This is a genomic window from Amycolatopsis azurea DSM 43854 (assembly GCF_001995215.1).
Taxonomy (GTDB): Bacteria; Actinomycetota; Actinomycetes; order Mycobacteriales; family Pseudonocardiaceae; genus Amycolatopsis; species Amycolatopsis azurea.
This window is the reverse complement of record NZ_MUXN01000013.1, coordinates 56,174-113,237: the sequence shown is the minus strand read 5'-3', so window position 1 is coordinate 113,237 and position 57,064 is coordinate 56,174. Positions and strand designations below refer to the sequence as shown.

The following is a 57,064-nucleotide window of genomic DNA, read 5'->3' as shown; positions in this document are numbered from 1 at the left end:
ACGGCGTCTGCCCGTCCGCGATCACGCTCGCCGCGCACGTGCTCGGCCGCACCGAGCGGATCGAGGTCGGCACCGCGGTGAGCGTGCTGTCCATCGCGCATCCGGTGGCGCTGGCCGAGCAGTGGTCGCTGCTCGACGCGGTTTCCGGCGGACGGCTGTGGATCGGTGTCGGCAGGGGTGGGCCGTGGCAGGACCTGGAGGTGTTCGGCACCGGGGCGTCCCGCTACGAGACGGGATTCGAGGAGAGCCTCGACCTGCTTCTCGCGGCGATGACGTCGAAGACCGTCTCGGCCGACGGCGATCATTTCGCGTTCCGCGAGGTGCCGATGGTGCCGCGGCCGGAACGTGCTCCCCGGATGGTCGTGGCCTGCGGCGACGCCCGTTCCGGCGCGGTCCGGCTCGCCGCGGATCGCGGGCTTCCGATGCTGCTCGGCCTGCACACCGACGACGACGGCAAGATCGAAACCCTCGCCGCGTACGGGGATTCCGCCGCCGGGCACATCTCGACGGTGATGTGCCAGGTCGGGGACGACGCGCTGGAAGTCGTGCGGTCCGCGTTGCCGGGCTCTCTCAAAGAGGGTTTCGCCGGACACGTCTATCTCGACGGCAAGAGAGGGCTGGACAAGGATCCGGTGTCCTACACGGACAGGCTGTGCGAGATGCACCCGATCGGCGGAGCCGGGTACTGCGTCGACAAGCTGGGAACGAGCCTCCGGCGCACCGGGGTCTCCCACGTGATCATGATGGTGGAAGCGTCCGGTACGCCGGAGGGAACGCTCGAGAACATCGCGCGGATCGGGGAAGAAGTACTACCCGCGCTGCGCGGCGGCTAGCAGTCGCGGAGTTCCGGGCTCTGGTTCAGCAGCTGGCCGCGGACCGAAACGAACGCGCGGTAGCGGTCACTGTCCACTTGGGACTTCTTGAACACGGCTACGCGGTGGCAGTTCTGGAACGCCAGCTTCACCCCGAAGTGCCGTTCCAGTCCGCCGCGGATGGCGTCCGAGGCCAGCGCCCGCAGCAGCTGGCCGCGTTCGGCCTCGCTCGGCGGCGGCGTCTCGTTGTCGGCGAACCCGTCGGCCGCGCCCTCGGCCTCCGCGATGACACCGGTGATCACGGTCCAGGCGTAGGGCAGGGATTCCCGGACACAGGCTACGAATTCGGCGTCGGAGACCTCCCCGCGCTCGGCTTTCTCCAGCAGCGCGGGCGATACATCCAGAGACATCGGACCTCCGAGAGAGACGCGGTGAACGTGGGCCGTCTTCCTGACTACCCACCCGGGGCCCGAGTCACAAGAGAAAACGATGATCATCACCACTTTGGCGGAAGCGGTCGTCACTCCCATCGAAAGAGCTTCGCCGCCAGGACGCAACTGCCCACCGCGAAAGCCGCCAGAACGGCGAGTTGCAGCGGCTGGGCGCCGGTGCCGGTCCAGGCGTCCTCCATGGCCTTGACACCCGGCGGGACGTACGCGCCGATGTCCTGGACGACCGTCGGCAACAGCGGACGCGGCAGGTAGACACCGCCGAGGAACATGATCGGGACATAGGCGATCATCGCGATCCCGCCCGCCGCGCGGCCGGTCTTGGCGACCGACGCGGCGATCAGCCCGATACCGAAGATCGCCGTCGTGCCGAGCGTGAACGCGAGCAGGAAGCCGAGCGGATGCCGTGGTCCGGGGACGCCGAAGACGGCCGAGCCGAGCACGATCATCAGGCCGGTTCCGGCGATCGTGACGGTGACGTTGATGATCAGCTGCGCCACCAGCAGTTTCGCCGGATGCACCGGTGTGGTGGCGAAGCGGCGGAGGATGCCTTGTTCGCGGTAGGCCGCGATCACCGCCGGGATCGCCTGGAGGCCCATCAACGCGATGGTGAGCACCACCAGCGAGGGCACCCAGGCGTCGATGAACCGCATGCCCGGGGTCTTCTCGCTCTCCGTCCGGAAGGCCGGGATGGCACCGAGGCCGAGCAGCAGCCCGGTCGGAAGCACCAGCCCCGAGACGACCCAGATCGGCGAGCGCAGGGCGAGCTTCGTTTCGGTGAGCGTGATCTTGGTGAGAGTGTTCACTGTTCGTCTCCCGTTTCAGTCGCGGCCGGTCAGGGTCACGAAGGCGTCGTCCAAAGAGGTCTTCCCGGTGCGGTCGCGAAGTTCGAGCGGGCTGCCGGTGGCGACCACGCGCCCGGCGTCGAAGATCGCGAGGCGGTCGCAGAGGCGTTCGGCCTCGTCCATGAAGTGCGTGACGAGCAGGACGGTGACGCCGGTGTCGCGCACGCCCTCGACGAGCTTCCAGGTGTCGCGGCGGGCGTGCGGGTCCAGTCCGGTGGTCAGCTCGTCGAGGACGGCGACCTCGGGGCGGCCGACCAACGCGAGCGCGATCGAGACGCGCTGCTTCTGGCCGCCGGAGAGCTTGCCGAAGTACTTGTTCCGCTGCCCGGTGAGACCCAGCTTCTCGAGCAGGTCACCGGGGTCGGCGGGGTTGGCGTAGAAGGACGCGTAGAGCTCGAGCGCCTCCTGGACCTTGAGCTTTTCCGGCAGGCGGCTCTCCTGGAGCTGGGAGCCGAGGCGCTGACGGAGGGCGTCGTGGTCCTTGCCCGGGTCGAGGCCGAGGACCGAGATGCTGCCGGAGTCCGGCGTGCGCAGCCCTTGGAGGCATTCGACGGTGGTGGTCTTGCCGGCGCCGTTGGTCCCGAGGATCCCGAAGATTTCGCCCTGTTCCACGTGGAACGAAACGTCGTCGACCGCGACGTGCTCCCCGTACGTCTTGCGGAGGTTGGTGACTTCGATGAGTGGCATGCGAAAAACGTTATGGCGCAACGTGTCTGGTCAGAATGGCGCTGGAACCACAACCGGGGTGGGGCTGGACCCACCCCCTTCGTGGGGCTGCGGCCACTGCTTTCCGGCCGGTCGGTGCGCGAGACTTCTCGCATGATTCGGAAGTACCTCACCTCGGTGCGCCGCGGCTTCGCGCTCGCGGCCCTCGCGCTGGTGAGCTGGCTCGACCTCCTGCTCGAACTGGTGGGTTTCTGCCTGCTCTGCGTCGGGCTGGTCTTCGCGTACACGCTGGCCCTGGAGGGGACGCGTCCACGCGCCGCGCTGACCCGGCGGCTGGCCGGACGCTGGTGCGGTGTCGAGGTCGAGCCGCCGTACCGGCCCGCCCCGCCGGAGCCGGAACGCGAGCGCGACGGCTGGTACCGCGACGGGAACAACCTGTTCAAGCGATCGTGGTTCCTGCGGTGGACCAAACGGTTCGAATGGATCTCCGACGACCCGGCGACCGGCCGCGACCTGGGCTGGCAGCTGTGGAACCCCTTCGCGGGACTGCTGCTCGTGCCCGCGGTTCTCGTGGCCGGGCCGGGTGCGCTCCGGCTGTACGGGAAGTGGACACGGTGGTGGCTCGGCCCTCGCGCGGCTCGCACGGGAGGCGGCTGGGTCAAGACGAGGTTGAAGGCGCTCGGGTTCCAGCTGGGCTTGGCCGGCCTCTCGGTCGTGCAGCTCGCGATGGCGATCCCGACGCTGCCCATGCTGGCCTTCGGCTTCGCGCCACTGTTCCCGACACTGGTCGTCGCCGGCCGGTCGGTGACCGACACCCTGCGCCGCGAGGCCAAGAACTGGACCGGCGTCCGGATCGACCGGCCGTATCTGCCGGAGCCGTCGTTCCCGGTGCCGCGGGCGGACGGGATGTACCAGCGTGGGCGGCAGCTTTACGACACACCGTGGTGGCCGGCGCGGCTCGACCGTTGCCGCTGGGTGATCCGGGACCGCGCGACCTGGCGTGACATGGCGGCCGCGGTGGTCAACTCCGTGGTGCTGTCGCTGATGGCGGTGCCGACGGCGGCGCTGGTGTTCTTCGGTTTCTGGGGTTTCCTGTCGCTGTGGGTCTTGCGGCCGATCGCCCACTGGATGGACATCTCGTGGTCGCTGTTCGGCCTGTCCGAGGCGACCACGCATTGGCAAGCGCTCGCGCTGACCCCGGTGGTCGTGGCGGCCTTTGTCGCCGGGCTGCTCCCGGCGCCGTGGCTGGCCCGTAAGGGGGCGCAGTTCGCGAAGCTGCTTCTGGGACCGACGGAGGCTTCGCGGCTGGGACAACGCGTCGAACGGCTGAAGCAGACGCGGACGGACGCGTCGGTCGTGCAGGCCGCCGAGCTGCGGCGGATCGAACGGGACCTGCACGACGGGGTCCAGTCGCGGCTGGTCGCGATGGGGATGAAGCTGGGTGCCCTCGAAGCGCTGATCGACAGCGATCCGGCCGCGGCGAAACGGCTGGCCGCGGAGCTGCGGCAGACGTCGTCCGAGACGCTGACCGAACTGCGGCTGCTGGTGCGTGGGATTCATCCGCCGGTGTTGTCCGAGCGCGGTCTCGGTGACGCCGTGCGGGCGATGGCGCTGGACAGTCCGCTGCGGGCGTCCGTGACCGGTTCTCTTCCGCGCCTCGAACAACCTGCCGAGGCGTGCGCGTACTTCGCTGTCAGCGAGCTGCTGGGCAACGCGGCGAAGCACGGTGAGGCGCGGCGGGTGTCGATCGAGCTGGGTTACGACGACGGTCTGCTGCGGGTCGAGGTGACCGACGACGGGAAGGGCGGCGCTAACGCGGCCCGGGGTAGCGGGATTCGCGGGATCGAGCGCAGGCTGGGCACGTTCGACGGTACTTTTGCGCTGACCAGCCCGCTCGGCGGGCCGACGAAGGTGACCATGGAGATCCCGTGCCAGCTCGACCCCGATGCGTCGTCGCCGAGGACCAGTACCTCCTCCGAGACGGGCTGACGCATCTGTTGACCGCACACGGTTTCGACGTCGTCGAGGCGGTCGGGACCGGGCCGGAGCTGGAACGGGCGCTGCGTTCGCATCGGCCGGACGTGTCGGTCGTCGACGTCCGGATGCCGCCGACGCTCACCGACGAAGGCCTTCAGGTCTCGTTGGCGGTGCGGCGCGACATCCCCGGATTGCCGATTCTCGTGCTGTCGCAACATGTCGAGCAGCTCTACGCGCGGGAGTTGCTGGCCGACGGCGCCGGCGCGATCGGATATCTGTTGAAGGACAGGGTCTTCAACGCGGACCAGTTCATCGACGCGGTGCGCCGCGTGGCGGGCGGCGGGACCGCGATGGATCCCGAGGTGATCGCGAAACTGGTGGCGGGCAACGCTTCCGACCCGCTCGCCGCGCTGACCCCGCGCGAACGCGAGGTGCTCGAGCTGATGGCCGAGGGGTGTTCCAACGCCGCCATCGCCGGGCGGCTGCACTTCAGCGAGGGCGCGGTGGGGAAGCACACCGCGAACATCTTCGCGAAACTCGGCATCGTCGCTTCGGACGACACGAACCGCCGCGTTCTCGCCGTCCTGGCCTACCTGGGCTCCGGCGAGTCGTGATGCGCCCTGGAACACGCGAGTCACGCCCCCAATCACGCGAGTTTCGCTTCTGATCACGCGAGTCACGCCTCCGGGACGACACACGGCGTATCCCGGCCGCAGGCCGTGTCGTCCATCCAGCCACGCGTGTCGTCCGTCTGATCACGCATGCCGTCCGTCTGATCACTACCCACCCCCCGAAACGCCAAGAAGGACCCCACACCGGTGGGGCCCTCCATGACTTTCCCGACAGTTGTCCACAACCCTTCCCGGCTGTGGACAACCCCGTCTGACCAGCCCTTTTCCCGCTCCCGGCCGGTAGACTGGGTTCGGGGCCGCCCCCTGGGACGGGTGGGGGGCTGGGTAGGTGAGTTAAGAGCGCGAGATGCGGGTCATTTCGTCGCGTTCGACGACCTTGACGCGTTCCCGGCCGTGCGGGACGCCGAGGGACTTCTCGTGCGCGTCGAGTTTGCCCCAGCCGTCCCAGGTGGTGAAGGGGACGCCGCGTTCGGTGAGGAACCCGAGGATCGCGTCGGGGTCGTCCACCGCGGGGGCGGTGAGGTTGTCGGCGTCGGCCAGGAGGCTCGCGATCGTTTCGGCCGCGTCGCCCTTGGTGTGGCCGATGAGGCCGACGGGGCCGCGTTTGATCCAGCCGGTCACGTAGACGCCCGGCACCTGGTCCTCGTCGATGTCCAGCACCCGGCCAGCCTGGTTCGGCACGGTCCCGGTGGTGTGGTCGAACGGGATCTCCGGCAGGTGCGAGGACAGGTAGCCGACAGCGCGGTAGACGGCCTGGACGTCCCAGTCGTGGAATTCGCCGGTGCCGCGCACGTTGCCGTCACCGGTCAGTTCGGTGCGCTCGGTCCGCAGCCCGGTCACCTTGCCGTCCTCGCCGACGATTTCGCACGGCGAGTGCAGGAAGTGCAGGTGCAGCCGCTTCGGCCGGTCGCCCTGGTCACGGATCGCCCACTCCTGGAGCGTCTTCACGACCATGTCGATCTGCTTCGACGCCCGCAGCGCGGCGATGCTGCCCTCGTCGAACTCGATGTCCTCGGGGTTCACGATGACCTCGACGTTCGGCGAGTGGTCCAGCTCGCGCAGCTCCAGCGGCGTGAACTTCGCCTGCGCCGGGCCGCGGCGCCCGAACACGTGCACGTCGGTGACCGGGCTCGCCTTCAGGCCCTGGTAGACGTTGTCCGGGATGTCGGTGCTCAGCAGCTCGTCCGCGGTCTTCGCGAGGACACGGGCCACGTCGAGCGCCACGTTCCCGACCCCGAGGACCGCGACCGAGGTCGCGTTCAGCGGCCAGGTCCGCGGCACGTCCGGGTGCCCGTCGTACCAGGAGACGAAGTCCGCGGCGCCGTAGCTGCCGTCGAGGTCGATCCCGGGGATGTCGAGCGCGCGGTCGGCCATGGCGCCGGTCGAGAAGATCACCGCGTCGTAGAACTGGCGCAGGTCGTCGAGCTTCAGGTCGGTCCCGTAGTCGACGTTGCCCAGCAGTCGGATGTTCGGCTTGTCGAGGACCTTGTGCAGGGCGGTGACGATGCCCTTGATCCGGGGGTGGTCGGGCGCGACGCCGTACCGGATCAGCCCGAACGGCGCCGGCATGCGCTCGAACAGGTCGATCGTCACGTCGGCGTCGGACTTGTCGAGGATGTCGGCGGCGTAGATACCGGCCGGACCGGCACCCACGATGGCTACACGAAGAGAACGGCTCACCCCTACCACGGTAAGTTAGGTTGCCCTAACAATCATTGTGATCTGGCGTACGGTCCACCTGGTGGGAGCCGCTAAGCTGGCTTCATGCGCGTGCTCGTCGTCGACAACTACGACAGTTTTGTCTACAACCTGGTCCAGTACCTGGCCCAGCTCGGCGCCGACTGCACCGTCTGGCGCAACGACGTGGTGGACATCGACAAGCTCGCCGAGTTCGACGCGGTCCTCGTCTCTCCCGGCCCCGGAACCCCGGAACGCGCTGGTCAGAGCATGGACGTCATCCGGGTCTGCGCCGAGAAGCGCATCCCGATGCTCGGCGTCTGCCTCGGCCATCAGGCCCTGGGTGTCGTCTTCGGCGCCACCGTCGACCGTGCCCCGGAACTGCTGCACGGCAAGACCAGTCAAGTCCACCATTCGGGCGACGGAGTCCTCGCCGGTCTCCCGTCGGAATTCACCGCCACGCGGTACCACTCGCTGACCGTTTTGCCGGAAACCATCGACGGCGCCGTGTTCGAGATCACAGGCCGCACCGAGTCCGGTGTCGTGATGGGCATGCGGCACCGCGAGCTGCCGCTCGAAGGCGTCCAGTTCCACCCTGAATCCGTGCTCACCCAGGGCGGGCACCGGATGCTGGCGAACTGGATGGCTTCGGCCGGGCACCCGGTCCCCGACGCCACGGTCAACGAACTCGAACAGGCCACCCGCGCGCTGCAGAAGGCCGCTGCTGCGTGACCTCGCTGATCCGGCTCGAAGGAGTCGGTAAGCGCTACGGACGCGGCGAGCCCGTGCTCGTCGATGTCGACCTCGATGTCCCGGCGGGCCGCGTGATCGGCGTCCTCGGCTCGAACGGCTCGGGGAAGTCGACCCTGCTCAGGATCCTCGCGGCCCTTTCCCGCGAGACCTCGGGAACCGTCGTGGGCACCCCGCGGGTCGGCTACCTGCCGGACCGCTTCCCGGCGGGACAGCGGATGAGCGCCAGGGCGTACCTGCGGCACATGGCCCGCATCGACGGGCATGTCGACTTGTCGGCCATCGATCCGCTGCTCGACAGGCTGGCGCTGGTCGGCGGGCCGGACGCGCCCCTGCGGACGCTGTCCAAGGGCAACGCCCAGAAGGTCGGCCTCGCCCAGGCCGTCCTGGCCGCGCCGGACCTGCTGATCCTCGACGAACCCTGGTCCGGCCTCGACGTCGAAGCCCACACGGTGCTCGGCGAACTCGTCGCCGAGACCAGGGAACGCGGCGCGAGCGTCGTCTTCACCGACCACCGCGCGGCCGCCGTGCACGCCCACGCCGACGACGTCTACCGGATGGACGCCGGCCTCCTGACCCGCGTCGAAACGGCCGCGAAAACCGAACTCGCGACCAGGATCGTCCTCCACGGGCCCGGCGGCGACTGGTCTGCGGAACCCGGCGTCAGCCAGGCCGTGACCGACGGCGAGAAAGTCGTCCTGACGGTCGAAGCCGGCCACACGGACGCCGTCCTGCTGCGCGCGCTCAACCGCGGCTTCTCGGTCCGGGAGGTGGCGCCGTGCTCGCCATGACCCGCTACTACCTCGCATTGCTCGGCCACTCGCAGCGCTACCTTCCCGCGATCCTCGCCTACATCGCGGTCAACACCGTGCTCTACACGGATCCGAAGTCGCCGCTGCTGCCGCAGTACGGGATCAGCGCGGGGTCGCTCCTGGTGGTCTCGTGCTGGCTGACGATCGCGATGCTCGACGTCGAGGACCCGGTGCAGCGGCTGGTGACCTTCAGCCACGCCCGGCGCTGGCGATCGGTCCTCGGCGGCGCCACGCTGGCCGTCTTCGGCTGCGCCACCGCGCTGATCCTCGTCACGGTGCTCTGGTCGGGCCTCCGGACCGGCGGCTTCACGATCGGCACTTTCGCCCTCGGTGCCGCGGCGCACGCGTTGTGCGCCCTGTTCGGGATCGCGATCGGCCTGCCCTGTTCGCGGCTGCTGGTCCCGCGCGTCGGCTGGTCCGTGCTGGCCGCGATCTTCGCCCTCGCGGCCGTGCTCCTGGTGAAATGGCTGCCACTGGCCAACCCGCTGCTGCGCGCCCTGACGTCGCAACAACCGCTGACCGGCCCGTTCACGGTGGCCGTGGTCGCGGCGGTCGCCACCTTGCTCGTGAGCGCGACGGCCGTCGGATTCCTGCTCCGCCGCAACGCCTGATGCCGCGACTCATCGCGCTCAACGGGCCGCCCGCCTGCGGGAAGTCGACGCTCGCCCGTGACCTCGCCACGAGCGCCGCGCGGACTTCCTCGAACGACTCGAAGCGCTCGCCGGTGAGACCAAGGCCGAGTTCCACGAGATCGTCCTCCTCGACACCAAGGACAACGTGCTCCGGCGGTTCGCCGAACGCACTCGCGCGGCGGCCGAGCCCGAACACGTCGAAGCACACGAGATGCTGGGCGGTCCCGCACAGCTGGCGGCGATGTACGACCGTCTCGTGGAACTTGTCGCCACGAGACCGAAGGCGGCCGTGGTGCGGACCGGCCACGGGCTGATCAGGCAGGCTTACGAAGGACTTCTCGAACAGCTGGCATGAAAAGGGCCCCGCACGAAACCGTGCGGGGCCCTTCGTCGAGCTGTCTTACGGTCCGCCGCCTGGCAGTGGGAAGCCGCGCGAACTCGACGACGTCGTCGGTGAGTCGTCGTCCTCGACGACGAACAGCGTGATCGGCGCGTTCTTCGCGACCTTCGCCCCGGCCTGCGGGTTGGTCTTGCTGACCTTGCCCGCCAGGTCCCGGTCACCGTTCTTGTCGGCCTGCGTGTTCAGCTGACCGCTCCAGCCGAGCTGCTGCAACTGCCGCGTCGCCTGGTCGTCGGTCATGCCCTTCAGGTTCGGCATGTCGAAGGTCTCCTGGCTGCCGTCCGACACGGACAGCTTCACCACGCTGCCGACGGCGAGCTTGCCGCCGTTCGGGGTCTGGTCGATGACCGTGTCCTTGGGCTGGTCGGAACTAGTGGTGGTGACCGACGGGGTGAACCCGGCCGCCTTCAGCCCGGCTTCCGCTTCGGCACGCGTCTTGCCCTTGTAGTTCTGGACCGTCTTCAGTTCCTTGGACTTGGCGACCGTGATGTCGACCTTGGAACCCTGGTCGACCTCGGCCTGCGCGGCCGGGTTCTGACTCAGGACCTTGCCGGCCTCGTTCGGGTCGTTTGTCTCTTCCTCGGTGGTCGCACCGAGCTTGAGCCCCGCCTCAGTCAGCGCCGCCAAGGCCTCGGCCTGGGTCTTGCCCTTGAGGTCCGGAGTCTTGACCTTGCCCGGCTTCGCGCCGACGGTCAGCGTGATCTTGTCCGTGGTCGGTGTGACCTGCCCTTCCTTCGGGCTGATCGCGATGACCTTGTCGATGTCGTTCTCGTCGCAGGCGGGCAGGCCGTTGACGGCTTCCCCGGTGCACGGGACCTTCTTGGTGGGCTCGAACGAGTTGAAGCCCGCGCCCCGGAGCGTGTCCTTCGCCGTGGCCTCGGACTGGCCCATGACCGCCGGGATCGTCTTGCTCTCGGCGCTGGTGCCGCCGAAGGCATTGGACAGCCACATGATCAGGAGCACGATGGCCGCCAGCGAGACCACGAGACCGGCGATCAGCCAGGCACGGCGCTTCTTCTTCGCGGCCGGGTCTTCGTCGTCTTCCTCGTACTGGTCGTAGCGCTGCGGCACCCGGCGGTCGGAGTCCATGACCTGGGTGCGCTCGTCCTCCGACATCACCATCGGCGCGGACGGCCGCTGGCCGGACAGCGTGCGGACCAGGTCCGAACGCATCTCCGCCGACGACTGGTACCGGTTCGCCGGCCCCTTCGCGAGCGCCTTGAGCACGACGGCGTCGAGCTCCGGCGCCACGGCCGGGTTCACCGACGACGGCGGGTTCGGGTCCTCCCGGACATGCTGGTACGCCACCGCCACCGGGGAGTCGCCGGTGAAGGGCGGCTCGCCGGTGATGAGTTCGTACAGCACGCAACCGGCCGCGTAGACGTCCGAACGCGCGTCGACGGACTCACCGCGGGCCTGCTCCGGCGAGAGGTACTGCGCCGTGCCGATCACCGCGGCGGTCTGCGTCATCGCGGACTGCCCGTCGTGCATGGCGCGCGCGATGCCGAAGTCCATCACCTTGACGGCGCCGTTCTTCGTGATCATCACGTTCGCCGGCTTGACGTCGCGGTGCACGATGCCGTGCCGGTGCGAGAAGTCCAGCGCCGCGCAGACGTCGGCCATGACCTCCATGGCCCGCTTCTGCGACATCGGGCCTTCGGTCTTCACGATGTCCCGCAGAGTCCGTCCTTCGACGTACTCCATGACGATGTAGGGGAGCGGGCCGAACTCGGTGTTCGTCTCGCCGGTGTCGTAGACGGCGACGATCGCCGGGTGGTTCAGTGCCGCCGCGTTCTGTGCCTCGCGACGGAAACGTTCTTGGAACTGGGGATCCCGCGCCAGGTCGGCACGCAGGATCTTGATCGCCACCTCCCGGCCCAGGCGCACGTCGTGGCCGTGGTGGACCTCCGACATGCCTCCGTAGCCGAGCGTTTCGCCCAGCTCGTAGCGGTTGCTGAGCAGTCTTGGTGTGCTCATCTCTGCGTGCCGTTCCATTCCGTCCAAGGTTTGCTGCTCATCATTCCTGGATTCGCCTGTCCGGCCGACTCCTCCGTACCGCCCTCCGTCGGCACCGCGGGATACGCGGACGTCGGCGAAGGACCCTCAGGCTTCTTACCCGGAGTCGGTGCCTGTTCACTCGTTCCCACGCCGCCCGACTGCGGTCCGTTGCCCGAACCGACCAGTCTCGCGATGAGGAAGGCTCCTGCCACCAGTACTGCGAGCAGGATCACCGCGAGCAACACCCACCAGCCCCACTGCGGCCGTCTGCCTGGCAGGCGACGGACCGCCATCGGGGGCGGGCCGGTGACCGGGTGCATCGCGGGATGCGACGCCGGTCCGACCGCCACCATCGGGTTCGGTGGCGAGTGCGGGCCCGGCGGCACCTGCTGCGGCAGCACGGGCTGCCCCGCGGAGTAGGTCACGTTGACCAGCCCCGACGGTGTCGGCAGTGGCAGGCCCGCGCGGACCGCCGCCACCGCGGCCGCGAACTCGCCGCCGCTGTTGTACCGCTGTCTCGGATCCTTGATCAGGGTCGCCTCGATGACCGCGCGGGCGCCCGGGGGCACGTCCGGCGGCAGCGGCGGCGGGAGATCGCGGATGTGCATCATCGCGACCGTGACCGCGTTCTCCGAGAGGAACGGCCGGTGCCCGGTGAGGCATTCGTAACCGCACACGGCCAGCGAGTAGACGTCGCTCGCCGGTTCGGCGTTGTGCCCGAGAGCCTGCTCGGGAGCGATGTAGTGGGCGGTGCCCATGACCATGCCGGACCTGGTCACCGGGGCGGCGTCGGCGGCCTTCGCGACCCCGAAGTCGGTGATCTTCACACTCCCGGCCGGGGTGACCATGATGTTGCCCGGTTTGACGTCACGGTGCACGAGACCGGTCTCGTGCGCGGCCTGCAACGCGTTGCCCGCCTGCTCCAGGATGTCCAGGGTGCGCTCGGCGTTCAGCCGTCCCTCGCGGGTGATGATCGCGGCCAGCGGATCGCCTTCGACCAGCTCCATCACCAGGTACGCGATCGACAGCTCGTCCGCGACCGTCTCGCCGTAGTCGTGCACCGCGGCGATGCCGGGGTGGTTCAGCGACGCCGTCATCCGCGCCTCGGTCCGGAACCGGTGCAGGAACTCCGCGTCGCCGGACAGCTCCGCCTTCAGGATCTTGACCGCGACCGTCCGGTCCAGCCGCGTGTCACTGGCCTGCCAGACCTCGCCCATCCCGCCGACGGCGATCCGGTTCGTCAGCTTGTACCGGTCGGCCAGCAGCTGACCCGAGGACAGCATCCGCTATCCACCCCCGAGCATGGCGTTGACGGCGGCGCGGCCGATCTCCGCGGCCACGGTGCCACCGGTCGCTTCGAGCCCGCGGTTCCCCCCGGACTCGACGACCACCGAGACGGCGATCTTCGGGTCCATCGCCGGCGCGAACCCGGTGTACCAGGCGTGCGGCGGGGTGTTCTTCGGGTCGCTGCCGTGCTCGGCGGTGCCGGTCTTGGAGGCGATCTGGATGTCGCCGCGCTTGCCGGCGCCCTTCGTGTTCTCCTCCGACGCGAGCATCATGTCGCGCAGGATCGCGGCGTTCGCGCTGGACATCGCGGCGTCGCCGGTCAGCTCGGTCGGCTTGTAGTCCTCGATGGTCGACAGGTTCGGCGCCAGCAGCGACTGCACGAGCTGCGGTTTCATCGCCATCCCGTTGTTGGCGATGGTCGCCGAAAGCAGGGCGTCCTGGATCGGGGTCAGGCGCACGTCGCGCTGCCCGATGGCGCTCTGGAACAGGGCCGCCTGCGAGTCCAGCGGGCCGAGGGTGGACGAGGCGACCCGCATCGGCACGGTCAGGTCCTCGCCGACACCGAAGTTCTTCGCGGTCGCGTTCAGCTTGTCCTTGCCGAGTTCACCCGCGAGTTCGGCGAAGGGCACGTTGCAGGAGTACCGCAGCGCCTCCTTCAGCGTGCTGCCCTTGCAGGGCGCGCCGCCGTAGTTCTCCAGCGTCGTCTGGGTGTTGGGGAGCTTGACGTTCGGCGCGGTGTTGACCGGCATGTCCGCGGTCTTGCCGTTCTCGAGCGCGGCCGCGGTCACCAGCAGCTTGGCCGTCGAACCCGGCGGGTAGCTCTCCGAGATCGCGCGGTTCAGCATCGGCTTCTTCGGATCGTCGCGCCACTGCCCCCACGCCGCGATCTGCTCCTTGCCGACGTGCGAGGCGAGCCTGTTCGGGTCGTACGACGGCGTCGAGACCATGGCCAGGATGCGCCCGGTCTTCGGCTCGATCGCGACCACCGAACCGGTGTAGCCCTTCTGCGTCATCAGGTCGTACGCGGCCTTCTGCACGGCCGGGTTGATCGTCAGCCGCACGTTCCCGCCGCGCGGGTCGCGGCCGGTGACCATGTCCGACAGGCGCCGCACGAACAGCCGCGGGTCGGAACCGTTGAGGACGTCGTCCTCGGACCGCTCCAGCCCGCCCGAGCCGTAGTTGATCGAGTAGTAGCCGGTGACCGGCGCGTACATCGGGCCGTCGACGTAGGTCCGGATGAACTTGTACTTGTCGTTCGACGGGTCGACCTTCGCGAGCGCGGAGCCGTCGGGCGTGACGATCAGGCCGCGCTGGCGGGAGTACTCCTCGTAGAGCACCCGCAGGTTGCGCGAATCCGTGCGGTAGTCGTCGGCCTTGACCACCTGGATGTAGGTGGCGTTCGCCAGCAGGAGCACCACCATGACGAGCATGGCGACGCCGACCTTGCGGAGCGGGGTGTTCACGACGCGCTCCCCTCACCGTTCGCGGACGGCCGCTGGACCATCACCGTGTGCGCTTCGGCGAGCGGCGCCTGTGGCTGCTGCGGCTTCGGCCGCACCGCGGGTTTGCGGGCGGCGTCGGAGATTCGGAGCAGGAGGGCCACCAGGATGTAGTTCGCGAGCAGTGAAGAACCACCGCGGGAGAGGAACGGGGCGGTGATCCCGGTGTTCGGGATCAGGTTCGTGACGCCGCCGACGACGACGAAGATCTGCATGACCAGGGCGAACGACAGGCCGCCGCCGAGGAGTTTGCCGAAGGTGTCACGGACCGCGAGGGCGCTGCGCATGCCGCGCATCGCCAGGATCAGGTACAGCATCAGCATCGCGGCGAGGCCGATGAAACCGAGTTCCTCGCCGATCGCCGTGGTGATGAAGTCCGTCTTGGCCTCGGGGACCATGTCCGGCCGTCCGGCGCCGAGGCCGGTGCCGCCGACACCGCCCGTCCCGAGCCCGAACAGGCCCTGCGCGACCTGGTAGCCGCCGCCGGCGTCGTCGTAGGTGGCGAGCGGGTCGATCCAGTTCCGGACGCGCTGCTGGACGTGCGTGAACAGGTTGTAGGCGATGATCGCGCCCGCGGCGAAGAAACCGACCCCGAGCACCACCCAGATGATCCGTTCGGTGGCGACGTACAACATCACCAGCGTGACGCCGAAGAACAGCAGCGACGTCCCGAGGTCCTTCTCGAACACCAGCACGCCGAGACAGGCGGCCGCCGCGATCAGGATCGGGCCGAGGTCACGGGCACGCGGCAGCTCGACGCCGGCGATCTTCTTGCCCGCGACCATGAACAGGTCCCGTTTCGTCACCAGGAACGAGGCGAAGAAGATCATCAGCAGGATCTTCGCGAACTCGCCCGGCTGGATCGAGAAGAACGGCAGCTTGATCCAGACCTTCGCGCCGTTGACCTCGGAAAGGCTCGACGGCAGCACCGCGGGCAGCGCGAGCGCCACGATGCCGACCAGACCGCAGATGTAGCCGTAGCGGGTCAGCGTGCGGTGGTCGCTGATCAGGATCAGCACCACCACGAACAGGACCAGCGAGATCGCCGTGAACAGCACCTGCTTGGTGACGTCCGGCGTGTACTCCTTGCCCTGCTGGACCGCGCGTTCCGCGAGCGCCAGGTCGATCCGGTGGATCATCACCAGGCCGAGCCCGTTCAGCAGCGCGACACACGGCAGGATCACCGGGTCCGCGTACGGCGCCCAGCGGCGGACAGCCAGATGCGCCGCCGTCAGCACCCCGAGGTAGGACAGCCCCAGCCAGATGATCGAGCTGGTGAGTTCCTGCTCCTGGTTCGCCTCCACCAGCACGAGCGCGATGGTGACGATGAACGTCGCGAACGCCAGGAGGACGAGCTCGGTCCCGCGCCGCTTGGGCAGCTCGCGCGGAGGGTTCGTGGCGAACTGGGCCGAAGCCGGATCGGCGAGCGGCGTGCTCATCAGTTACCGCCCCCCGGTGCTGCCGGTTCCGGCGTCGAGCAGTCCCTCCCCGCTGGCTGGTTCGCCGAACTCGGCGAGGCGGGGGTCGAAGGGGGAGCCGCCGACGACGACGCCGGGGGCGCCGACTCGGAAGGCGGAATGGAAGTCGAGCCGGTGGCGGGCTTGCAGTCGGCCAGCTGCTTGTGCGGCCGCAGGAAGTCGTCGATGTACTTGCGGGCGTCGTCGAGGTTGTCCTTCTTGACGCCGTTCTTCACCGCGATGCGGGCGTCCTCCTGCAAGGCGGGCACCAGCAGCTTGTCGGTGCACAGCCCGCCCGGCGGGCACGAGCCCTGCTCGTAGGCGTGCAGGTCGATGCCGAGGATGCTGCCCGGGACGCCGCGATAGATCACGACCTCCTCGCCGGGCCCCTCGCCGACGTAGTACTGGCTCAGCACGAAGTACCGCGTGGCGATCGCCGCCGCGGCCAGCACGATCAGGACGACCACCGCTCCCGCCAGCCAGCGAAATCGCCTCCGGCGCTTGACCTTGGGGTCCTCCTGTTGGGGCTGGACCTCGGGCCGCGGCTGCGGCGCGGGCTGGGTCAGCGCGCGGGCGCGGGCGGCGGGGGAGTCGCCCTGGTGGAACTCGTCACTGCCGTCACCGGCGGCGCCGCCCACGATGGGCGCGTCCTCGCCGAAGTCGACGTCGACGACGTCGGCGATGATCACCGTGACGTTGTCCGTGCCGCCGCCCTTGAGCGCCAGCTCGATCATCCGGTCGGCGCAGGCCTGCGGATCCGGGATCTGGATCGCCTCGGACAGCGTCTCGTCGCTGACCATGCCGGACAGGCCGTCCGAGCAGATCAGGTACCGGTCGCCGGCGCGGGCCTCGCGCACGGTCAGGCTCGGCTCGACCTCGTGTCCGGTGAGCGCCTTCAGCAGCAGCGACCGCTGCGGGTGCACCGCGGCCTCTTCCGGCGTGATCCGGCCCTGTTCGAGAAGTTCGTTGACGAAGCTGTCGTCCCGCGTGATCTGCGAGAACTGCCCGCCGCGCATCAGGTAGGCGCGCGAGTCGCCGACGTGCACGACACCCATCCGTGAACCGGCGAACAGCACGGCGGTCAGGGTCGTGCCCATCCCGTCGAGGTCCGGGTCCTGCTGGACGAGCTCGGCGATGGCCGCGTTGCCGTTCTGGACGGCTTCCCGCAGCTGCGCGAGGAGATCGTCGCTGGGGTCGTCGTCGTCGAGCGGGGCGAGGGAGGCGATGACGACCTTGCTGGCCACCTCGCCTGCGGCGTGCCCGCCCATACCGTCGGCGAGGGCGAGCAGGCGGGGACCTGCGTACACGGAGTCCTGGTTGCTGGAACGCACCAGGCCCCGGTCGCTGCGAGCCGCGTAGCGGAGGACGAGAGTCATGGGCGAAGCTCGATCACCGTTTTGCCGATCCTGATGGGGACTCCGAGCGGGACCCGGAGGGGTGCCGTGACCTTAGCCCGGTCGAGGTAGGTCCCGTTCGTCGAACCCAGATCTTCCACGTACCAATCCTCCCCGCGCAGGGCGATCCGGGCGTGCCGGGTCGACGCGTAGTCGTCGTCCAGCACCAGGGTCGAGTCGTCGGCACGGCCGATCAGGATCGGCCTGCCGTCCAAGGCGATCCTGGTGCCCGCCAGCGCACCATGGGTCACGAGCAGCTGCTGAGGCGACTTCCCGCCACGCGGCTTCTTGTTTTCCTTCTTCTTGCGACCGAACGTCGGGACGGCGACTCGCAGCCCCGAGGCCGCGTACAGATCCGAACGGACGACACGCAACGCGGCGAACACGAAGAGCCAGAGCAGCACGAGAAAGCCCACCCTGGTGAGTTGAACGACCAGCTCTGGCACTTGTTGTGTCCGCTCCCGTTTCTCCTGTACGCCGCGGAGAGCCCGTGCCGTCCGGGATGGTCGGCTCCGAACAGCCTTGCTCTCCGCATACGACCCGCGGTGCCGATCCACCACAGGTCCCGCACCGCAATTCTGCGATACCCCCTCCGGACGCCGCCGGTCAGCCCTGCGTACGGAACACGAGAGACGAGTGGCCCACGCGGATCACGTCGCCGTCGGCCAGCTGCCAGGTCTGCACCGGGGTGCCGTTGACGGTCGTGCCGTTCGTCGAACCGATGTCCGCGAGCGTCGCGCTCTGGCCGTCCCAGGTGATCTCCAGATGACGGCGCGAGACACCGGTGTCCGGGAGCCGGAAGTCGGCGTCCTGGCCGCGGCCCACGACGTTCCCACCCTGCTTCAGCGAGTACGAGCGGTTCGAACCGTCGTCCAGCTGGAGGCTCGCGGAGAGCTGACGGCCGGCCGCGGGCTGGCCGCCATAGCCGCCACCCTGCGCGTACGGGTCCGCGGCGGGCTGGCCGTACTGCTGCTGGCCGCCGCCGTACTGGTCGTAGCCGCCTTGCTGCTGTTGACCGCCGTACTGGTCGTAGCCGGGCTGCTGGGCGCCGCCGCCATAGCCCTGGTCGTAGCCGCCTTGCTGCTGCTGGCCGCCGTACTGGTCGTAGCCGGGCTGCTGGGCGCCGCCACCGTAACCCTGGTCGTAGCCGCCGCCCTGCTGTTGACCGCCGTACTGGTCGTAGCCGGGCTGCTGGGCGCCGCCACCGTAACCCTGGTCGTAGCCGCCTTGCTGCTGCTGGCCGCCGTACTGGTCGTAGCCGGGCTGCTGGGCGCCGCCGCCATAGCCCTGGTCGTAGCCGCCCTGCTGCTGGCCGCCATAACCCTGGTCGTACCCGGGCTGCTGCTGGCCAGCCTGCTGTCCGTAGCCGTACTGGCCCTGCTGCTGGCCGTACGGGTCACCCTGGTCGTATTGGCCGTAGCCGGGGGGCTGGCTCATTGCTGGGTCTCCTGCGTTGCTGGGTCGTGCCGACCGTGACGAACCCTCGACGCCGTGGGGCTTGACGTCGGGATCGACGGACGAACGGGTCTTGAACTGTCCAGTATGCAGCGCCTCGTTGCGCTCGAGCGAAACTACGACGTCACCATAGGTGTCCCAACCGTGCTCGGCGAGGTGTTCCTTGACCGCCTCCGCCAACACCGACGTGACCCGACGTTCGTCTCCGGCCATGCGCTCGTGATCAGCCTGCCCCAACGACACGATGTAGTGGTTGGGAGCGAGCTGTCGACCACCGGCCAGCTCACGAACGTTCTCCTCGCTCTCGCGCTCAAGCGCCACCGCCACTTCCTGCGTGACGACGTTGCCACCGAACATGCGCGCGAAGGTATTGCCCACGAGGTTCTCGAGCCGCCTATCAAAGCGCTCTACGCGGCCCACCGGGCAACCTCCTCACACGTGTGCTTCCCCGTCGATCCTATCCGGGTACGGCCAGTCGGACACGGCCCCCGGTGAAACCCGCGAAAACCGCCTGCTACGCTTTGCGAGCTGTCAGAGAACGAAACACTCGGGCGAGTGGCGGAATGGCAGACGCGCACGGTTCAGGTCCGTGTGTCCGAAAGGACGTGAGGGTTCAACTCCCTCCTCGCCCACTTTTGTTCGAGGCCCCCTTCGCTCCGCGACGGGGGCCTCTTTCGTGTGGTCGTCGCTCGTCGACTCTCGGGGGGGCCGAGCCCCCCCCGGACCCCCACGGTGCGTGAGAGCGGCGCTTGGTCTTGGGGTCTTGGGGTGGGTGGGGGCTGAAGGGGACTTTCACCTCATTAGAAGCAGCGAAAGGGCCCTTCACCTCATGTGATGTGGTGAAGGGCCCTTTCGGCTCGTCGCGTGTGGGTCAGTTCACGCCGATCAGGTCGACCACGAAGATCAGGGTCTCGTTCGGCTTGATGACGCCGCCGGCGCCACGTTCGCCGTAGGCCAGATGCGGCGGAATGACCAGCTGGCGGCGGCCGCCGACCTTCATCCCCGCGACACCCTGGTCCCAGCCGGGGATGACCTGCCCCTTGCCGAGGCCGAAGCGAAGCGGCTCACCGCGGTCCCACGACGCGTCGAACTGGTCGCCGGTCGAGTGCGAGACACCGACGTAGTGCACCGAAACGGTGTCGCCGGCCTTCGCCTCCTGGCCGTCGCCGACCGAGATGTCGGTCTTCTCCAGGTCGGACGGCGCGGGGCCGTCCGGGCGGTCGATCTGGGGCTTTTCCAAAGACATGTGACAAAGCTACCTCCGCTGGTCCCGGGTCCGCAGGGCGAGTGTTCCGCCGAACGGAGGCAAGAACGCGAATAGTCTTCACAAATTTGGATACTCGTGGGTAGTGTGCGCCTCGTCACTCTCCGACGACGGAGGTCTTTCATGCGACGAGGCATACGGGTCTTGACGACGCTGGCGGGGTTGACGCTGGTGGCGGGAACCGTTCCGGCACTTCCGGCGAGCGCGGCGGAAGCCCCACGGACCTCCGTGGTGGCGGCCGCGCTCGACGACTACTGCGGCGGCCAGTGCGGCGACATCCTGCCGCCCGGCACCAAGGGGAACGCCACGCTCGCCGAGATCCTGGCGCACAAGGCGTTCGGCACCCGTCCCGCGCATTCCGCCGACCAGCTCGGCAAGTACGCCTCGCTCGCCGACGGCTACAAGACACTGACCACGGACAAGATCAACCAGTTCTTCAACGACGCCTCGTACGGGGTCCCGTCCGGTCAGGTCGAGAGCACGATCAACCCGCGTCCGGACGTGACGATCACCCGCGACAAGGCGACCGGCGTCCCCCGGATCGTCGGCACGACGCGGCCGGGCACGATGTTCGGCGCCGGGTACGCCGCCGGGCAGGACCGCCTGTGGCTGATGGACATCATGCGCCGCGTCGGCCGCGGCCAGCTGACGTCGTACGCCGGTGGCGCACAGGGCAACCGCGAACTCGAGCAGAGCTTCTTCGCTTCGGCGCCCTACACCGAGCAGGAACTCCAGAAGCAGATCGACAACGCCGCCGCCAGTGGTCCGCGCGGCGCGCAGGGCAAGGCCGACGCCGAGGCCTACGTCCAGGGTGTCAACAAGTACATCTCCGACTCCCACAGTGGCCGTTATTTCCCCGGCGAGTACGTCCTCACCGGGCACGTCGACGCGATCACGAACGCCGGGACCATCGAGCCGTTCAAGCTGACCGACCTCGTCGTCCTGGCCGCCGTCGTCGGCGCGCAGTTCGGCGCCGGTGGTGGCGGCGAGGTGCAGAACGCCATCGCGAAGATGGCGATGCAGGAGAAGTACGGACTCGAACAGGGCGACAAGGTCTGGAAGAGCCTCCGGTCCGAGGACGACCCCGAGACCGTCAAGACCCTCCACAGTGGACAGAACTTCGACTACGGCAAGGCGCCGGCGAACCCGCAGGGCGCCGCGATGCCGGACAAGGGTTCGGTCACCGGGCAGCAGCTGGTCTTCGATCCGACCGGTTCCGCCGGGACCGCGACACCCGCCAAGGTGGACGTTCCCGCGCCCGAGGACCAGAAGGCCGTCCGCGGCATCTTCGACGACGGCGTCCTGCCCGGGAACATGCTTTCCGAGAAGCACGGCATGTCCAACGCGCTCGTCGTCTCCGGCGCCAAGACCGCGAGCGGTCACCCGGTCGCCGTCTTCGGCCCGCAGGCCGGTTACTTCGCGCCGCAACTGCTGATGTTGCAGGAACTCCAGGGCCCGGGCATCAGCGCCCGCGGCGCCTCGTTCGCGGGCATCAGCATGTACGTGCTGCTCGGCCGCGGCAAGGACTACTCGTGGAGCGCGACTTCGGCGTCGCAGGACATCACCGACACCTACGCCGTCGAACTGTGCGAGCAGAACGGTTCCGCGCCGACGAAGAACTCCGGCTTCTACCGCTTCCGCGGCCAGTGCCTGCCGTTCGACATCGTCGAGCGCAAGAACGCCTGGAAGCCCACCATCGCCGACGGGACGGCCGAAGGTTCGTACACCCTGCGCAGCTTCCGCACCAAGTACGGGCCGGTGACGAGCCGCGCGCTGGTCGGCGGCAAACCGGTCGCGTACACCTCGCTGCGCTCGACCTTCCAGCACGAGATCGACACGATCATCGGCTTCCAGAAGTTCAACGACCCGGACGCGATCAAGTCCGCGAAGGACTTCCAGGCCGCCGCGGCCGACGTCAACCAGACCTACAACTGGTTCTACGCCGACTCCCGCGACATCGCGTACTTCAACTCCGGTTCGAACCCGGTCCGCAATCCGAACGTCGACCCCGCGATGCCGGTGAAGGCCGACGCCGGATTCGACTGGCAGGGCTGGAACCCCGACGGCAACCTCGCGAACTACACGCCGTCTTCGCAGCATCCGCAGTCGATCAACCAGGACTACTACATCAGCTGGAACAACGCGCAGAGCAACGGCTACGCGGCCAGCGGCGCGGACAAGAGTTCCGTGCACCGCGGCGATCTGATCGACGCGCGGGTCAAGAAGATGGTCTCCAGCGGCACCAAGGTGACGCGGGTGAACCTCACGCAGGCCATGGAGGAAGCGGCGCTGGCCGACCTCCGCGCGGAGAAGGTGCTGCCGGAACTGCTCAAGGTGCTCGACAAGGCGCCGTTGACCGGTCCGGCCGCGGACGCGGTGACGAAACTGAAGACCTGGCTCGCCGCGGGCGCCCTGCGTTCGGAGACCTCGCCGGGCAGCAAGGCCTACGCGAACGCCGACGCGATCCGGATCATGGACGCCTGGTGGCCGCTGCTGGTCAACGCCCAGTTCAAACCCGGCATGGGTGACGCCGCCTACGCCGCCATGGTGGGCGTGCTGAAGATCAACGAAACGCCTTCGGGCTGGCAGAACGAGGTCCCCGGCAAACACGTCGGCCAGCCGCACGCCGGTTCGTCGTACCAGTCCGGCTGGTGGGGCTACGTGCACAAGGACATCCGGTCGGTCCTCGGGCAGAACGTCGCCGGTCCGCTGCCGGTGAAGTACTGCGGTGGCGGCGATGTCAACGCGTGCCGTCAGGTGCTGCTCGATTCGCTGACTCAGGCGGCCGCACAGCCGGCCAACACCGTGTACCCCGGTGACGGCGACTGCGGAGCGGGCGACCAGTGGTGCGCCGACACGATCATCCACCGCGCGCTCGGCGGCATCACACAGGACAAGATGAGCACCCAGAACCGGCCGACCTTCCAGCAGGTCGTGGAGTTCCCGGCGAAGCGCGGCGACAACATCGCCAACCTCGCCACCGGCCGCTCGGTGAGCGCGAGCAGCCACGAGACCGGCTGGTACAACTCGCCGCCGTCGAACGCGATCGACGTCAACCTCTCGACGCGGTGGGCGAGCGACTGGAGCGACGATCAGTCGATCACCGTCGACCTCGGTTCGGTGCAGCGCGTTTCCAGGGTGGTGCTGCACTGGGAAGCCGCGTACGGGAAGGCCTACAAGGTGCAGGTCTCGTCCGACGGGACGAACTGGCGCGACGCGGCGTCCATAGTGGACGGAGACGGCGGGCAGGACAACGTCGCCTTCGAGGCCACCGACGGCCGCTTCGTCCGGATGGCCGGTGTCCAGCGCGGGACGAAGTACGGCTACTCCCTCTACGAGTTCGAGGTGTACGCCCACTAGGTGGATCACGGTTTACGGTGGCGGGGTGAACACGAACGACTGGTCACCCCGCACCCTCGCCGTCGCCGCCGGACGCCCGGAAGGCCCCGGCGAACCGCTGAACGTGCCGATCGTCGCGGCGAGCACCTTCGACGCCGGTGCCGACCGCGCGTATTCGCGGGAGAACGGCACCCCGACCTGGGAGGCCCTCGAAGCCGCGATCGGCGCGCTCGAAGGCGGGCACGCCACCGCGTTCGCCTCGGGGATCGCGACGCTCAGCGCCGTCGTCGACACGCTGCGGGTCGGCGCGAAGGTCTGCGTCCCGACGTTCTCCTACGCCGGGTCCCGGGGCCTGCTCGCGCACGCGCACCGCACCGGCCGTCTCGTGGTGACCGAGCTCGCGCCGGACGACACGGCCGCCTGGGTCGACGCCGCGGACGCCGACCTGCTCTGGCTCGAATCACCGACGAATCCGACGCTCGACGTCATCGACATCGAGACGATCGCCGCCGCCGCGAACGGCCTGGTCGCCGTGGACAACACGTTCGCCACCCCGCTCGGGCAGCGGCCGCTGGAGCTCGGCGCCGACATCGTCGTGCACAGCGCGACGAAGCTCATCGGCGGCCACAGCGATCTGCTGCTGGGCCTGACGATCGCGGCCGACGAAGGCGTCGCGAAGGACTTGCGCGACGCGCGCACCCGCATGGGGGCGACGCCGGGAGCGCTCGAAGCCTGGCTGGCGCTGCGCGGGCTGCGGACGCTGCCGGTCCGCCTGGCCGAGCAGACCCGCACGGCCGCGTTGCTGGCGGCGCGGCTGGTCGACCATCCCGCGATCACCCGGGTGCGTTATCCCGGCTCCGGCACGATGATCGCGTTCGAACTCCCGGACGCCGAGACGGCGGACAAGGTCATCGGGTCGCTGCGGCTGATCCGGGCCGCCACCAGCCTCGGCGGGGTGGAGAGCCTGGTCGAACGGCGGGCGTGGCTCGCGGGCGACGCCCACGTGCCCGCCGGGCTCGTCCGGTTCAGTGTCGGACTCGAAGATCCGGAAGATCTTTGGACGGATCTGGCCTCGGCGCTCGGCTAGCGCCCTGTCCTGGAGCGTGGGGCCGGTTCCAGGTGTCCTGATTGTGACCTTTGGGTTGCCGGGCACCGGCCTTCGCGTTCGGATGGTCAATCTTTCACCGAGGGGTACTCCGAACGTGTGAACCAGTCGGTAACCAGGGTCGAATAATCACGAAAAGTCGCAGCTTCGGCCAGGAAAACCGACGTTTCAACGCTGTGCGGAGGCCGTCGAAAAAATGCTTCCGTAGCACAACCGTTCCGGCCGTCCGGGTGTTAACATTGCTCCGTCGCCGGGAGCCTTTCCCTCTGTTGAGCGACTTTCAGGCCCTTGTATCGGGCCGGAACTGTCCACTGTTACCGGTTTTCCCAGTGGTTCTTGTCACGGTCTATTCGCTACTGAAGACCGGCGATCTTCGGGCAGTATCGCGCTGTCACTCGAACGTGGGATTTTCCCCCGAGTGGTCGCACGGTGGGGGTCACCGTGTGTTGCGATGTTTTCCACTGGGAGATCACTTTGAAGAAGACGTTGGGCCGCCTCGCGGGCGCGGTGCTGGCCGGCGCCGTCCTCTCGCTGGCCGTGACGCCGGTCGCGATGGCACAGATCGAAACGACGACGCCCCCCGCGGCGTCGACCGAGACCACGACCTCCGTTCCGCCGGGGCCGTCCTACTCGGGTGGTCCCGTGACCACCGAGCCGACCAAGTCGAGCACCCCGGCCTCGTCGTCCTCGCAGCAGCCGACGCCGACCAGCGGCAAGCCGACTTCCGGCAAGCCGTCGCCGACCTCCACCTCGGAGAAGCCGACCACCAGCCGCCCGCCGAAGCCGGTGCTGAACGTCGGCGCCGGGTACGTCGAAGGCAACGAGGGCGCGCTGGCCATCCTCTGCGGTTCCGAGCCCGCCGAGGTTTCCGCGCCGGACTACACCATCGTCGACTCGTTCCAGGACGGTGGCGACGCCTACCTCTGGATCTACATCATCGAGGCCAAGCCCGGCTTCAAGGGCACCTCGAGCACCTTCACCTGGACCTGCGACGGCAAGCCGGGTTCGGGTGACATCGAGATCGAGGGCACGGTCGGCGGCGGCGCGACCGCGCCGGGCACCAAGCCGAAGAAGCAGGTCAAGCTGAAGCCCAAGGGCGGCATCGAGACCGGTTTCGGCGCCACCGCGGCCTGATCCGATGAAGCTCCTGACGCAGGGCGGCCGTGTGGTCGCGGCCGCCCTTGTCCTTTCCTTCGCGCTGACGGGCTGCGGCAGCGGCGAACCCGCCCCGGCCGCCTCGCCGGAGGCACCGGCGGAATCGGCTCCGCCGGTCGTCAAACCGTTCAACGGGGCTCGCCCGACGAACGTGAAGATCCCCAAGATCGGCGCGGAATCCAGCCTGGTCACGGTCGCGGTCGGCAAGGACGGCAAGATGTCCGTCCCGTCGGCGAAGAACCCGATGCAGGCCGCCTGGTACCGGCTTTCGCCGGTGCCCGGTGACGTCGGCCCGTCGATCCTGCTCGGCCACGTCGACGGCAACAAGCAGCCGGGGATCTTCTACAAGCTCAAGGACGTCAACCCGGGCGACGAGGTGATCGTCGACCGCAGCGACGGCAAGAGCCTGAAGTTCGTGGTCGAGAAGAAGGACCAGGTTCCCAAGGACCAGTTCCCCGAGGAAGCGGTCTACGGCAACACGGACAAGCCGCAGCTACGGCTGATCACCTGTGGCGGTGTATTCGACAAGGAAGAACACAGCTACAAGGACAACATCATCGTGTACGCCAATTTGGCTTGATGGTGCCGAAAGGGCCCTTCACCGCATCTCACGCGGTGAAGGGCCCTTTCGTCGCATCTGATGCGGGGATGGTTCCCTTCAGCCCACGCCGGAGGAAGGGAACGGGAACCCGTCGGGAGCGGCAGCTTCGGGATCGACCCATTTCCGCATCCCCGCGTCGCAGGCCGCGTAACCCCAGTTGATCAACCGCTCCTGGAGCACTTCCGGCAGCTTCGTCAGCCGCGTCGGGGTTTCCGCCAGCCCGTGCGTGAGCTCGACAGGCGCCTTCAGCGCGTTCTCCAGCTCGAAGTTCTCGAGGTCGACGTAGGAACCCCAGTAGGTGCCCGCGAAATCCTTCTCCACGTACGACTTCAGCAGCGCGCCCCGCCGCAGTTCGCGGACCTGGTTGTCGATCACGTCGAGGACGCGCAGCAGCTGCCGTCCCCAGTCGCGTTTGACCTTCGGCGTGACCTTCATCCGCTTGCCCGCGTCGCTGACCAGCACCGTCGCGTGCCCTTCGACCGGGTCCAGGCCGAGGTTGTCGTAGACGCCGGCGTCGCTCAGCACGATCTTGCGGCCCGTCTCCGCCGACAGCGGATCGCGGAGCACCACCGGCGACAGCATCGGCGGGAACGCCGAGGACGCGGCCACCGCGGTCGCGAGCGGGATGTTCCCGTGCGCCCCGTTCTGCCGGAAGAACCACCACAGCGCGCCGTCCTGGAGGTTCGTCGCGGTGAAGACGAACTGCGGGCTGGCGGGGTCCAGATCCTTGAGGCAGCAGTCGCCGAACAGGTGTTTCGCGTACACCCGCGCGAGTTCCTCGCCGGCGCTCCGCCACGGAATCGTCATGGCCCGCAATGTGACCGGGATGTCGAGTCGCGTGCGCGCCAGGTTCCGGACCGGCGCGACGACCTTGTCGTCGAAGTTGGTCGCGACACCGTTCTCGAACTTCAGGTCCGACCAAGCGTGCGCGAGCACGCCCGCGGCGATCGAACCACCCGAGACGCTGGAGAACGTCGAGATCTTCGACAGCCAGCCGAGTTCGTTGAGCCGCCAAAGGGCTCCGGTGTGAAACAGCATCGCGCGATAGCCACCGCCGGAAAGCGCCAGGCCGACGCCTTGGCGGGGATTCGAAGGCTCCATCTCATCCCCCATCTGAGCGAGTGTAGGGGTGAGTCGCCCGAACGCCGCGAACCGTTACGACAACAGCGGTAGCAAGAGACGGCGTTGGTCCTCCGGCACGTATTCCGCGTAGTTGTCGTAGAGCGCCTGCTTGGCCAGCCGCGACGCGCGTTCGCCGTCCGAATCGCGGATCGCTCCCAGCACCTCTTCGTGATGCGTGAGCCAGTTGCGCATCAACGCGGTCCGGTCGTCGGCGTGCTCCAGTTTGTCCTCGATGAGTTCCAGGACGACGCCGCGGACGACCTCGCCGCTGATGACCAGCAGCGGATTCCCCGTCGCGCGGGCGATGGCCTCGTGGAACGCGACGTCCGCGTGCGAGAACTCCGCGAATCCCTTCGCGACGCCCGCGCGCATCGCCGCCAGCGCCGCGTCCAGTTCGGCGAGATGGTCTTCGGTTCTGAGCTGCGCGGCGAGCAGATGTGCGGAACCGTCGAGCACCATGCGGAACTGGAGGAGTTCGGACAGGCCGAGGTGGTCGGCCCGCGCCAGCCGGTGCATGGACCGGTGCAACGCGGCGGGTGAGGCGGCCAGGACCTCGGGGCCGCGCGGATCGCCGGGCCGCGAACGGATCATTTCCGCCGCTTGCAGCACACGCAGCGCTTCCCGCACCGTCGAGCGGCCGACGTCGAACTGGACCATCAGTTCGCGTTCGCTCGGCAGCCGGTCGCCGGGTTTGATCCGGCCGCTGAACACGGCTTCCTCGATCTGTTCGACGACGCGCTGGTACGCGCGGACAGGGGCGACCGGCTCGAATTCCATCTTGACCCTGCCGTCTCGTCTGGTTTACTGGTCAGACCAGTCTACCGGTCAGGGGGCAGGATGAAAGCCCGGATCCACGCGGCGGCCCTGGTGTTGCTGCTGGTGACGTCCGGTTGCTCCGCCGGGTCGAGTGCCACGGTCGCCAAGGATCCCGGCACGCTCGCCATCGGCTACACCGCCGAACCCGCGAATTTCGACTTCACCCGCACCGACGGCGCCGCCATCCCGCAGGCCCTGCTCTACAACGTCTACGAGGGCCTGGTGAAACTCGACGCGGACGCGAAGATCGTGCCGCTGCTGGCCGAATCGTGGACGGTTTCCCCCGACGGCAAGACCTACGACTTCAAGCTCCGCGAGAACGCGAAGTTCTCCAACGGCGCGCCGTTCACCGCCGAAGACGTCAAGTTCTCCCTGATGCGGGTCAAGACCGACTGGACCGTGTCGATCAAGTCCACAATGGACGTCGTCGACCGGGTCGACGTCGTCGCGCCGGACCACGCGCGGGTCGTGCTCACGAAACCCAGCAACGGCTGGCTGTTCAGCCTCACCAGCAGGCTCGGCGCGATGTTCAGCCCGACCGGCGTCGCGGATCTCGCGAACGAACCGGTCGGCACCGGGCCGTACACGGTGTCCTCGCGCAGGCGTGGCGATTCCATCGTGCTCAAGCGGAATCCCGGCTACTGGGGCACGCGACCGGCGTACTCCACGGTGGTCCTCAAGTACATCAAGGATCCGACGGCGCTCAACAACGCCTTGCTCAGCAACGGGATCGACGTCATCTCCGCGATCACCGTGCCGGATTCGATCCCGCAGTTCCAGGGCGACGACCGGTTCACCGTCGTCGAAGGCACGACGAACAGCGAGGTCACGCTCGCGTTCAACAACGCCCGCGCGCCGCTGAACGACGTCCGCGTCCGCCGCGCGCTGTCGTCCGCCATCGACCGGAAAGCCTTGCTGGACACGGCCTGGGCCGGGCGCGGGACGCTCATCGGCAGCATGGTCCCGCCGACGGATCCCTGGTACGAGGACCTGTCGAACGCGTACCCGTTCGACCCCGCGAAGGCGAAAGCGCTGCTCGCCGAGGCAGGGCAGCCGAATCCTTCGCTGCGGCTGCGGATCCCGAACCTGCCGTACGCCGTGTCGGCCGCGCAGGTGGTGTCGTCGCAGCTGGCGGACGTCGGTGTCACCGTGACGATCGAGCCGCTGGACTTCCCGGCGGTGTGGCTCAAGCAGGTCTTCACCGACCACGACTACGACCTCTCGATCATCCAGCATGTCGAGGCGCGCGACATCGTCACCTTCGGCAAACCGAAGTACTACTGGGGTTACGACGGCAAGGACGTCCAGCAGGAGCTGGCGAAGGCCGACGCCGGAACACCCCAGGAGCAGGTCGACGCGATGCGTCAGGTCGCGCGGCGGTTGTCCGAGGACGCGGCCGCGGACTGGCTCTTCCTCTTCCCCAACGTGATCGTGGCGAAGAACAAGGTGACCGGGTTCGTCCGCAACCAGGTCAGCGAGTCCTTCGACCTCACGGGATTGGCGCCGCGATGACCGTCAAAGTCGTGCGCCGGGTGGCGATCCTGGTGGCCAGCGTGCTGGTCGCGTCCATCGTGGTGTTCCTGTTCATGGCCGTGCTGCCGGGCGATCCGGCGCAGGTCGCGCTCGGCGTCAACGCGACGCCGGAACTGATCGCGAAGACCCGCGCCGAATTCGGCATCGACCGGCCGTTGGTGACGCAGTACTTCGACTGGATCGGCGGTGTCCTGCACGGCGACTTCGGCCGCTCGTACGTCACCCGCGAGGAGATCGGACCGGCGTTGACCGACCGGCTCGGCGTGACGTTGTGGCTGGTCGGGGCCGGGATGCTGGTGGCGTTGCTGATCGCCGTCCCGGCGGGCACGTTCGCCGCCGTACGGCACCGGAAGGCCGACGGCACCGCGGTTTCCGGGCTGTCGCAGATCGGCGTCGCCGTCCCCGCGTTCCTCGCCGGCATCATCCTCGTGCAGATCTTCGCGGTGCAGCTGCGCTGGCTGCCCTCCGGTGGCTGGACGCCGCCGGTGCAGGACCCCGGCGAATTCCTGCGCGGTCTCGTCCTGCCCGCCTTGTCGCTGGGGCTCGTTCAGGGCGCGGTGCTCACGCGCTATGTGCGGTCCGCCGTGCTCGACACACTCGGACAGGATTACCTGCGCACCGCGCGATCCAAGGGGCTTCGGCCGTTTCAAGCGCTGTTCCGCCACGGTCTGCGCAACGCCTCCGTGCCGGTGGTGACGGTGCTCGGCCTGCAACTGTCGACGTTGTTGATCGGCGCCGTCGTCGTCGAGCGCGTGTTCGTGCTGCCGGGGTTGGGCAGCATGCTGCTGGACTCGGTGGCGTCGCGGGATCTGTTGTCCGTGCAGGGGATCGTGCTGGTCTTGGTGGTCGGCGTGCTGCTGGTGAACTTCGTGGTCGACGTCCTGTACACGGTGCTCGACCCGAGATTGCGGGGTTCCTGATGCGTAACCGCAGTCTCGTGATCGGCGGTGTCCTGGTCGCGCTGATCGTGCTCGCCGCGCTGCTTTCGTTCGTGTGGACCCCGTTCGACCCGGTGAAGGTCGACGCGCCGAACCGGTTGCACGAGTTCAGCGGCTCGAACCCGCTCGGCACCGACGGCTTCGGCCGCGACGTGCTCAGCCAGATCATGGTCGGCGCGCGGACGACGCTGTACGTCGGTGTGGTCGCGGTCGGCATCGCCGCGCTGATCGGGACGCCGCTGGGCGTCCTCGCCGGGATGTCTTCGCGGTGGCTCGGCGAATTCGTCATGCGCGTCAACGATCTCGTGCTCGCGTTCCCCGCGTTGCTGCTGGCGATCATGTTCGGCGCGGTGTTCGGCGCCGACACGCTGACCGCGATGGTGGCGATCGGCATCGCGACCATCCCGTCGTTCGCGCGGATCGCGCGTTCGGGGACGTTGCAGGTGATGAGCAGCGAGTTCGTGCTGGCCGCGCGGTCGGCCGGTCGCTCGCGGCCGAACATCGCGGCGCGGCACGTGCTGCCGAACATCTCCGGGCTGCTGATCGTGCAGGCGTCGGTGTCGTTCGCGATCGCCGTGCTCGCGGAAGCGGCGTTGTCGTTCCTCGGGTTCGGCACGCGGCCGCCGACGCCGTCGTGGGGCCGGATGCTCCAGGAATCCCAGGTGTTCCTGACCCTGCACCCGCGGCTCGCGCTCGTGCCCGGCGTCGCGATCGCCATCGCGGTCCTCGGGTTCAACCTGCTCGGTGACGGCCTTCGCGATCGTCTCGACCCGCGATTGGCGGCACGGCTATGACCCTCGAAGTCCACGATCTGGCGATCGGCGGCCTGGTCCGCGGCGTCTCGTTCGCCATCGCCCGTGGTGAGCGCGTCGGGCTGATCGGCGAGTCGGGTTCCGGGAAGTCGCTGACGGCGTTGTCGATCATGGGGCTGCTGCCCGAAGAACTCGCCGCGTCCGGCTCGGTGAAACTCGACGGCCGCGAACTGCTCGGCGCTCCGGAGAAGGAACTGTCGCGGTTGCGGGGCAACGACCTGTCGATGGTGTTCCAGGAGCCGATGACCGCGCTGAACCCTGCGATGCGGGTCGGCGCGCAGGTGGCCGAACCGATGCGGATCCACCGCGACGGCGGGAAACACCGTGCGGCGGCCGAGGCGTTGCTGGAGTCCGTCGGGCTGCCAGGGACTTTCCGCGCGTACCCGCACCAGCTGTCCGGCGGGCAGCGGCAACGCGTCGTCCTCGCGATCGCGCTGGCCAACGACCCGAAGCTGCTGATCTGCGACGAGCCGACGACGGCGCTGGACGTCACCGTGCAGGCGCAGATCCTGGAACTGATCCTCGACGGCGTCCGCGAGCGGGAGAGCGCGCTGCTGTTCATCACGCACGACCTCGCCGTCGTGGCGTCGGTGTGCGAGCGGGTGCTGGTGATGCTGGACGGCGAGATCGTCGAAGCCGGCACCACCCGTGACGTGCTCACCGCGCCACAGCACGAGTACACGATGAAGCTGTTGGCCGCTTCGGATCTGGAGGCGAGCCGATGATGATCTCGGTGCGGGACCTCGAACGCCGCTACACGCGTCGAGACGTCCACGCTCTGCGCGGTGTCTCATTCGACGTCGAGGCCGGTCAGCGCTTCGGCATCGTCGGCGAGTCGGGTTCGGGAAAGTCCACTTTGGTCAGATTGCTGGCCGCGCTGGACAAGCCGACGGCGGGCAGCGTCTCGTTCCAGGGCAAGCGCGTCGACACGCTGCCGGAGCGGAAACTCGGCTTTCTGCGATCGGAACTCCAGATCGTCTTCCAGGATCCGATGGGCTCGCTCGATCCGCGGATGCGCGTCCGGGACATCATTTCCGAACCCTTGGGGCGGCGGGATCCCGCGCGGGTCTCGGAGCTGCTGAAGGCCGTCGGCCTGCCCTCGGATGCCGCGGGGCGGTATCCGCACCAGTTCTCCGGTGGGCAGCGGCAGCGCATCTCGATCGCGCGGGCGCTCGCGCCGAATCCGAGCGTCCTCATCGCGGACGAACCGGTGAGCGCGCTCGACGTCTCGGTGCGGAAGCAGATCCTCGACCTGCTCGCGTCGCTGGTCGAGCTGTACTCGCTGACGCTGATCTTCGTTTCGCACGACCTCGGCGTGGTGCGGCACGTCTGCGACCGGGTCGCGGTGATGCGGCGCGGGGAGATCGTCGAACTGGGTGACGTCGACCAGGTCTACGACGCGCCGGAGCACGAGTACACCAGGGAGTTGCTGGCGGCCGCGCCGAATCTGCGGGCCGAGCTGGCGCGGCTTCGCAACGGAGGCGACGATGCTTGAGTATCCGGAAGGGCTGCCGATCGGGGACGGCTGGGTGTCCACTGTGGACGTTTCACCGGTCGTGTTCCCTTACGACGGGAGCGAGATCGGCCGGGCGCCGGTCGGAACGCCGGAGCTGGCCACGCGGGCGATCGATGAAGTCGTCGCGGTGGTCAAGCAGGTCGCGGCCCTGCCGTCGCGGACCCGGCGTTCGCTGCTGAACGACGTCGCCGCCGCGCTGGAAGCACGGCGCTCCGAATTCGAGCAGCTTCTGGTGTTGGAGACCGGAAAGCCGCTGGTCGACTGCCGGGTCGAGGTCGCCCGCACGATCGTCACCTGGCAGGCCGCCGCCGAGGAGGTCTCGCGGCTGCACGGCGAGACCGTGCCGCTCGATCTGCTGCCGTCGGGTGACGGGCTGGTCGGGTTCTGGAAACGCAAGCCGATCGGTGTCGTGGTCGGCATCGCCGGGTTCAACTATCCGCTGTTGTTGGCGTCGCACAAGATCGCGCCCGCCATCGCGGCGGGCTGCCCGGTGGTGGTGAAACCCGCGCCGCAGACGCCGCTGGCGACGTTGTGGCTGGTGCACCTCGTGCGCTCGCTGACCGACCTGCCCGCGATGGTCCAGCTGGTCACCGGGGACGCGGCCGTCGGCTCCGCGCTGGTCACGGACCGGCGCGTGGGCGCGGTGTCGTTCACCGGATCCGCGCTGGTCGGACACCGGATCGCCCGCGACGCCGCGCCCACGAAGACGTTGCTGGAGCTGGGTTCCAACGCCGCTTTGGTGGTCGCGGAGGACGCGGATCTCGACGCGGCCGCGGACGCCGTGCTGCGTGGCGGGTTCTACGCGTCCGGACAGGCCTGTATTTCGGTGCAGCGCGTGCTGGTCGTCGACGCCGTCGCCGAGGAATTCACCGAGCGGGTGCTCTCGCGGCTCGGTGAGGTCGTCACCGGTGATCCGCGCGACGAGAAGACGCGAGTCTCGGCGCTGATCGACCCCGGGTCGACGAAACGCGTTCAGGAGTGGGTCGGCAAAGCGACCTCGGCCGGTGCGCGGCTGGTCGGGGGCGGTGTCGACGGCACGGTGATCCGGCCGGCCGTGCTGCTCGACGTGCCCGACGGCCTCGAATGCTGGGACGAGGAGATCTTCGGTCCCGTCGTCTGCGTTCGTCGTGTGTCCTCTGTGGACGAAGCGTTCGACGTGGTCAACGCGTCGCGCTACGGCCTGCACGCTTCGGTGTTCAGCACTTCCTTGAAGACCGCGTTCCGCGCGCTCGACGAGCTGGAGGTCGGCGGCGTCGTGGTCAACGAGGTGCCCGGTTTCCGATCCGACACCATGCCGTACGGCGGGGTGAAGGACTCCGGGATCGGGCGGGAAGGGCCGCGGTTCGCGGTCGAGGAACTGACCGTGACGAGGATGGCGGTGCTGCGACCGTGAGTTACGAGAACCTGTTCCGGCTGGACGGCAAACGGGCCGTCGTCCTCGGCGGCGGCAGCGGGATCGGCCGCGAATCGGCGAAAGCCCTGGCCGCGCACGGTGCCGAGGTGATCGTCGCGGACCGCGACATCGCTGCCGCGAAGGCGACCGGCGTCGGCGAGGCGTACGAGATCGACCTGCTCGAAGACGGCGCCGCCGCGCGGGCGGCCGCCGAACTCGGCGAGGTCGACGTGGTGGTGCTGACCGCCGCGACCAACGTGCGCAAACGGCTGCTGGAGTACTCGCGCGAGGAATTCGACCGGGTGATCGCGCTGAACCTCGGTGCGACGTTCGAGGTCGTCCGCGCGTTCGGCGCCGGGATGGTCGCGCGCGGACGGGGGAGCATCGTCGGGTTCTCGTCTATCCGCGGCACCACCGTCGAGCCGGGACAAGGGCCGTACGCGGCGACGAAAGCCGGGCTGGTGCAGCTGTTCCGCACGGCCGCGGCGGAGTTCGGCTCGGCCGGGGTGCGGGTCAACGCGATCGCGCCCGGCGTCGTCGAAACCCCGCTGACCGCGCAGATCAAAGCGAATCCGGACTGGTACGACGCCTACGCGACCAAGGGCGCGCTCGGCCGATGGGCGCGTCCGGGTGAACTCGCCGGCGCCGTCGTCTACCTGGCGTCGGACGCGTCGTCGTTCGTCACCGGCTCCGTGCTGGCGGTGGACGGCGGCTGGACCGCGGTCGACGGCCGCTTCGAACCGCCCGCGACGTAAGGAGCCTTGCTGTGCCGGAGTTGCCCGATCTGACCGCCGTCGAACTGGTCGCCCGGTACCGCGCCGGGACGTTGTCGCCGGTCGAGGTCACCGAAGCGGTCCTCGCCCGTGTCGAGGCGCGCGAACCCGACCTGCACGCGCTCTACGCGTACGACCCGAGCGGTGCGCGTGAAGACGCGAAGGCGTCCGAAAGCCGTTGGCACGTGGGGGAACCGCTCGGCCCGATCGACGGCGTTCCCTTGACTCTCAAGGAGAACATCGCGACCCGGGGCACGCCGGTCCCGCTCGGCACGGCCGCCACCGCGTTGACGCCCGCGCCCGAGGACGCACCTGCGGGCGCTCGCGTGCGCGAGTCCGGCGGGGTTCTGCTGGGCAAGACGACCATGCCGGACTACGGGATGCTGACGTCCGGGCTGTCGAGTTTCCACACCGCGTCGCGGAATCCGTGGGACACCGCGCGCACGCCCGGCGGCTCCAGCGCGGGTGCCGGTTCGGCGGCCGCCGCCGGCTACGGCCCGCTGCACGTCGGCACCGACATCGGCGGCTCGATCCGGCTGCCCGCCGGCTGGTGCGGCCTGGTCGGGCTGAAGCCGAGTTTCGGCCGGGTGCCGGTGGATCCGCCGTTCCTCGGCCGCGTCGCCGGGCCGATGACGCGGACCGTGGCCGACACCGCGCTGTTGATGAGCGTCCTGTCCGGTGTGGACGGTCGCGACCACCTTTCGCTGCCGCCGACTGCGCTCGACTGGGCTTCGTTGTCCGGCGAGGTCAAAGGCCTGCGGATAGGGCTGCACCTCGACCCGGGCGTCGGACTCCCGGTCTCGCCCGACATCCTCGCCGCGGTCACCGAAGCCGCCCGGGCCTTCGAAGCCGCGGGCGCCGTCGTCGAACCGGTGGATCCGTTCCTGCGCCGGGAAATGCTCGACGGGCTCGACACGTTTTGGCGCGTGCGCGCCTGGTCGGACATGTCGGCGCTGCCCGAAGACCGCCGCGCGAAGGTCCTGCCGTACATCGCAGACTGGGCCGCCGGTGGCGCCGACGTCAGCGGTGTCGACGCCTATCGCGGCTTCGCCCAGATCGACGCCATCGCCGTCGCGACCCTGCGCGAGACCGAACGTTTCGACGTCGTCCTGTCGCCGACCTGCCCGGTCTCGGCCCCGCCCGCCGACTGGCCCTCGCCGACCAACGACCCGCGCCGCCCGTTCGAGCACATCGCGTTCACCGTGCCGTACAACATGTCCGGCCAGCCCGCGGTCTCGATCAACTGCGGCTACACGAGCGACGACCAGCCCGTCGGCCTGCAAATCAGCGGCCGCCGCTTCGCCGACCTCGACGTCCTCCGCGCCGCTGCCGCCTACGAAACCCTTCGCCCCACTCCCCGCCCCTGGCCCTGACCCACCCCCCACGCAATTCGTCCTCTAAATGCGGTAGTTCGCGCCGCCAACTACCGCGTTCAGAGGACGAAACGCATGAGCTCGGGCGACTTTGCCTTGCCGGTCGGCAATAGAAAAGATCAAAGCCCCGGTGACATGACCAGCAGGTCAGGGGCCATCCGGGGCTATTCGCCAACCAGCTTAGCAGAGGAGTTTCGAGAGTGACCAGCGCCGGCGCGGGGGACTGGATCGAAACCTGGCTGTCGAAGCCGAGGTTCGAGGTCTACCTGCGAGCGGCGAACCAGGACCGCGAGCGAGCCGTGCGCTTGTACGAGTGGAACGCGGCCATATCCGCGGCGTTCCATCACGATCTGTGTCACCTGGAAGTGGCCCTGCGCAACGCCTATGACCGGGCATTGGGCAACGCCGTCGCGGACGGGACGGCACATTGGGTCTTCCAAGCGACGACCATCTTCCCGTCGCGATGGCAGAAGGCGGCGAACGGTACGCGGTACGACGTCAACGAGACAAGCCGAAGGCTGATGGCCGAAGCCATCAGGAACGCGACCCCGAAGATCAGGCGGCCCGCTGAACCGGCTGCGCCACCGTCGCCCGGAAAGGTGATCGCCGAGCTCAGCTTCGACTTCTGGCGGTATCTGTCCGCGAGACGTCATCACGACCCGCTGTGGATTCCGTTCCTGCACCTGGCCTTTTGTGCCGGGACTGACCGGCGTGACGTCGACAAACATGTCGAGCGCTTGCACAGGCTTCGCAACCGCGTCGCTCATCACGAGCCCTTGCTCGCTCTCGACGTCCAGGCGCACTGGAAAGACTTGCAGAGCCTCGCTGCGCTCATCTCTCCGCAGGTAGCCGCCTACATCGCGGCCAACAGCTCTTGTACCCGGCTGTTGGCCGCACGTCCTCGCTAGCCGGCGATCGCGTCGGCCAGCGCCAGGATCCGCCGCGCGTTCTCCACGTGCAGGTTCTCGATCATCCGCCCGTCCACGGTCACGACGCCCTGCCCGGCCGCCTGCGCCTCTTCGAACGCCGAGATGATCTTGCGCGACCGCGCGATCTCCTCCTCCGAGGGCGCGAAGATCCGGTTGCACGGCTCCAGCTGAGCCGGGTGGATCAGCGTCTTGCCGTCGAAGCCGAACTGACGCCCTTGCAGGCATTCCGCCTCGAAGCCTTCGAGGTCCTTCACGTCGTTGTAGACGCCGTCGAGGATCGCCTTGCCGGTCGCCCGCGCGGCCAGCAGCGCGAGCGAGAGCCCGCCCAGCAGCGGCGCGCGGCCGGGGACGAACTCGGCGTGCAGTTCCTTCGCCAGGTCGTTCGTGCCCATGACCAGCACGGTCAGCCGCTCGGACGCCGCGGCGATCTCCTCGGCGTGCAGCATCGCGACCGGGGTCTCGACCATCGCCCAGATCTTCGTGTGGTCCGGCGCGCCGCCGAGTTCCAGCGCGCGCTCGATGTTGTGCACCTCGGCGGCGGAGTTCACCTTCGGGACCACGATCGCGGCCGGGCCCGCTTGCGCGGCGGCCCGCAGATCCGCGTCGTGCCATTCGGTGTCGAGGCCGTTGACGCGGATGGTCACCTCGCGCGAGCCGTACTCCTTCGACGACGCGGCGGCGCAAACGCGTTCACGTGCGGCTTCCTTCGCGTCGGGCGCGACGGCGTCCTCGAGGTCGAGGATGAGGCCGTCCGCGTCGAGCGTCTTGGCCTTTTCCAGCGCTCTTTCGTTCGCGCCGGGCATGTAGAGGACGGAACGCCGGGGGTTCATGCGGAAGCCTCCTTGGTGGCCGTGTCGTAGGCGGCGGCGAGTTCGGGGTCGTCGGCGGCCAGGGCGTCGGCGAGTTCGACGACCACCCGGCACTGCTTGACCGAGGCGTCGTCCTGCATCTTGCCGTCGATCATCACCGCGCCGGTGCCGTCACCCATCGCGGCGATCACGCGCCGTGCCCAGGCCACGTCCTCGGGCGAGGGCGAGAACACCTTCTTGGCGATGTCGATCTGCACCGGGTGCAGGCTCCAGGCACCCACGCAGCCGAGCAGGAACGCGTTGCGGAACTGGTCTTCGCAGGCCACGACGTCGCGGATGTCGCCGAACGGCCCGTAGTACGGCAGGATCCCGTTCGCCGCGCAGGCGTCGACCATCCGCGCGACGGTGTAGTGCCACAGGTCCTGCTGATACGTGGTGCGCCCCTCGTTCAGGTCCTCGCCGGTAGGGTCCGTGCGCACCAGGTAACCGGGGTGCCCGCCACCCACCCGGGTGGTCTTCATCCGGCGGCTGGCCGCGAGGTCGGCCGGGCCGAGCGAGATGCCCTGCATCCGCGGGCTCGCGCCGGCGATCTCCTCGACGTTCGCGACGCCGCTGGCCGTCTCCAAGATCGCGTGCACCAGCAGCGGTTTCGTCAGCCCGGCCCGCGCTTCGAGCTGCGCGAGCAGCCTGTCGACGTAGTGGATGTCCTGCGCGCCTTCGACCTTCGGCACCATGATCACGTCGAGCTTGTCGCCGATCTCGGTGACCAGCGTGATCAGGTCGTCGAGCACCCACGGCGAGTCGAGGCTGTTGACGCGGGTCCACAGCTGCGTCTTGCCGAAGTCGGTCGCCTTCGCGATGGAGACGAGCCCGTTCCGCGCTGCCTCCTTGCGGTCGGCGCGCACCGCGTCCTCGAGGTTGCCGAGCAGGACGTCGACCTTCTTGGCAAGATCCGGGACCTTGGCGGCCATCTTCTCGTTGCTGGGATCGAAGAAGTGGATCATCCGCGAAGGAGGCACGGGGATCTGGCGGAGCGGTTCCGGCGCCCCCACCGCGAGCGGGGCGAAGAAATCCTTCGGCGAACGCATCGTTCCTCCATCGCAACGGGCTATGTGACCGACGAGTAACCCTAAACCCGGAAGGCGGGGAACCGCTGCGGCGCAGCTCACCTCCAAGGGGACACGATCGGGAATCGCGGAGGAATCTGTGGACGACTGGACCTTGCCGGGTTTCACCGAGATGGGGTCGCTCGGTGAAGGTGGATTCGGGCGGGTCGTCCTGGCCCGGCACGATGAATCCGCGCAGGTCGTGGCCGTCAAATACCTGTACGCGAAGTTCGCGGCAGACCCGCAACGGCTGGCCGAATTCCGCCAAGAGGCCCACGTCCTGAGCCGCGTTTCGGGGCCCCACATCGCCCGTCTGCACCAGTTCGTGGAGACCCCGCAGGGTGCGGCCATCATCATGGAAGCCGTTCACGGAATCTCCCTGAAAGAGATCCTCGGCCGCCAGGAGAAGCTCGAACCCGAAGCCGCGCTGGCCATCCTCAAGGGCTCGCTGCTCGGCCTCGCCGGCGCGCACGCCGCGGGCACCGTCCACCGCGACTACAAACCGGCCAACGTCCTGGTCACCCGCGAGGGGCAGAGCAAGCTCGTCGACTTCGGCATCGCCGTGCTCGCCGGGCAGGCCGGGGTCGCCGCGGGCACACCCGCGTACATGGCGCCCGAGCAGTGGGCGGGCGGGATCGCCACCCCGGCGACCGACGTCTACGCCGCGACCTGCGTGTTCTTCCAGTGCGTCGCCGGGCACAAGCCGTACGAGGCCGAACAGACCGAAGTGCTGCGCACGCTGCACGAATACGCGCCGATCCCGTTCGGCGAGGTGCCCGAACCGGTCCGCGACCTCATCGCGCGCGGCATGGCGAAGGACGTCACCCAGCGGCCGTCGGGCGCGGCCGAGTTCGTCGCCGAACTGGAGTCGTCCGCCAGGAAGGCGTACGGCGAAGACTGGGAGCGCAACGGCTGGCACTGGCTCGCCAAGGGCGCCGGTGTCCTGGTCGCGCTGTCCCCGCTGGCCCTGCTCGGAGCCGGGACCGCCGCCGCGCCGGTCGTCGCGGGTGGCGCCGCGGGCGGTGTCGCGGTGACCACCGGCGGCGGGATCGCGGTCGGCCTCAAGGTCACCGCCGCGGTCGCCGCCGTCACCGCGGCCGCCGTCGGCACCGTCGTGGTGATCAACGCCAACAGCGACGATCCTCCGGCCACGACGCTCTCCGCGATGAAGGTCGACCTGCTCACCCGCACCGAGAAGTTCGACGGCTTCGACTACAACGGCAAGTACGTCCGGATCAGCGGCCTTAAGGACAAGGCCGCCGAAGACCGGGTCAACAAGGCGCTGATGGCGCCGATCGACGGCTGGCTCGAGAACTTCTGGCCCGACAGCTACCAGCCGCAGCGGGAACCCGACGGCGACATCCCGCACATGAAGACCGAGGCCGAGATCCTGCGCCAGGACGACAAGCTGGTCTCGGTCGTCTACAAACGCTCGATCGACTCCACCCAGTTCGGCAACCACGGCGGGTTCAGCGTCCGCCCGATCGTCATCGACCTGACCAAGGGCGAACAGATCTCCGGCGCGCACCTCTTCGACAACGTCGACGGTACCGCCGCGCGGATGCGGAAACTCGAAGACCTGATCCTCGACTCGGCGAGGCCGGGCGACTGCCTCTCCGACAAGCCGACATCGCCCGAACACCTCCCGGCGACGGCGCTTTCGGCGCGGTACACCTTCGACTACGACTCCATCCTGCAAGCGGCGCCCACGGCCAACGGCATGCGGTTCTACGTCTACGGTTCCGCGCTCGGCTACCCGCGCGTCTGCGATCCGACCGAGGTCACCACCGAGTACGCGCGCCTCACCGACCTCATGAGTCCTTCGGTGAAGAACCTGCTCGGCCTCGCGAACGGCGGCACGCAGGGCGAACGGACCAAAGAGGACAACGTCGGCGCCTTCACCATCACCACGCCGGAGAAGTGGTGGCTGCTCTCCAGCGCGCCCATCGAGCGCTACCTGGTGACCGCCGAGGGGTGCTCGAACAGCGGGATGCAGCCGTTCCACTGCGCGGGTGTCGTCTTCAGCGACAATTCGCGCGTCGACGCGGCCACCCCGGCGTACGAACCGGGCAAGCCGTACAACCGGTCCACCGGTCCGCGTCCGTGCCATTCCGTCGGGGCACCGGGCGAAACGCAGGGTTCGCCCATCCAGCAGAAAAAGGACCTCCGACCGGTCGGCACGAAGAAGGCCGCTTACGAGGAGTGGCGGCTCATGTGCTCCGGCGGCGGTACGGTCATCCAGCGAGTGTGGTTCCTGCCGAAAACGCAGCTCGTGATCGTGGACGAATGGAACACTCCAGGCCTCGACAAAATCCTGGAAGAGGCAAGATGGAACTAAGCGACGAGTGGAGATTGCCCGGTTTCACCGAGCTGGAGCAGCTCGGCACGGGCACCTTCGGCCGGGTGGTGCTCGCGCGCCAGGACAACACCGGCCACGTCGTCGCCATCAAGTACCTCTTCTCCCGCTTCGCCGCCGAGCCCGCCTATCTCGAAACGTTCCGCCAGGAGGCGCTGGCGCTGCACCGCGTCATGAGCCCGCACGTCGTGAAGCTGTACGAGTTCTTCGAGACGCCACAGGGCGCCGCGATCGTGATGGAGGCGATCAACGGCGTCTCGCTGCGCGCGGTGCTGCAGGCCGAAGGCGCTCTCGAACCCGAAGCGGCTCTCGCGGTCCTGAAAGGTTCGCTGCTCGGGCTGGCGGCGGCGCACTCCGCGAACGTCGTCCACCGGGACTACAAACCGGCCAACGTCCTCGTCGCCGACACCGGCGAGAGCAAGCTGGTCGACTTCGGCACGGCCGTCCTGGCGGGTGAACGCGGCCCGGCCGTCGGCACGCCCGCGTACATGGCGCCCGAGCAATGGGCAGGCGGGCAAGCCACTCCCGCGACCGATGTCTATGCCGCGACCTGCGTGTTCTTCCAGTGCGTCGCCGGTCATCGCCCGTACGAGGCGGAACAGACCGAGGTGCTGCGCACGCTGCACGAACACGCGCCCATCCCGTTCGGCGAAGTCCCCGAGCCGGTGCACGAGATCGTCGCGACGGGGATGGCGAAGGATCCGTCGAAACGGCCGGCCGACGCGCTCACGTTCGTCGGCGAACTCGAACGCGTCGCCCGCGCGGGGTACGGCGAAGACTGGGAGCGCAAGGGCTGGTCGCGGCTGGCGAAGGCGACCGGTGTGCTCGCCGCCGCGACGCCGTTGGTCCTGCTCGGCGCCGGTACGGCGGCCGCTCCGGGCGTCGCCGCCGCCGGAACGGGCGCGGTGGCCGCGTCGACCGGCGGGATCGCGGCCGGGCTGAAGATCGCCGTCGGCGTCGTCGCCGCGACGGCCGCCGTGGTCGGCGGGGTGGTCGTCTTCTCCGACGCGAGCACCCCGCCACCGCAGCCGCCGCCGACCTCTCAGCAGGCCGTCGCGCTCAAGGTCGCCATGAAGACGCGGACCGGGACGGTGCCCGGCACGAACATCCCCTACAGCGGGGACTACCCGGAGGTGACCGGGTCGCCGGATCAAGGCTGGCTGAAGCGGGTCAACGACGCGCTGACGGCGCCGATCGACGCGTGGAACCGCAAGACCGGCCCCGGCGCCGCCGGACTGGAGCCGGAACGCGGCCCGTACAAGCTGCTGACGAAGGCCGACGTGCGCTCGCAGAACGACCGCTACCTCTCGGTGCGCTACACCCACGACCTCGAGAACAAACCGCATCCGACCTGGAGCTACGGCCGCGCGGCGGTGACCGTCGACCTGAAGGAGGGAAGGGCGCTCAGCCCCGCCGAGCTGTTCGCCCCCGGCGTCCTTTCGGACGACGGAATGGGACGGCTCACCGAGCGGATCTGGCCCGACAAGGAACAGTGCGGCGCCCCGACCAGCGTCTTCCCGTTCCGGCCCCTCAAGTCGGCGGACCTCACCGACGAGCCGAAGGTGTGGCTCGCCTTCGCGCCGACGGCCGTCGAGATCACCGTCAACCTGACCGACCTCGGCTTCTCCACGGCCTGCGGTGTCCAGGACTACACGCTGCCCTACGACAAGGTGGCCGACCTGCTGAGCCCCGCCCTCGTCGACGGCGTGACCGGCGGGAAGACGGTCAAAGCGACGTCGTCCGCCCCGCCCGCGCAAGGACTCACGGACGTGTCGGCGGGCGCGCTGACCCTGCACCTGCCGAAGGACTGGACAGTGGTCTCGCAGGGACTGGAGAAGGTGCTCGTCGCTCCGGGCTGCCCGGACCCCAAGAAGTACTTCAACTGCAAATACGTCCTGATCACGGACAACACCCAGCAATCCGCCGAGCAGCCGCCGTACCGGCCCGGTGAGTTCTACCGGCGCAGCGCGGGCGGCCGGGCCTGCAACGCCGCCGAACGCAAGGACCTCCGCCAAGAGGGTGACGCCGAGCGCACGGCTTCCGCCACCGCACCGGTGGGCGAGGCGACGGCGTCCTACGAAGAGTGGACGATCCAGTGTGTTCCTCGTGGACAGACGGGCGGAAGCGGTGAGACGAAAGTGACCCAGCGGATCTGGTTCGTTGCGGACAGGCAAGTCGTGGTGATGGACGAGTGGCGGACGCCGGGCGTCGAAGATCTCCTCCGCGCGGCGACGATCTCCTGACCTGACCTGCGATGGTCCACAGTGGAATGACTATTCACTGGGCCGAATGGCCTAACGTTTTGCTTCCCTTGCCGTGCCAGTGTTCGCTGTCGGTCAGTCCGTACTCGTGACCGTTCGGAGACAACCGGTAACACCACTTACCTCGTTCTCACTCGGTTGGCGGCACGGTCGGACTGAAGTCGAACGACCGCCTACCGACCGGTCACCGATCGCAAGGCGCCGCCGATCGCAGCCACTCCCGTTGTCCGGCGCCGCCGCCTCCCCGCCCTGTTAGACAGTTCATGTGCCGCTTCCACCGAGGTGGCACGGGATGAAGAGCCTTAGGGAAACCAGGTTCGAAGGAGGCGGAACGTGGCGGCTACACCGAATATGGAGAGCTCGACGGTCGCCGGTGGCGCGAAGCGCAGCCGGTCACTGCCGAGCCGGGTGGTGCCGCCGATCGAACTGCCCGCGAGCGTCGAGGAGCTTTCACGCAAGGCGGCGGCCCTGCTCGGCTGGAACGGCATCGTGTTGCCGGAGACCACCGTGCTCGGCCGCAAGATCTGCGTGGTCGCCCGGCTCCGCACCGACGTGCACGCGGAGCGCATCGCGATGGGCATGGGTCCCGTCGTCGATCGCGCCACCGTCGACACCTGGACATGGCCAGAGCTGGCCGCGACCGCACCCGCGCCGGCCGCCGAGATCATCGGTGTCCTCGCGGTCGCCCGGCACTGGCGCACCGCGATGGCCTCCGCGGTTCCGTTCGCACGCTACGGCGAGGCCGCGATGGTGCTCCCATCGCCAGCCGTATTGACGGAAGACTACGTCGGCAACTGCCTCCCGCGTGCCCGCGCCTACGGGCTCGGCATCGTCACCGCCGACCCCAACGCCGTGACCGACCTCGACCTCGAGGGTCACAACGAGCGCATGATCCTGGACGAGGACCCGGTTTCGCGCCTGGTCAACGAGATCGTCTACGACCAGCTGCTGCGCGAAACCGAGCTCCCTGCCGAAGTCGACTGAACCCATTACTGTCGGGTCCATGCGAGTAGTCATTGCCGGTGGACACGGACAGATCGCGCTGAAGCTGGAGAAGCTCCTCTCCGCACGCGGTGATCAGGCGGTGGGGATCGTGCGCAATCCCGGCCACGTCGCCGATCTCGAAGCGGCGGGAGCGGAAGCCGTCGTCCTCGACCTGGAAATGTCCGATGTGGACGCCGTCGCCAAAGCGCTCGACGGTGCCGACGCAGCCATCTTCGCGGCGGGCGCCGGTCCCGGCAGCGGCACCGCTCGCAAGGACACTGTGGACAGGGCGGCCGCGGAACTCTTCGCGGCGGCGTCGGAACAGGCGGGCGTCCGTCGGCACATCCAGGTCGGGTCCATGGGGGCCGACAAATGGGAGACCGCGGACGTCCCGGACGATTTCCGGATCTACCTCAAGGCCAAGAAGGCGGCCGAGGACGATCTGCGCGCCCGCGATCTCGAATGGACGATCCTGCGGCCGGGACAGCTCACGAACGACGAGGGAACCGGCGAGATCGTGATCGCCGAATCCACCGGACGCGGACCCATTCCCCGTCAGGACGTCGCCGCGGTCCTCGTCGCACTGCTCGACAATCCGTCGACCGCGGGCCGCGTCCTCGAAACGATCTCAGGTGATACTGCTATCTCTCAGGCCGTTTCCGCTCTGTGAAAGCCCCGCTCCTGGCTAGTGTGTGGACGTAATCCGTCAGTGAAGTGAACGGAGAAAGTCCTTGCGCGAGGACATCGCGGTCTTCAGCGGCAGCGCACATCCCGAGCTCGCCGAAGAGATCTGCTCCCAGCTCGGTGTTCCGCTGCATCCCGTCAAGGTGCAGCGGTTCGCCAACGATTGTCTCGAAGTCCAGCTCGAAGCGAACTGCCGCGAGCGCGACGTCTTCCTGATCCAGCCGCTGGTGCGGCCGGTGCAGGAACATCTCGTCGAACTGCTGCTGATGCTGGACGCCGCACGGGGCGCGTCGGCGAAGCGGATCACCGTCGTCATGCCGCACTATTCGTACGCGCGGTCGGACAAGAAGGACGCGCCGCGGATCTCGATCGGCGGCCGTCTCGTCGCCGATCTGCTGGCGACCGCCGGCGCCGACCGGGTCCTCGCGATGACGCTGCATTCGCCGCAGGTGCACGGCTTCTTCAGTGTGCCGGTCGACCACCTGCACGCGTTGCAGGAACTGGCCAAGCACTTCCGCCAGTACGACCTGTCCGCGACCACCGTGGTCTCGCCGGATCTCGGCAACGCCAAGGAGGCCGCGCATTTCGCCCGGCTGCTCGGGGTTCAGGTCGCGGCCGGCGCGAAGCAGCGCTTCGCCGACGACAGGGTCGAGATCAGCTCGGTGATCGGTGAGATCACCGGCCGCGACGTGATCGTCCTCGACGACGAGATCGCCAAGGGCAGCACGGTGATCGAGCTGCTCTCGAAGTTGCGGGAGCTGAAGCCGCGCTCGATCCGCGTCGCCTGCACGCACGGGTTGTTCTCCAGTGGCGCGCTGAAGCGGATCGGCGAGCAGGACGACGTGCTGGAGATCGTCTGCACCAACACGGTGCCGATCCCGCCGGAGGAGCAGAGCCCGAAGCTGCGGGTCCTGTCGATCGCACCCGCGCTGGCGGAGGCGATGCGGAGGATCCACAACGGGGAGTCGGTCAGCGCGCTGTTCGAAACCGCTTAGCCGAGGACCCGGTCGAGGTAGGTGTTCGTGAAGACCCCGGCCGGGTCCACCTCCTTGCGGACCCGCGAGAAGTCGTCGAACCGCGGGTACCGCGAGCGCAGCGTCGCCGCGTCGAGGTCGTGCATCTTGCCCCAGTGCGGGCGGCCGCCGACCTCGCCGACGATCGACGCGAACCCGGCGAAGTACTCGCGGTAGGGCATGCCGACGAACTGGTGGATCGCGATGTAGGCGGAGTCGCGGCCGTTCGCCGTCGAAAGCCAGATGTCGTCCGCGGCGGCGACGCGCACCTCGACCGGGAACGCGACCGGGTTCTCCAGCTTCGGCACGAACGCGCGGAGTTCGGAGAAGACGTCGTGCAGCGCTTCGCGCGGGATCGCGAACTCCGACTCGACGAACCGCACGCCGCGATGCGTCACGAAGACGCGATGCGAGGTGTCGCTGTACTCGCGGGCGGAGAGGATGTTCGAGGCGAACCGGCCGAGCGGCCGCACGAGTTTCGGCACCGCGCGGCCGAGACGGCAGAGACCGCCGAACGCGACGTTCTCCGTGATCTCGTAGTCGACGAATTCCTTCACCTTGCCCAGCGGCTTGTGCGCGCTTCCCGCGGGGAGCCGGTTGTTGCGCTTGACCAGGGCGTTCTTGCCGTACGGGAACCAGTAGAACTCGAAGTGGTCGTTCTCGTCGGCGAACCGGTCGAAGCCTTCGAGGACCTCTTCGAGGGGCTCCGGGCGCTCCTGGGCGGAGAGCAGGAACGACGGTTCACACTGCAGGGTGACCGTGGTGATCACGCCGAGCGCGCCGAGGCCGACCCTCGCGGCGGAGAAGAGATCGGGGCGTTCGTCGGCCGAACAGGTGACCACGGTGCCGTCGGCGAGGACGAGTTCGAGCGCGGCGATCTGGGTGGCGATCCCGCCGAGCCGGGCGCCGGTGCCGTGGGTGCCGGTGGAGATCGCGCCCGAGACGGTCTGCGCGTCGATGTCGCCGAGGTTGGTCATCGCCAGCCCGAGCGCGTCGAGTTCGGCGTTGAGCTGCTTGAGCGTGGTGCCCGAGCGGACCGTGACCAGGCCTTTCTCGACGTCGGCCGAGGCGATGCCGGTCCAGCCGGTCAGGTCCATGGCGTCCGAATCGGCGGCGGCGATCGCCGTGAACGAGTGGCCGCTGCCCAGCGGGCGCAGGCGCCGTCCGTCCGCGGCGGACCGGCCGATCGCTTCGGCGATCTCCTCTGTGCCGCGCGGGCGGTGCACGCGCAGGGGCGAGGCCGCCGCGGTTCCGGCCCAGTTGGTCCACCGAGTCATGCGCCCACCGTTCCGTGAGGTTCAGCTCTTGAGATGCTCGAGTGCCGAAACAGTAAGTGAATAGTATTCGCGTTTCAAGCCCTTCTGTCGTACCTTAGTTCGGGTGACCAGTGCGACGGTGTACGACTTGGCGACGAAGGACCTGGATCCTCCGTTCGCGGTTGTCGACTTGGATGCGTTCGACGCGAACGGCGCCGACCTGCTGAGGCGAGCGAACGGCAAGCCGATCCGCGTGGTCAGCAAATCCGTCCGGTGCCGGTATCTGCTGGAACGGGTGCTCGCGCGGCCGGGCTTCGAAGGTCTCATGTGCTACTCGCTCGCCGAAGCGGTCTGGCACGTCGAGCAAGGGACGTCCGACGACATCGTGGTGGCGTACCCGACCGCCGACCACGGCGCGCTGCGGCGGCTCGCGGCGGACGACCGGGCGCGCGCGGCGATCTCGATCATGGTCGATTCGCCCGAACACCTGGATCTGGTCGATGCCGCGCTGGGGCAAGGACATCCCGAGATCCGCGTCTGTCTCGAACTCGACGCTTCGTGGCGGCCGCTGCCCGGAGTGCACATCGGCACCAGGCGCTCGCCGGTGTTCAGCCCGCGACAGGCCGCGGATCTGGCGCGGACCATCTTGTCCCGCAAGGGTTTCCGGCTCGTCGGGATGATGGCGTACGAAGGTCAGATCGCCGGGCTCGGCGACGCGGCGGGCAGTGGGCTCAAGAACTCGGCCATCGGCTGGATGCAGCGGAAGTCCATTGTGGAAATCGCGAAACGCCGCGCGGCCGCGGTGAAGGCCGTGCGGGCCTTGGCGGATCTGGAGTTCGTCAACGGTGGCGGCAGCGGCAGCGTGGAATCGACCGGCGCCGAAGCGGCGGTCACCGAAATCGCGGCGGGCTCCGGTCTGATCGGGCCGACCCTCTTCGACGGCTACGCGCACTTCTCGCCGCGCCCGGCCGCGATGTTCGCGCTGCCTGTCGTCCGGCGTCCGGCACCGAAGGTCGCGACGCTCTTCTCAGGCGGCTACATCGCTTCAGGCCCTACGGAGTCTTCGCGCCAGCCCAAGCCTTACCTGCCCGAAGGTCTCTCGCTGCTCGGCTTCGAAGGCGCCGGTGAAGTGCAGACCCCCGTTTCCGGCGAAGCGGCCCGCCACCTGCGGCTCGGCGACCGCGTCTGGCTGCGTCACGCGAAGGCCGGCGAACTCGCCGAACGCTTCACGCACTACCACGTCGTCATCGGCGACCGCGTCGACCGGACCGTCCCCACCTACCGAGGCGAGTCCCAAAACTTCGGCTGACCCGCCGGACCCCACCCCCCACCGCTCCCAGGGGGGCGCGCCCCGCACCAGCGTATCGGGAGGGGGTGTCGGGGAAGGGGGTCCGGAGGTGGGAGGGGCGAGGTTGTCCACAACTGTGGGTGGGTGTGGACAGGTTGTGTGGATAACTGGATAAGGCCAGGTCAGACTGGGTAAAGGCGTGGTTGGTGGGGGTTGTGTGACTGGTGAGGCTCGGGCTCCGGGCATCGGCGGACACGAATGGAGCAAGGGGGATCCGCCGGTGACGGAAGGGGTCCCGAGCGCCACGCACGGGACGTTCAACGTCTCAAGCGTGGCGCTCGGGACACCCGCCCGGAGCCCTCAAGAAGCCTCAGAGCCTCAAGCCCCGAATTTGCTCGCCAGGTAGCCCTTCACGACCGACTTCGCCTCCGCCACGATCCGCTCGTCCCCGCGTGGGTCACGGCGGAAAGCCAGCTTCAGCAGCGCGTCCGCCGTCTCGTTCGCGATCGTCAAAGCGAACCGGATGTCGTCCAGCGGCGACGGGATCCGCGCCGAAAGGATGTCGGTGAGCGCGTCCACGATGACGGCGTTGTTGTCGCGGGTCTCGTCCAGCAGCTGCCGGTCCACGACGTCACCGAAGTGGACCTTCGAGAATCCCGGGACCTCGCGGTGCATGTCGAGGTAGATGTCCAGGATCGAGTCCACGACATCCCACCAGTGTTCGGGCGCGAGCTCGTTCAGCGTCTCCGACACCGACGCGACGAACCGTTCGAGATTGCGTTGCGTCAGCGCCTGCACGACGGCCCGCTTGTCGGGGAAGAACTGGTACAGCGACCCGACGGCCACTCCGGCGCGTTTCGCGATCAGCGTGGTCGTCAAGGCGTCGTAACCGAGTTCGTCGATCAGCTGGGCGCTGGCATCGAGCATCTGCTCCACCCGCTTGGCACTGCGTTGCTGGACGGGCTGCCGCCGCAACGGAGTCGTCTCCGTTTGCGGTTTCGCGGCCTGGATGTCGGACACTCGGGCTCCTCCTTCGCTGATCTGCGACTTTATCGTGCCGACGGGGTTCCCCACGGTCGAGTGAAGGCATAGTATCTGAGAACTTTTCATGTTCGGCCGAGTCTGAAGAGGAAAGGTGCGTAGCCGGTGGAGAATCCGACCTTCCCGTCCGATTTCCTGTGGGGTGTTTCGACCTCCGCCTTCCAGATCGAGGGGGCGACGGGGGAAGGCGGCCGAGGACAGTCCATTTGGGACACGTTCACCGAAACGGAGGGAAAGATCGCGCGGGCCGAACACGCCAGGGTGGCCGCCGACCACTTCCACCGCTTCCGCGAGGACATCGCCCTGATGGCCGAACTCGGCGTCGGCGCGTACCGGCTGTCCTTCGCCTGGCCCAGGATCCAGCCCGACGGCGAAGGCAAACCGAACGCCGAAGGCCTTGCCTTCTATGACGAACTGATCGACGAGGTCTGCGCCGCCGGCATCGCGCCGACGGGGACGCTCTTCCACTGGGACCTCCCGCAGGCGCTCGAGGACAAGGGCGGCTGGCTCTCCCGTGATACCGCTGAACGCTTCGCGGAGTACGCCGCCATCCTGGGCGAGCGGTTCTCCGATCGGGTGAAAATGTGGATCCCGCTCAACGAGCCCATGGTCATGTCGATCTTCGGTTACGCGATCGGTGAGTACGCCCCCGGCAAGACGCTCCTGCTCGACGCCCTGCCCACCGCGCACTACCAGAATCTCGCGCACGGACTCGCCGTCCAAGCCCTCCGCGCGGCAGGCGCCCGCGAAGTCGGCACGGCCAACAATCATTCGCCGATCTGGCCCGCCTCCGATTCGCCGGAAGACAAGGCCGCGGGCGAATGGATCGACGCCCTGATCAATCGTACTTACGCGGATCCGGTGCTCCTCGGTCGTTATCCCGAACAAGTCGTCGAACATCTCCCGAAGGATTTCGCCGACGATCTGCCCACCATCGCGCAGCCGCTCGACTTCTACGGGGTGAATTACTACGAGCCGCAGGGCGTCGCCGCGCCCGGTGAAGGCAACCCGCTGCCCTTCGAGCTTCGCGCGATCGAGGGATATCCCATGACCACCAACGATTCCCCGATCGTCCCGCACGGGCTGCGCGAGCTGCTCGTCGGCTTCCACGACCGCTACCGGGAGCATCTCCCGCCCGTCCACATCACCGAGAACGGATGCAGTTTCGACGACGTCGTCGCCGAGGACGGACACGTCCACGACCAGGAACGCATCGACTTCCTCGACAGCCACCTCGTCGCGGTGCGTGAGGCGATGGACGCCGGCGTCGACGTCCGCGGGTACTTCGTCTGGTCGCTGATGGACAACTTCGAATGGTCGAAGGGCTACCAGCCGCGCTTCGGTCTCGTGCACATCGACTACGAGACACAGAAGCGGACGCCGAAGGATTCCTTCGGCTGGTACCGGAAGCTGATCCGCCATGAGTGAGGTCAGGGATCTGCCCGAGGCGCTCGCCGAGCCGGTCGCCCGGGTCCGCGCGGGCTGGATGAGCCTGCTGTTCTTCGCGAACATCGCGCTCTGGCTCGGGGTCTACGCGCCCATCCAGGTACTCCTGCCGAAACAGGCCGAAATCCTGGACGCGGCCAACAAGGAGGCCGTGTTCAGTCTCGTCACCGGGGTCGGCGCGGTCGTCGCGCTGATCGCCAACCCGGTCGTCGGCCTGCTCTCGGACCGCACCTGTCACGCCCGCGGCCGCCGTCATCCGTGGACGGTCGTGGGCGCGGCGATCGCCGCGGCCGGACTGCTCGTCCTCGCGTTCGCGCCGAACGTCGCGGTCATGGTGCTCGGCTGGTGCCTCGTCCAGGCGGGCCTGAACGGAATGCTCGCGATGCTGGTCTCGGCGATCGCGGACCGGGTGCCCGTGCCGCAGCGCGCACAGGTCGGCGGGCTGGTCGGCATCGCCCAGATGCTCGGGACCGTGCTCGGCGCGGTGGTGGTCGTGGTGATGCTCGACCTCGCCGGGCTTCCGCTGGGCTACGCGGTGTGCGCCGCCATCGTGCTGGCGGGCGCGGCGGCGTTCGTCCTGCGCACGCCGGACGCGCGGCTGCCGGTCGCGTTCCGGCCCTCCGCGCGGACCCGGGACGTGCTGAGGAACCTGTGGATCTCGCCGCGGCGGCATCCGGACTTCGCCTGGGCGTGGGGCTGTCACTTCATGATCAACCTCGGCAACGCCTTCGGCACCCTGTACCTGCTGTTCTTCCTCAAGGACGCGGTGCACTACGAAGACCCGGACACCGGCCTGCTGATCATGATGGGGCTCTACGGCGCCGCCCTCATTGTCGGCGCGCTCATCGCCGGGCACTTCTCCGACAAGTCCGGGCGGCGCAAGCCCTACGTCCTCGCCGCGTCGGCGGTGATGGCCGTCGCCGCGCTGCTGCTGGTCGTCTGGCAGAACTGGACGGCCGCGCTCACGGCGTCGCCGCTGCTGGGTGTCGGGTTCGGCGCGTACATGGCCGTCGCGCTGGCGATGCTCACGCAGGTGCTGCCCGCCGCGCAGGACCGGGCGAAGGACCTCGGGGTCATCAACATCGCGAACTCGCTGCCGCAGGTGGTGGCGCCGATGCTGACCGCGCCGATCCTGGCCTACCTGGGTGGGTATCCGAGCCTCTTCGCGGCTTCGGCGCTGTCCACCGTCGTCGCCGCGGTGCTGGTCACGCGGGTGAAAACGGTCAATTGACAGAAATGTTGGAGACCGCGGACCGATGCCGGTCGGGGGAGGGGAGTGCAACGGCACCGGCCCGCGGGGTTCGGGGGATGACAGCGCGGCCGTCGGGGGCGGGTATCGCGCTGCGTTTGTGATCATGAATCTAGCGACCGATTACTGCGTTCGCTAGGTGTTCTGCCGATAATTTTCGATTAATCGCGGTGGGGACCGGGATGATTACCGAGAGCGGCTCGTCACGTTCGGGGGTACGCGCGAACCGCTGCCGGCGAAGGCGAGCTCATGGCGTGGTTGCCGAGGGGGCGCTCGGACCGCCGTTCACTCGCCGGCTTCTCAAGCTGTGATGGCGGGACGACGCGGGTTGACCAGCGCGTGCCTGCCGGTGGTTTCGGCGGGGCTGACGCGGGTCTGCCCGGGAACGCGCTGGGTGGCCGCGGTCTGCTGGGGGGCGAGGCCACCGGCGACCAGGTGCTCGTGCGCGACCTGCCATACCGAGCAGGGGGCCTTGCACTTGTGCCAGCGGGTCGAGCAGGTGGGGCAGTCCCCGCGCTCGTCGGGCTCGTGCGCCTGGAGCATCGCGCGCCAGCCTTCGGTCAGCCGGGGGAGCTCCGAGCGGGCGACCGACACGAGCGACTGCGCGTCGGCCCGGGTCGCGAGATCGGAGAGCATGTCGAGGCGTTCCCAAACCGCGTTGCGGAGGACTTGCCCTAGGACCTGATCCACGGAGAACTCACCGTTACCTTTCCGCCATCTTGGCGGCTTCGTTGAGCGCCGCCCTGAGCTGTCCGAGCTGGCCGGACGTCAGGCGCGCCGTCTCTCCTGGGGGCGAGACGAGAACCACCTGGTTGTCTTCGACGAACACGGTGACGGCGCGTTCACGGCTGATGAGATCGCCGCACTGCACGCGCCAGATCAGTTGTCCGCCTTCATAACGGCGCACACTCGCGGTACGGGGGTCGACCGGGGCGGAAGGAGAGACCGGGCGGTTGGCTCCGGGGGCGAGGCCGACCGCCTGCTGACCGGCGGGGCCGGCCGCACGCAGGTGGCGCGTGGCCATACCGGGCCGTCCCGCGGGGATGGAGCCTGTTGCGATCGAGTCCACGAACTCCACTGGCTCTTCTCCGCTCTCTCGTTCCACGTCGTCTTCGTATCCGCGTGTCCGCACCTGTAGGGGGTTCGGAGACTTGGTAGCTCTCTGTGATCGCTGCCGGTGGCTGGTCGGTCACGGAGATCTGACAACTACAGTGATGTGAAACCGAGTGCGATAGAAGGTGGAACCGCCGTCATAGCGGTGACCGGACGAGGTTTCACGGTAAGCGGTCAAACGACTTCTGCCGGGCCGATCACGACGGGCGATCCGGTGTTTCGCACGGTTGAATAGGTGTGCCTACGCTGTTTCTCGACCCCAACGGAACTGTGAGGGGGCGCAATGGACGCCAGTATCGGTGGCGGCGCTGTCGCCGGCTTGGACGCGAACTCCGCGAACACTTCGGGCCGCCAGAGTCACCCCGTGCCGCCGGATGCCTGGGAACAGGCGGAAATGCGGGCGGCGCTGGCGACACGGGAGATCTCCTCCGTGTACCGCCTGTTGCGCAAGCACGGTGTTTCGCAGCGTCAGATCGCCGCGATGACCGGCCAGTCGCAGTCCGAGGTGTCCGAGATCCTCAAAGGTCGCCAGGTGATGGCGTACGACGTGCTCACCCGCATCGCTGACGGCCTGGGTGTCCCGCGGGGATACATGGGTCTCGCCTATGACGAGGCGACAGCGATAAAGGTCGTCGGCGCCGCCGACGGCCAGCAGGCGGAGGAGGACGAGTCCGTGAAGCGACGGAGGTTCCTCGCGCACGCCGCCCAGGTCACGATGGGTGCGGCGGTGTTCGGTCCGGAATCGGGGACATGGTCGTCGGGGCCGGCTAAAACGCCCGCCCCAGGGCGGATCGGCATGACCGACGTCCGCCAGGTGGAAGCCGCCACCAGAGCGCTCCGGTCCCTCGACTACCAGTACGGCGGCGGTTTCTGCCGCGACGCCGTGGTCGCGCAGCTGTCCTGGGGACAGCAGATGCTCGAGTCCAACGGCACCGAAATGGTCAAGAACCGGCTGTACGTCGCGCTCGCCGACCTGCACAGCCTGGCGGGCTGGACGTCGTTCGACACCGGCCTCATGGACTCGGCTCGTGGCCACTTCGCGAACGCGCTCGACCTGGCCAAACAGGGCGACAACCACCCGCTGGTGGCCAACGTCCTCTACCGGATGGGCCGCGTCTACCTGCACCAGGACGCCCCGAACGACGCGCTGAAACTGTTCCAGCTCGGCCAGATCGCCGCCCAGGAATCGGGCTCCGAGCTGGCGGTCGCCGTGCTCTGCGCCAACGAGGCCTGGGCCTACGCGATGATGGGCAACGAGGAACAGGCCACGAAGCTGCTCGGCCGGAGCAAGGACGAATTCGCCCGCGCCGACCTGGCCGAGGCCGAATCCTGGGTCAAGTTCTTCACCGAGACCGACGTCTACGCCATGATCGGCACCGTGCACACCGTGCTCGCCGCGAAGAACGCCGAGCACACCAAGTACGCGATCCCGGCGCTGACCAAGGCCGTCGAGTCCTACGACGACGACATGGCCCGCAGCAAGACGTTCATGCTCAGCGCGCTGGCCACGAACCACCTGCTCGAAGGCGATCTCGATCATGGCGCCAAGGTGGGCTCGAAGGCCGTCGACTGTGCCGAGGGCATCAAGTCGGAGCGGGTGAAGGACCGGATGCGGCCGCTGCAGGTCGAGGCGGAACGCCGCCGGAACAACGCGGACGCCCGTGACCTCGCCGACCGCCTCAACTCCTTCTACGCCGCCTGAGCAGGGCCGGTTCACGCCCGGCAAACTGCGTGACGCCCTGGGGCGGACGTGCGAAGTGCTGGGCGTGGACCCCGACGGCGCCCGGCTGCTGAGGTTCACCAACAACGCCGTCTACGAGCTGGCGAGCGCGCCGTTCGTCGTCCGGATCGTCGGTTCCACCCTGCTGCGGCACCGCGTCGGCACGGTCGTACGGGTCGCGCGGCATTTCGAACGGCACGACGTGCCTGCCATCCGCCTGGTTCCCGGCGTCGAGCAGCCGCTGCCGGTCGGCGAGCATCTCGTGACGGTCTGGTGGAAGGTGCCGGAGACCGGCCGGAAGGCGAGGTCGGCCGACCTCGCGGCGCTGCTGCGCGGGGTCCACGCGCTCGAACCGCCCCAGGGGCTGGCCGAATGGGCGCCGTTCGCCGCGGTCCGCGCCCGGGTTTCGGACGCGGAGGAGCTGTCCTCCGGTGACCGGCGGTTCCTCCTGGAGCGCTGCGCCGAGGTCGAAGCCGCCCTCGCGACGCTCGACTTCCCCCTGCCCAGGGGCCTCGTCCACGGCGACGCGCACACCGGGAACGTGATCTCCGGCCCGGACGGACCGGTGCTGTGTGATTTCGATTCGTCCTGTGTCGGCCCGCCGGAATGGGATCTCACGCCGCTCGCCGTCGGCCATGAACGGTTCGGTGATCCACCTGCCCGCTATCGCGTGTTCGCCGAGCGGTACGGATTCGACGTGACCACCTGGTCCGGATTCCCGGTACTGCGCGCGATCCGTGAACTGAAGCTCACCACGAGTGTTCTCCCGATTCTTCGCAGTCACCCCGGCGTACGGGATGAGCTGCGAAAACGGTTGGACGATCTGCGGAACGGACATACCGGCGCGCGCTGGAACCGGTATCGATGACTCACCCGGAACACTCATCTGCACGTGCATTCGCCGACGCCGAATGACCGTTCGTCGCTTGTCCGAATTCGTCGATCAATCGGTGACGAATTCGCCCGGGCTAATCACTTCTATTGGCTCAGCACTCCCCCAAATGTGCAACTTGCAGCTACGCTGAGTTATTTAGCGCGCGGGGTTCACCTCGTCGTAGGTGCACCGATCGATATCGTCGGCTCACGGCTGTTCCAAACGCCTACGCAGCGCGTCGGCTTCCGGCCTGCCGAGGCCGACGAAAATCGGCAGTGCCCGGTCGAAGAGGCTCCGGGCTTCGTCCGGATTCCCCTCCGCCTCGGCGATCTCGCCGAACGCGGTGAGCGCCCTGGCCACCTCGAACCGCGATCCGCGCGCCTCCATGGTGGCGCGGGCGGGTTCCAGCTCGGCCCGCGCCGCCGCGAGATCCCCGGTGACCGTGAGGGCCCG

General features: G+C 68.5%; 51 protein-coding genes and 1 tRNA gene (2 of these 52 cut by a window edge). 31 read left to right on the top strand and 21 right to left on the bottom strand.

Annotated elements, in window-relative coordinates:
• Positions 1-833, top strand: the 3' portion of a protein-coding gene (locus B0293_RS17870) for an LLM class flavin-dependent oxidoreductase (protein WP_005161848.1). 175 nt of this gene lie to the left of the window's left edge; only the last 833 of its 1,008 coding nucleotides appear in the window; the start codon falls outside the window, past its left edge; its stop codon occupies positions 831-833.
• Here the strand turns inward: B0293_RS17870 and B0293_RS17865 are convergent.
• From B0293_RS17865 to B0293_RS17855, 3 genes are all read right to left on the bottom strand, one after another.
• Positions 830-1,222 (bottom strand): SCO5389 family protein, encoded by a 393-nt coding sequence (locus tag B0293_RS17865; RefSeq protein WP_005161845.1) that lies wholly within the window; start codon positions 1,220-1,222, stop codon positions 830-832. The genes B0293_RS17870 and B0293_RS17865 overlap by 4 nt on opposite strands.
• Before the next feature lie 110 nt (positions 1,223-1,332).
• Positions 1,333-2,067 carry an ABC transporter permease gene (locus B0293_RS17860; RefSeq protein WP_005161842.1) on the bottom strand — a complete coding sequence of 245 codons (735 nt, stop codon included), beginning with the start codon at positions 2,065-2,067 and terminating at the stop codon, positions 1,333-1,335.
• A 15-nt stretch (positions 2,068-2,082) separates the two neighbouring features.
• Positions 2,083-2,793, bottom strand: coding sequence for an ABC transporter ATP-binding protein (locus B0293_RS17855; protein ID WP_005161840.1), 711 nt, complete (start codon positions 2,791-2,793; stop codon positions 2,083-2,085).
• Between the two features lie 132 nt (positions 2,794-2,925).
• Here B0293_RS17855 and B0293_RS17850 point away from each other — a divergent pair, with 132 nt between their 5' ends.
• Both B0293_RS17850 and B0293_RS17845 read left to right on the top strand, forming a co-directional pair.
• Positions 2,926-4,761: a sensor histidine kinase gene (locus B0293_RS17850; RefSeq protein ID WP_039919033.1), complete on the top strand. Its 1,836-nt coding sequence runs from the start codon at positions 2,926-2,928 to the stop codon at positions 4,759-4,761.
• Complete coding sequence (locus B0293_RS17845) at positions 4,701-5,363, top strand: response regulator (protein ID WP_039919019.1); 663 nt, start codon at positions 4,701-4,703, stop codon at positions 5,361-5,363. Before B0293_RS17850 ends, B0293_RS17845 begins: the two co-directional genes overlap by 61 nt.
• A gap of 351 nt (positions 5,364-5,714) precedes the next feature.
• Here B0293_RS17845 and B0293_RS17840 read toward each other — a convergent pair whose 3' ends face one another.
• Positions 5,715-7,034, bottom strand: a complete 1,320-nt coding sequence (locus B0293_RS17840; protein ID WP_039919018.1) for an FAD-dependent oxidoreductase — start codon at positions 7,032-7,034, stop codon at positions 5,715-5,717.
• A 111-nt stretch (positions 7,035-7,145) separates the two neighbouring features.
• On the opposite strand from B0293_RS17840, the gene B0293_RS17835 reads away from it, so the two are divergent.
• From B0293_RS17835 to B0293_RS44865, 4 genes are all read left to right on the top strand, one after another.
• Positions 7,146-7,790 (top strand): aminodeoxychorismate/anthranilate synthase component II, encoded by a 645-nt coding sequence (locus tag B0293_RS17835; protein ID WP_005161829.1) that lies wholly within the window; start codon positions 7,146-7,148, stop codon positions 7,788-7,790.
• On the top strand, positions 7,787-8,599 hold the full coding sequence (locus tag B0293_RS17830; protein ID WP_005161826.1) for an ATP-binding cassette domain-containing protein: 813 nt from the start codon (positions 7,787-7,789) through the stop codon (positions 8,597-8,599). Before B0293_RS17835 ends, B0293_RS17830 begins: the two co-directional genes overlap by 4 nt.
• On the top strand, positions 8,587-9,231 hold the full coding sequence (locus B0293_RS17825) for a hypothetical protein (RefSeq protein ID WP_005161822.1): 645 nt from the start codon (positions 8,587-8,589) through the stop codon (positions 9,229-9,231). Before B0293_RS17830 ends, B0293_RS17825 begins: the two co-directional genes overlap by 13 nt.
• A 166-nt stretch (positions 9,232-9,397) precedes the next feature.
• Positions 9,398-9,607, top strand: coding sequence for a hypothetical protein (locus B0293_RS44865; RefSeq protein ID WP_005161820.1), 210 nt, complete (start codon positions 9,398-9,400; stop codon positions 9,605-9,607).
• Positions 9,608-9,652: 45 nt separating this feature from the next.
• Here the strand turns inward: B0293_RS44865 and pknB are convergent, their stop codons facing one another.
• The 7 genes from pknB to B0293_RS17785 form a co-directional block, all read right to left on the bottom strand.
• A complete protein-coding gene (pknB, locus tag B0293_RS17815) occupies positions 9,653-11,629 on the bottom strand; it encodes a Stk1 family PASTA domain-containing Ser/Thr kinase (protein WP_005161815.1) in 1,977 nt (658 codons plus the stop codon).
• Complete coding sequence (locus B0293_RS17810; RefSeq protein WP_005161812.1) at positions 11,626-12,933, bottom strand: serine/threonine-protein kinase; 1,308 nt, start codon at positions 12,931-12,933, stop codon at positions 11,626-11,628. The genes pknB and B0293_RS17810 overlap by 4 nt, the downstream gene beginning before the upstream one ends.
• A gap of 3 nt (positions 12,934-12,936) precedes the next feature.
• On the bottom strand, positions 12,937-14,400 hold the full coding sequence (locus B0293_RS17805; protein ID WP_005161811.1) for a peptidoglycan D,D-transpeptidase FtsI family protein: 1,464 nt from the start codon (positions 14,398-14,400) through the stop codon (positions 12,937-12,939).
• Entirely contained in the window at positions 14,397-15,875 is a 1,479-nt protein-coding gene (locus B0293_RS17800) for an FtsW/RodA/SpoVE family cell cycle protein (protein ID WP_005161805.1), read from the bottom strand. The genes B0293_RS17805 and B0293_RS17800 overlap by 4 nt, the downstream gene beginning before the upstream one ends.
• On the bottom strand, positions 15,875-17,269 hold the full coding sequence (locus B0293_RS17795; protein ID WP_039919017.1) for a PP2C family protein-serine/threonine phosphatase: 1,395 nt from the start codon (positions 17,267-17,269) through the stop codon (positions 15,875-15,877). Before B0293_RS17795 ends, B0293_RS17800 begins: the two co-directional genes overlap by 1 nt.
• A complete protein-coding gene (locus B0293_RS17790; RefSeq protein ID WP_007030429.1) occupies positions 17,266-17,733 on the bottom strand; it encodes an FHA domain-containing protein FhaB/FipA in 468 nt (155 codons plus the stop codon). The genes B0293_RS17795 and B0293_RS17790 overlap by 4 nt, the downstream gene beginning before the upstream one ends.
• 160 nt (positions 17,734-17,893) lie before the next feature.
• Positions 17,894-19,162 (bottom strand): DUF3662 and FHA domain-containing protein, encoded by a 1,269-nt coding sequence (locus B0293_RS17785; protein WP_039919016.1) that lies wholly within the window; start codon positions 19,160-19,162, stop codon positions 17,894-17,896.
• 129 nt (positions 19,163-19,291) lie between these two features.
• On the opposite strand from B0293_RS17785, the gene B0293_RS17780 reads away from it, so the two are divergent.
• Positions 19,292-19,374, top strand: a tRNA-Leu gene (locus tag B0293_RS17780).
• Between the two features lie 239 nt (positions 19,375-19,613).
• On the opposite strand, the gene B0293_RS17775 is transcribed toward B0293_RS17780, so the two are convergent.
• On the bottom strand, positions 19,614-19,988 hold the full coding sequence (locus tag B0293_RS17775) for an FKBP-type peptidyl-prolyl cis-trans isomerase (RefSeq protein WP_005161793.1): 375 nt from the start codon (positions 19,986-19,988) through the stop codon (positions 19,614-19,616).
• Positions 19,989-20,129: 141 nt separating this feature from the next.
• On the opposite strand from B0293_RS17775, the gene B0293_RS17770 reads away from it, so the two are divergent.
• From B0293_RS17770 to B0293_RS17755, 4 genes are all read left to right on the top strand, one after another.
• Positions 20,130-23,366 carry a penicillin acylase family protein gene (locus B0293_RS17770; protein ID WP_039919015.1) on the top strand — a complete coding sequence of 1,079 codons (3,237 nt, stop codon included), beginning with the start codon at positions 20,130-20,132 and terminating at the stop codon, positions 23,364-23,366.
• Positions 23,367-23,391: 25 nt separating this feature from the next.
• Positions 23,392-24,432 carry a trans-sulfuration enzyme family protein gene (locus B0293_RS17765; protein ID WP_005161787.1) on the top strand — a complete coding sequence of 347 codons (1,041 nt, stop codon included), beginning with the start codon at positions 23,392-23,394 and terminating at the stop codon, positions 24,430-24,432.
• Positions 24,433-24,924: 492 nt separating this feature from the next.
• Complete coding sequence (locus B0293_RS17760; protein WP_005161784.1) at positions 24,925-25,584, top strand: hypothetical protein; 660 nt, start codon at positions 24,925-24,927, stop codon at positions 25,582-25,584.
• 4 nt (positions 25,585-25,588) lie between these two features.
• A complete protein-coding gene (locus B0293_RS17755) occupies positions 25,589-26,185 on the top strand; it encodes a class F sortase (protein ID WP_005161782.1) in 597 nt (198 codons plus the stop codon).
• 78 nt (positions 26,186-26,263) lie between these two features.
• Here the strand turns inward: B0293_RS17755 and B0293_RS17750 are convergent, their stop codons facing one another.
• Both B0293_RS17750 and B0293_RS17745 read right to left on the bottom strand, forming a co-directional pair.
• A complete protein-coding gene (locus B0293_RS17750) occupies positions 26,264-27,307 on the bottom strand; it encodes a patatin-like phospholipase family protein (RefSeq protein WP_005161780.1) in 1,044 nt (347 codons plus the stop codon).
• Positions 27,308-27,361: 54 nt separating this feature from the next.
• Entirely contained in the window at positions 27,362-28,105 is a 744-nt protein-coding gene (locus tag B0293_RS17745; RefSeq protein ID WP_005161777.1) for a FadR/GntR family transcriptional regulator, read from the bottom strand.
• 60 nt (positions 28,106-28,165) lie between these two features.
• On the opposite strand from B0293_RS17745, the gene B0293_RS17740 reads away from it, so the two are divergent.
• The 9 genes from B0293_RS17740 (at position 28,166) to B0293_RS17700 (ending at position 37,390) form a co-directional block, all read left to right on the top strand.
• Positions 28,166-29,656: an ABC transporter substrate-binding protein gene (locus B0293_RS17740; RefSeq protein WP_005161774.1), complete on the top strand. Its 1,491-nt coding sequence runs from the start codon at positions 28,166-28,168 to the stop codon at positions 29,654-29,656.
• Positions 29,653-30,597, top strand: coding sequence for an ABC transporter permease (locus tag B0293_RS17735; protein ID WP_005161770.1), 945 nt, complete (start codon positions 29,653-29,655; stop codon positions 30,595-30,597). Before B0293_RS17740 ends, B0293_RS17735 begins: the two co-directional genes overlap by 4 nt.
• The gene (locus B0293_RS17730) at positions 30,597-31,409 is read left to right on the top strand and encodes an ABC transporter permease (protein WP_005161767.1); all 813 of its coding nucleotides are present in this window, start codon (positions 30,597-30,599) and stop codon (positions 31,407-31,409) included. Before B0293_RS17735 ends, B0293_RS17730 begins: the two co-directional genes overlap by 1 nt.
• Complete coding sequence (locus tag B0293_RS17725) at positions 31,406-32,152, top strand: ATP-binding cassette domain-containing protein (RefSeq protein WP_005161763.1); 747 nt, start codon at positions 31,406-31,408, stop codon at positions 32,150-32,152. The genes B0293_RS17730 and B0293_RS17725 overlap by 4 nt, the downstream gene beginning before the upstream one ends.
• Positions 32,149-32,922, top strand: a complete 774-nt coding sequence (locus B0293_RS17720) for an ABC transporter ATP-binding protein (RefSeq protein WP_005161760.1) — start codon at positions 32,149-32,151, stop codon at positions 32,920-32,922. Before B0293_RS17725 ends, B0293_RS17720 begins: the two co-directional genes overlap by 4 nt.
• Positions 32,915-34,336 carry an aldehyde dehydrogenase family protein gene (locus B0293_RS17715; protein ID WP_005161758.1) on the top strand — a complete coding sequence of 474 codons (1,422 nt, stop codon included), beginning with the start codon at positions 32,915-32,917 and terminating at the stop codon, positions 34,334-34,336. The genes B0293_RS17720 and B0293_RS17715 overlap by 8 nt, the downstream gene beginning before the upstream one ends.
• Complete coding sequence (locus B0293_RS17710) at positions 34,333-35,091, top strand: SDR family NAD(P)-dependent oxidoreductase (RefSeq protein ID WP_005161754.1); 759 nt, start codon at positions 34,333-34,335, stop codon at positions 35,089-35,091. Before B0293_RS17715 ends, B0293_RS17710 begins: the two co-directional genes overlap by 4 nt.
• An 11-nt stretch (positions 35,092-35,102) precedes the next feature.
• Positions 35,103-36,482, top strand: coding sequence for an amidase (locus B0293_RS17705; RefSeq protein ID WP_005161747.1), 1,380 nt, complete (start codon positions 35,103-35,105; stop codon positions 36,480-36,482).
• Between the two features lie 200 nt (positions 36,483-36,682).
• Complete coding sequence (locus tag B0293_RS17700) at positions 36,683-37,390, top strand: hypothetical protein (protein WP_005161744.1); 708 nt, start codon at positions 36,683-36,685, stop codon at positions 37,388-37,390.
• On the opposite strand, the gene B0293_RS17695 is transcribed toward B0293_RS17700, so the two are convergent.
• On the bottom strand, positions 37,387-38,241 hold the full coding sequence (locus B0293_RS17695) for an HpcH/HpaI aldolase/citrate lyase family protein (RefSeq protein ID WP_005161741.1): 855 nt from the start codon (positions 38,239-38,241) through the stop codon (positions 37,387-37,389). The two genes, B0293_RS17700 and B0293_RS17695, sit on opposite strands and share 4 nt — an antisense overlap.
• Entirely contained in the window at positions 38,238-39,308 is a 1,071-nt protein-coding gene (locus tag B0293_RS17690; protein WP_005161740.1) for an HpcH/HpaI aldolase/citrate lyase family protein, read from the bottom strand. The genes B0293_RS17695 and B0293_RS17690 overlap by 4 nt, the downstream gene beginning before the upstream one ends.
• Before the next feature lie 118 nt (positions 39,309-39,426).
• Between B0293_RS17690 and B0293_RS17685 the strand changes: the two genes are divergently transcribed.
• The 5 genes from B0293_RS17685 (at position 39,427) to B0293_RS17665 (ending at position 46,606) form a co-directional block, all read left to right on the top strand.
• On the top strand, positions 39,427-41,664 hold the full coding sequence (locus B0293_RS17685; RefSeq protein ID WP_005161735.1) for a protein kinase domain-containing protein: 2,238 nt from the start codon (positions 39,427-39,429) through the stop codon (positions 41,662-41,664).
• A complete protein-coding gene (locus tag B0293_RS17680) occupies positions 41,655-43,925 on the top strand; it encodes a serine/threonine-protein kinase (RefSeq protein WP_005161725.1) in 2,271 nt (756 codons plus the stop codon). The genes B0293_RS17685 and B0293_RS17680 overlap by 10 nt, the downstream gene beginning before the upstream one ends.
• A 351-nt stretch (positions 43,926-44,276) precedes the next feature.
• A complete protein-coding gene (locus tag B0293_RS17675; protein ID WP_005161723.1) occupies positions 44,277-44,927 on the top strand; it encodes a hypothetical protein in 651 nt (216 codons plus the stop codon).
• A 19-nt stretch (positions 44,928-44,946) separates the two neighbouring features.
• Complete coding sequence (locus tag B0293_RS17670) at positions 44,947-45,597, top strand: NAD(P)H-binding protein (RefSeq protein ID WP_005161721.1); 651 nt, start codon at positions 44,947-44,949, stop codon at positions 45,595-45,597.
• A gap of 61 nt (positions 45,598-45,658) precedes the next feature.
• On the top strand, positions 45,659-46,606 hold the full coding sequence (locus B0293_RS17665) for a ribose-phosphate diphosphokinase (protein WP_005161713.1): 948 nt from the start codon (positions 45,659-45,661) through the stop codon (positions 46,604-46,606).
• Here B0293_RS17665 and B0293_RS17660 read toward each other — a convergent pair.
• Entirely contained in the window at positions 46,603-47,901 is a 1,299-nt protein-coding gene (locus tag B0293_RS17660) for a D-arabinono-1,4-lactone oxidase (RefSeq protein WP_005161710.1), read from the bottom strand. The genes B0293_RS17665 and B0293_RS17660 overlap by 4 nt on opposite strands.
• A 103-nt stretch (positions 47,902-48,004) precedes the next feature.
• Here B0293_RS17660 and B0293_RS17655 point away from each other — a divergent pair, with 103 nt between their 5' ends.
• A complete protein-coding gene (locus B0293_RS17655; RefSeq protein WP_005161707.1) occupies positions 48,005-49,189 on the top strand; it encodes an amino acid deaminase/aldolase in 1,185 nt (394 codons plus the stop codon).
• Between the two features lie 357 nt (positions 49,190-49,546).
• Here the strand turns inward: B0293_RS17655 and B0293_RS17650 are convergent, their stop codons facing one another.
• The gene (locus B0293_RS17650; protein WP_005161704.1) at positions 49,547-50,188 is read right to left on the bottom strand and encodes a TetR/AcrR family transcriptional regulator; all 642 of its coding nucleotides are present in this window, start codon (positions 50,186-50,188) and stop codon (positions 49,547-49,549) included.
• Positions 50,189-50,314: 126 nt separating this feature from the next.
• On the opposite strand from B0293_RS17650, the gene B0293_RS17645 reads away from it, so the two are divergent.
• Together B0293_RS17645 and B0293_RS17640 are read left to right on the top strand one after the other, a co-directional pair.
• Entirely contained in the window at positions 50,315-51,637 is a 1,323-nt protein-coding gene (locus tag B0293_RS17645) for a GH1 family beta-glucosidase (RefSeq protein ID WP_005161702.1), read from the top strand.
• On the top strand, positions 51,630-52,886 hold the full coding sequence (locus B0293_RS17640) for an MFS transporter (RefSeq protein ID WP_005161700.1): 1,257 nt from the start codon (positions 51,630-51,632) through the stop codon (positions 52,884-52,886). Before B0293_RS17645 ends, B0293_RS17640 begins: the two co-directional genes overlap by 8 nt.
• A 318-nt stretch (positions 52,887-53,204) precedes the next feature.
• On the opposite strand, the gene B0293_RS17635 is transcribed toward B0293_RS17640, so the two are convergent.
• Both B0293_RS17635 and B0293_RS17630 read right to left on the bottom strand, forming a co-directional pair.
• Positions 53,205-53,594: a hypothetical protein gene (locus B0293_RS17635; protein ID WP_039919014.1), complete on the bottom strand. Its 390-nt coding sequence runs from the start codon at positions 53,592-53,594 to the stop codon at positions 53,205-53,207.
• A gap of 13 nt (positions 53,595-53,607) precedes the next feature.
• Entirely contained in the window at positions 53,608-53,982 is a 375-nt protein-coding gene (locus B0293_RS17630; RefSeq protein ID WP_039919013.1) for a hypothetical protein, read from the bottom strand.
• Between the two features lie 318 nt (positions 53,983-54,300).
• Here B0293_RS17630 and B0293_RS17625 point away from each other — a divergent pair, with 318 nt between their 5' ends.
• Both B0293_RS17625 and B0293_RS17620 read left to right on the top strand, forming a co-directional pair.
• Positions 54,301-55,719 carry a helix-turn-helix transcriptional regulator gene (locus B0293_RS17625; RefSeq protein WP_005161694.1) on the top strand — a complete coding sequence of 473 codons (1,419 nt, stop codon included), beginning with the start codon at positions 54,301-54,303 and terminating at the stop codon, positions 55,717-55,719.
• A complete protein-coding gene (locus B0293_RS17620; RefSeq protein WP_280620892.1) occupies positions 55,679-56,605 on the top strand; it encodes an aminoglycoside phosphotransferase family protein in 927 nt (308 codons plus the stop codon). Before B0293_RS17625 ends, B0293_RS17620 begins: the two co-directional genes overlap by 41 nt.
• Positions 56,606-56,818: 213 nt before the next feature.
• Here B0293_RS17620 and B0293_RS17615 read toward each other — a convergent pair whose 3' ends face one another.
• Positions 56,819-57,064: the final stretch of a tetratricopeptide repeat protein gene (locus B0293_RS17615; protein WP_005161689.1), read on the bottom strand. Its footprint extends 1,830 nt past the window's final position; 246 of the gene's 2,076 nt are visible here — the last part of the coding sequence; the start codon falls outside the window, past its right edge; it ends in the stop codon at positions 56,819-56,821.

Bases quoted from the DNA above. Each gene is read 5' to 3' on its own strand.
- B0293_RS17865 (WP_005161845.1), bottom strand. From the start codon at position 1,222: ATGTCTCTGGATGTATCGCCCGCGCTGCTGGAGAAAGCCGAGCGCGGG.
- B0293_RS17855 (WP_005161840.1), bottom strand. From the start codon at position 2,793: ATGCCACTCATCGAAGTCACCAACCTCCGCAAGACGTACGGGGAGCAC.
- B0293_RS17850 (WP_039919033.1), top strand. From the start codon at position 2,926: ATGATTCGGAAGTACCTCACCTCGGTGCGCCGCGGCTTCGCGCTCGCG.
- B0293_RS17835 (WP_005161829.1), top strand. From the start codon at position 7,146: ATGCGCGTGCTCGTCGTCGACAACTACGACAGTTTTGTCTACAACCTG.
- pknB (WP_005161815.1), bottom strand. From the start codon at position 11,629: ATGAGCACACCAAGACTGCTCAGCAACCGCTACGAGCTGGGCGAAACG.
- B0293_RS17810 (WP_005161812.1), bottom strand. From the start codon at position 12,933: ATGCTGTCCTCGGGTCAGCTGCTGGCCGACCGGTACAAGCTGACGAAC.
- B0293_RS17800 (WP_005161805.1), bottom strand. From the start codon at position 15,875: ATGAGCACGCCGCTCGCCGATCCGGCTTCGGCCCAGTTCGCCACGAAC.
- B0293_RS17795 (WP_039919017.1), bottom strand. From the start codon at position 17,269: ATGACTCTCGTCCTCCGCTACGCGGCTCGCAGCGACCGGGGCCTGGTG.
- B0293_RS17775 (WP_005161793.1), bottom strand. From the start codon at position 19,988: ATGTCTTTGGAAAAGCCCCAGATCGACCGCCCGGACGGCCCCGCGCCG.
- B0293_RS17770 (WP_039919015.1), top strand. From the start codon at position 20,130: ATGCGACGAGGCATACGGGTCTTGACGACGCTGGCGGGGTTGACGCTG.
- B0293_RS17755 (WP_005161782.1), top strand. From the start codon at position 25,589: ATGAAGCTCCTGACGCAGGGCGGCCGTGTGGTCGCGGCCGCCCTTGTC.
- B0293_RS17750 (WP_005161780.1), bottom strand. From the start codon at position 27,307: ATGGAGCCTTCGAATCCCCGCCAAGGCGTCGGCCTGGCGCTTTCCGGC.
- B0293_RS17745 (WP_005161777.1), bottom strand. From the start codon at position 28,105: ATGGAATTCGAGCCGGTCGCCCCTGTCCGCGCGTACCAGCGCGTCGTC.
- B0293_RS17740 (WP_005161774.1), top strand. From the start codon at position 28,166: ATGAAAGCCCGGATCCACGCGGCGGCCCTGGTGTTGCTGCTGGTGACG.
- B0293_RS17735 (WP_005161770.1), top strand. From the start codon at position 29,653: ATGACCGTCAAAGTCGTGCGCCGGGTGGCGATCCTGGTGGCCAGCGTG.
- B0293_RS17730 (WP_005161767.1), top strand. From the start codon at position 30,597: ATGCGTAACCGCAGTCTCGTGATCGGCGGTGTCCTGGTCGCGCTGATC.
- B0293_RS17725 (WP_005161763.1), top strand. From the start codon at position 31,406: ATGACCCTCGAAGTCCACGATCTGGCGATCGGCGGCCTGGTCCGCGGC.
- B0293_RS17720 (WP_005161760.1), top strand. From the start codon at position 32,149: ATGATGATCTCGGTGCGGGACCTCGAACGCCGCTACACGCGTCGAGAC.
- B0293_RS17715 (WP_005161758.1), top strand. From the start codon at position 32,915: ATGCTTGAGTATCCGGAAGGGCTGCCGATCGGGGACGGCTGGGTGTCC.
- B0293_RS17695 (WP_005161741.1), bottom strand. From the start codon at position 38,241: ATGAACCCCCGGCGTTCCGTCCTCTACATGCCCGGCGCGAACGAAAGA.
- B0293_RS17690 (WP_005161740.1), bottom strand. From the start codon at position 39,308: ATGCGTTCGCCGAAGGATTTCTTCGCCCCGCTCGCGGTGGGGGCGCCG.
- B0293_RS17680 (WP_005161725.1), top strand. From the start codon at position 41,655: ATGGAACTAAGCGACGAGTGGAGATTGCCCGGTTTCACCGAGCTGGAG.
- B0293_RS17670 (WP_005161721.1), top strand. From the start codon at position 44,947: ATGCGAGTAGTCATTGCCGGTGGACACGGACAGATCGCGCTGAAGCTG.
- B0293_RS17660 (WP_005161710.1), bottom strand. From the start codon at position 47,901: ATGACTCGGTGGACCAACTGGGCCGGAACCGCGGCGGCCTCGCCCCTG.
- B0293_RS17640 (WP_005161700.1), top strand. From the start codon at position 51,630: ATGAGTGAGGTCAGGGATCTGCCCGAGGCGCTCGCCGAGCCGGTCGCC.
- B0293_RS17625 (WP_005161694.1), top strand. From the start codon at position 54,301: ATGGACGCCAGTATCGGTGGCGGCGCTGTCGCCGGCTTGGACGCGAAC.